Origin of the sequence: Phocaeicola faecalis, assembly GCF_021730445.1 — a bacterium.
In the GTDB taxonomy this organism is placed as follows: domain Bacteria; phylum Bacteroidota; class Bacteroidia; order Bacteroidales; family Bacteroidaceae; genus Phocaeicola; species Phocaeicola faecalis.
On sequence record NZ_JADNRM010000022.1, the window covers coordinates 1 to 57671 of the forward strand.

At 43.6% G+C, this 57671-nt stretch carries 41 protein-coding genes, 1 tRNA gene and 1 pseudogene; 12 read left to right on the forward strand and 31 right to left on the reverse strand.

The annotated features are described in order from the left end of the window. Window positions 1-187: 187 nt before the first annotated feature. From IR173_RS16040 to IR173_RS16115, 16 genes and pseudogenes are all read right to left on the reverse strand, one after another. Window positions 188-706 (reverse strand): annotated as a pseudogene (locus tag IR173_RS16040) (RHS repeat domain-containing protein); the annotation flags it as partial. A gap of 114 nt (window positions 707-820) precedes the next feature. Next, entirely contained in the window at window positions 821-1843 is a 1023-nt protein-coding gene (locus IR173_RS16045) for an LPD29 domain-containing protein (protein ID WP_202576744.1), read from the reverse strand. 11 nt (window positions 1844-1854) lie between these two features. Then, the gene (locus tag IR173_RS16050) at window positions 1855-2064 is read right to left on the reverse strand and encodes a hypothetical protein (protein WP_202578428.1); all 210 of its coding nucleotides are present in this window, start codon (window positions 2062-2064) and stop codon (window positions 1855-1857) included. An 11-nt stretch (window positions 2065-2075) separates the two neighbouring features. Beyond that, window positions 2076-2687 carry a hypothetical protein gene (locus tag IR173_RS16055; RefSeq protein WP_202578429.1) on the reverse strand — a complete coding sequence of 204 codons (612 nt, stop codon included), beginning with the start codon at window positions 2685-2687 and terminating at the stop codon, window positions 2076-2078. A gap of 11 nt (window positions 2688-2698) precedes the next feature. Next, window positions 2699-3280, reverse strand: a complete 582-nt coding sequence (locus IR173_RS16060) for a hypothetical protein (protein WP_202576746.1) — start codon at window positions 3278-3280, stop codon at window positions 2699-2701. A 29-nt stretch (window positions 3281-3309) separates the two neighbouring features. Beyond that, window positions 3310-4254: a hypothetical protein gene (locus IR173_RS16065; protein ID WP_237040529.1), complete on the reverse strand. Its 945-nt coding sequence runs from the start codon at window positions 4252-4254 to the stop codon at window positions 3310-3312. Between the two features lie 84 nt (window positions 4255-4338). Next, on the reverse strand, window positions 4339-4626 hold the full coding sequence (locus IR173_RS16070; RefSeq protein ID WP_237040530.1) for a hypothetical protein: 288 nt from the start codon (window positions 4624-4626) through the stop codon (window positions 4339-4341). A 12-nt stretch (window positions 4627-4638) separates the two neighbouring features. After that, window positions 4639-4953, reverse strand: a complete 315-nt coding sequence (locus IR173_RS16075) for a hypothetical protein (protein ID WP_237040531.1) — start codon at window positions 4951-4953, stop codon at window positions 4639-4641. Between the two features lie 12 nt (window positions 4954-4965). Next, entirely contained in the window at window positions 4966-5469 is a 504-nt protein-coding gene (locus IR173_RS16080; protein ID WP_237040532.1) for a hypothetical protein, read from the reverse strand. Between the two features lie 11 nt (window positions 5470-5480). After that, window positions 5481-8483, reverse strand: a complete 3003-nt coding sequence (locus IR173_RS16085; RefSeq protein WP_237040533.1) for an N-6 DNA methylase — start codon at window positions 8481-8483, stop codon at window positions 5481-5483. Window positions 8484-8564: 81 nt separating this feature from the next. After that, complete coding sequence (locus tag IR173_RS16090; RefSeq protein ID WP_237040534.1) at window positions 8565-9515, reverse strand: hypothetical protein; 951 nt, start codon at window positions 9513-9515, stop codon at window positions 8565-8567. A gap of 29 nt (window positions 9516-9544) precedes the next feature. Beyond that, window positions 9545-10342, reverse strand: coding sequence for a DUF4121 family protein (locus IR173_RS16095; RefSeq protein ID WP_237040535.1), 798 nt, complete (start codon window positions 10340-10342; stop codon window positions 9545-9547). 791 nt (window positions 10343-11133) lie between these two features. Continuing rightward, the gene (locus tag IR173_RS16100) at window positions 11134-12393 is read right to left on the reverse strand and encodes a type II toxin-antitoxin system HipA family toxin (protein ID WP_237040572.1); all 1260 of its coding nucleotides are present in this window, start codon (window positions 12391-12393) and stop codon (window positions 11134-11136) included. A gap of 3 nt (window positions 12394-12396) precedes the next feature. Then, window positions 12397-12717, reverse strand: coding sequence for a helix-turn-helix domain-containing protein (locus IR173_RS16105; protein WP_237040536.1), 321 nt, complete (start codon window positions 12715-12717; stop codon window positions 12397-12399). A gap of 842 nt (window positions 12718-13559) precedes the next feature. Further along, window positions 13560-15026, reverse strand: a complete 1467-nt coding sequence (locus tag IR173_RS16110) for an OmpA family protein (RefSeq protein WP_237040537.1) — start codon at window positions 15024-15026, stop codon at window positions 13560-13562. A gap of 13 nt (window positions 15027-15039) precedes the next feature. After that, complete coding sequence (locus IR173_RS16115) at window positions 15040-15609, reverse strand: DUF3575 domain-containing protein (protein ID WP_237040538.1); 570 nt, start codon at window positions 15607-15609, stop codon at window positions 15040-15042. A 432-nt stretch (window positions 15610-16041) separates the two neighbouring features. On the opposite strand from IR173_RS16115, the gene IR173_RS16120 reads away from it, so the two are divergent. The 3 genes from IR173_RS16120 (at window position 16042) to typA (ending at window position 23086) form a co-directional block, all read left to right on the forward strand. Next, window positions 16042-16647, forward strand: a complete 606-nt coding sequence (locus tag IR173_RS16120; protein ID WP_237040539.1) for a DUF5033 domain-containing protein — start codon at window positions 16042-16044, stop codon at window positions 16645-16647. Window positions 16648-17057: 410 nt separating this feature from the next. Further along, entirely contained in the window at window positions 17058-21218 is a 4161-nt protein-coding gene (locus tag IR173_RS16125; RefSeq protein ID WP_394800682.1) for a hybrid sensor histidine kinase/response regulator transcription factor, read from the forward strand. Between the two features lie 65 nt (window positions 21219-21283). Further along, window positions 21284-23086 (forward strand): translational GTPase TypA, encoded by a 1803-nt coding sequence (gene typA / locus IR173_RS16130; RefSeq protein ID WP_237040540.1) that lies wholly within the window; start codon window positions 21284-21286, stop codon window positions 23084-23086. A 60-nt stretch (window positions 23087-23146) separates the two neighbouring features. Here the strand turns inward: typA and IR173_RS16135 are convergent, their stop codons facing one another. The 7 genes from IR173_RS16135 to pckA all read right to left on the reverse strand — a co-directional run bounded on the left by IR173_RS16135 (window position 23147) and on the right by pckA (window position 34054). Continuing rightward, a complete protein-coding gene (locus tag IR173_RS16135; RefSeq protein WP_237040541.1) occupies window positions 23147-24715 on the reverse strand; it encodes a sulfatase family protein in 1569 nt (522 codons plus the stop codon). Between the two features lie 67 nt (window positions 24716-24782). Further along, complete coding sequence (locus tag IR173_RS16140) at window positions 24783-26423, reverse strand: RagB/SusD family nutrient uptake outer membrane protein (protein ID WP_237040542.1); 1641 nt, start codon at window positions 26421-26423, stop codon at window positions 24783-24785. Window positions 26424-26429: 6 nt separating this feature from the next. Continuing rightward, window positions 26430-29726: a TonB-dependent receptor gene (locus IR173_RS16145; protein ID WP_237040543.1), complete on the reverse strand. Its 3297-nt coding sequence runs from the start codon at window positions 29724-29726 to the stop codon at window positions 26430-26432. Window positions 29727-29827: 101 nt separating this feature from the next. Next, window positions 29828-30862 carry a FecR family protein gene (locus IR173_RS16150; RefSeq protein ID WP_237040544.1) on the reverse strand — a complete coding sequence of 345 codons (1035 nt, stop codon included), beginning with the start codon at window positions 30860-30862 and terminating at the stop codon, window positions 29828-29830. Between the two features lie 44 nt (window positions 30863-30906). Further along, window positions 30907-31467: an RNA polymerase sigma-70 factor gene (locus tag IR173_RS16155; protein ID WP_237040545.1), complete on the reverse strand. Its 561-nt coding sequence runs from the start codon at window positions 31465-31467 to the stop codon at window positions 30907-30909. Window positions 31468-31680: 213 nt separating this feature from the next. Then, window positions 31681-32337: a nitroreductase family protein gene (locus IR173_RS16160; protein ID WP_237040546.1), complete on the reverse strand. Its 657-nt coding sequence runs from the start codon at window positions 32335-32337 to the stop codon at window positions 31681-31683. Window positions 32338-32446: 109 nt separating this feature from the next. Next, entirely contained in the window at window positions 32447-34054 is a 1608-nt protein-coding gene (gene pckA / locus IR173_RS16165; RefSeq protein WP_237040547.1) for a phosphoenolpyruvate carboxykinase (ATP), read from the reverse strand. Window positions 34055-34314: 260 nt separating this feature from the next. On the opposite strand from pckA, the gene upp reads away from it, so the two are divergent. Then, window positions 34315-34974 carry a uracil phosphoribosyltransferase gene (upp, locus tag IR173_RS16170; RefSeq protein ID WP_237040548.1) on the forward strand — a complete coding sequence of 220 codons (660 nt, stop codon included), beginning with the start codon at window positions 34315-34317 and terminating at the stop codon, window positions 34972-34974. 114 nt (window positions 34975-35088) lie between these two features. Here upp and IR173_RS16175 read toward each other — a convergent pair whose 3' ends face one another. Together IR173_RS16175 and IR173_RS16180 are read right to left on the reverse strand one after the other, a co-directional pair. Further along, window positions 35089-36093, reverse strand: a complete 1005-nt coding sequence (locus tag IR173_RS16175) for a 2-oxoacid:ferredoxin oxidoreductase subunit beta (protein ID WP_237040549.1) — start codon at window positions 36091-36093, stop codon at window positions 35089-35091. Window positions 36094-36116: 23 nt separating this feature from the next. Beyond that, entirely contained in the window at window positions 36117-37964 is a 1848-nt protein-coding gene (locus IR173_RS16180) for a 2-oxoacid:acceptor oxidoreductase subunit alpha (RefSeq protein ID WP_237040550.1), read from the reverse strand. A 415-nt stretch (window positions 37965-38379) separates the two neighbouring features. On the opposite strand from IR173_RS16180, the gene IR173_RS16185 reads away from it, so the two are divergent. After that, a tRNA-Arg gene (locus IR173_RS16185) sits at window positions 38380-38454 on the forward strand. A 152-nt stretch (window positions 38455-38606) separates the two neighbouring features. Beyond that, window positions 38607-39995, forward strand: a complete 1389-nt coding sequence (locus tag IR173_RS16190) for an alpha-L-fucosidase (protein WP_237040551.1) — start codon at window positions 38607-38609, stop codon at window positions 39993-39995. A gap of 486 nt (window positions 39996-40481) precedes the next feature. Here IR173_RS16190 and kbl read toward each other — a convergent pair whose 3' ends face one another. Next, window positions 40482-41672, reverse strand: a complete 1191-nt coding sequence (kbl, locus tag IR173_RS16195; protein WP_237040552.1) for a glycine C-acetyltransferase — start codon at window positions 41670-41672, stop codon at window positions 40482-40484. Window positions 41673-41844: 172 nt separating this feature from the next. Between kbl and IR173_RS16200 the strand changes: the two genes are divergently transcribed. Next, complete coding sequence (locus tag IR173_RS16200) at window positions 41845-42798, forward strand: NAD-dependent epimerase/dehydratase family protein (protein ID WP_237040553.1); 954 nt, start codon at window positions 41845-41847, stop codon at window positions 42796-42798. A gap of 84 nt (window positions 42799-42882) precedes the next feature. Continuing rightward, window positions 42883-43947, forward strand: coding sequence for a sugar kinase (locus IR173_RS16205; RefSeq protein ID WP_237040554.1), 1065 nt, complete (start codon window positions 42883-42885; stop codon window positions 43945-43947). 87 nt (window positions 43948-44034) lie between these two features. Here the strand turns inward: IR173_RS16205 and secDF are convergent, their stop codons facing one another. The 5 genes from secDF to IR173_RS16230 form a co-directional block, all read right to left on the reverse strand. Beyond that, window positions 44035-47007 (reverse strand): protein translocase subunit SecDF, encoded by a 2973-nt coding sequence (gene secDF / locus IR173_RS16210; protein ID WP_237040555.1) that lies wholly within the window; start codon window positions 47005-47007, stop codon window positions 44035-44037. A 178-nt stretch (window positions 47008-47185) separates the two neighbouring features. Further along, a complete protein-coding gene (locus IR173_RS16215) occupies window positions 47186-49273 on the reverse strand; it encodes a M3 family metallopeptidase (RefSeq protein ID WP_237040556.1) in 2088 nt (695 codons plus the stop codon). A gap of 27 nt (window positions 49274-49300) precedes the next feature. Continuing rightward, complete coding sequence (locus IR173_RS16220) at window positions 49301-50380, reverse strand: endonuclease/exonuclease/phosphatase family protein (RefSeq protein WP_237040557.1); 1080 nt, start codon at window positions 50378-50380, stop codon at window positions 49301-49303. Window positions 50381-50383: 3 nt separating this feature from the next. Beyond that, window positions 50384-51277, reverse strand: coding sequence for a rhomboid family protein (locus IR173_RS16225; protein ID WP_237040558.1), 894 nt, complete (start codon window positions 51275-51277; stop codon window positions 50384-50386). Further along, window positions 51258-51935, reverse strand: a complete 678-nt coding sequence (locus IR173_RS16230; RefSeq protein ID WP_237040559.1) for a rhomboid family intramembrane serine protease — start codon at window positions 51933-51935, stop codon at window positions 51258-51260. Before IR173_RS16230 ends, IR173_RS16225 begins: the two co-directional genes overlap by 20 nt. A 206-nt stretch (window positions 51936-52141) precedes the next feature. On the opposite strand from IR173_RS16230, the gene IR173_RS16235 reads away from it, so the two are divergent. From IR173_RS16235 to IR173_RS16255, 4 genes are all read left to right on the forward strand, one after another. Beyond that, window positions 52142-52414: an HU family DNA-binding protein gene (locus IR173_RS16235; RefSeq protein ID WP_237040560.1), complete on the forward strand. Its 273-nt coding sequence runs from the start codon at window positions 52142-52144 to the stop codon at window positions 52412-52414. A gap of 79 nt (window positions 52415-52493) precedes the next feature. Then, a complete protein-coding gene (locus IR173_RS16240; protein ID WP_237040561.1) occupies window positions 52494-55733 on the forward strand; it encodes a glycoside hydrolase family 2 TIM barrel-domain containing protein in 3240 nt (1079 codons plus the stop codon). A gap of 578 nt (window positions 55734-56311) precedes the next feature. Beyond that, window positions 56312-56572 carry an NVEALA domain-containing protein gene (locus IR173_RS16250; RefSeq protein WP_237040562.1) on the forward strand — a complete coding sequence of 87 codons (261 nt, stop codon included), beginning with the start codon at window positions 56312-56314 and terminating at the stop codon, window positions 56570-56572. Between the two features lie 32 nt (window positions 56573-56604). Further along, window positions 56605-57606, forward strand: a complete 1002-nt coding sequence (locus tag IR173_RS16255; RefSeq protein ID WP_237040563.1) for a TolB-like 6-bladed beta-propeller domain-containing protein — start codon at window positions 56605-56607, stop codon at window positions 57604-57606. Window positions 57607-57671 lie beyond the last annotated feature (65 nt).

Below are 57671 nucleotides of genomic sequence, written 5' to 3' on the forward strand. Positions count from 1 at the left end.
CAGAATTCGGATAAGAATCCTTTCTTTCCGGTTTGAATCTGCGTATTACCTCAAGTCGCATCGTGGGGTAAGGGGATGGTGGCTACATATTGATGTTGTGCTGTTGCTTTTTACTGAAAGCTGCTACTAACGACTCATAAATCTACCCTTAATCGTGTATTGGATGATAGTTGCGGATTTTAGGAACATAAGTATATCGGTTAAAGTTCTGCGACATATAAGGCATTTGCACATACGGATCCGGAGAAAGGAAACGGCCTAATATCGGATCATACAATCGAGCATTCATATTAACAAGCCCGAATTGTGTAAGGTGTTCATGCCCTGTATAACCTCTTCCTAAGAATAAAGTCGGCTGCTGTTCATGAGTATATACTGCTTGTGTAACCGGATTCCGTAAACGTCCCCAAGCATCATAACTCAACTCTTGAACTAATGCACCATTAGCATCCACAATGTGGGTAATACTACCTAAATAATCACGAAGAATATAATATATACCTTTGGAAGAACCATCTTTTATATATACCGCTCCCGCACCATAAAAATCACTAAACAGATAGAGTTTTTCTTTTGAAGTGGAAGTCTGGTCCAGTTCATAACAATTGCCCAAATAATAACGGGTCAAAATGTTATTTCCATTCTGTGAAAGATTCATTTTTACCCTGTCATACTCACCATTATAGGTAAATGTCGCCACTTGGCCAGAAATATCCCAAACAGAGCCATCTGGAGCCTATAAAAGTGCTTTTGAGGGGATGCAAAAATGGCGACCATTAGATTCAATATGATCGCCATTAAGATTGAGTAATAACATTGTCTATATAATTTCTCTCTGTTTTGTCTGCCACTCTCTATGTGCGATAATAACATCTTGTCGTTCTTTTTCGAGTAGTGCTTCGGTTTCGGGAGTGTAGCCGAGGAACTCAATACAGCCTCCATTATAGCCTGTAAGTTTGCAGCGGATACCTGCTTTCTCCAATTTATCCATTCGTTTCTGTGCGGTCTTGGCACTTGAATAAGATAATGGCCAAAAGTATTTGTCGCCACTATGTCCGTAGGAGTCTTCACCGAGAACCATTTTGCCTTGTAATCGCTGGCTATTGTGGAAACTGAAGTAGGCACCTCCTAATGCTTGGCGTATAGCCTTGTGTGTAGCACCTTCGGGGTGCTTGAATACATCGGGTTTCTTACCCTTGCAATCCAATTTTGGCAGTTCTACCTTGTATGGTTTCTTGTAGGTGCCGACTCCCAATGTAAGGTAGAAGTTTGTGCAGAAGTAATCTGTCATAGGATCGCTGTCATCGAAGTTATACGACATCACAAAGTCGCAGACATTCTTCATTACCTCTTTGGCTCTGTCGGTGAGTGTCTGATCTCCATCAATGTTATAGTGATTTACATCGTGGTGGAACACTACGCCCTTATCCTTCTTGAATGCCTCGAAGTCTGCTTTGATAAGGTAGATATGGATAGAGTTATAGTGATGCCTTGATACAGAGAACTTGTATTTTGGATAGGTCTCCTTTATCCAGTTACGCACTAATTCCACAATCTCAGGAGTGTGCTGTCCTTGGTAGTTGCGACCTTTCCAACGATACTCGTTATATACGAAGTCGGTATACTCTTTTGCCGATGCTCCTGCATAGTCATTCTCATAGCCTGAAGCATTTGCTGATATGGTGGTATCGTTCTTCCATATCTCATGGAGTCGTTCAAACTCCACATTTATCTGCTGCATCACTTCTGTACTACCACCTTTATCGGGGTGGTTCTCCAATGCCAAGCGGCGGTACTCCTTCTTGAGTTCCGCCAATGAATGTATATTCTTAAAGTAAGCCATAGTAGTAGATGTTAGTAGGTTAATACCATTGTGAAATACTCCATACACTCGGCCTCGATGCCGAGACCACTGCAAGAGAGTTCAATGTCACTCTCTTGCAGGTCGTTTACCTCTTGCAGTTCTCTGAGGTGGCGTATCTCGTCATTCAGATACTCCTTTGCAGTTGCTTCATCGCAGTTACACGAGCCACATATTCTTTCAATGATTTCATTCTCAGCCATAGCAGTAAGTATTAAGATTGTGATTTGTAATAGAGTCCTCTTTGGGTGTCATAGTCCTGACCATTCCACCACTCATTACACGCATCTATGAAGGATTGTGAACCATCTTCCGATGAGTAGTCAGCCTCGTGCAAGCCGGTGATGCTCTCCAGTGTAATGAAGTCAAGGTCTTTCCACCAATTCTCCATTCTTTGCTTATACTCGCTCAGTGTGCAGAAGTTTTGGTTTTCTGCACATTGGCAACACCATTTGCAGTCGGTGTCGTCATCATCTACATCACTGAGATATTCTGCATTGTTGGCATCTACCCAGGCTTGAATCTCTATCTGTCTGGAGCCACAGCTATCACATACAAGAATGTCATCATCGTGTGGTTCCTCTCTTGTAGCCTTGCCGTCATAGAGTGCCACAGCACGATTGACAAGCAGTTCGCGGTTGTTGTCCGAGAGTTCGGCATAGAATCGTTCTGCCGCTCCGAGTATTGATTTGCTTGCAAGGGAGTTCCACTTCTCCCAGAAGTGCTTATAAGCACCTCCGAAGGTAATCTTGCACTCTTCCTCGCTCCAAGCATTCCACATATAGTAGTGGAAACTCGATACTGCATTTACAGGGTCTAATCTCATAGTCGTAATCATTAAGCGTTATTATCTCTGTTCTCTTCCAACTGTTGCCATATGGCATCGTATATCTCATATAGCCAGTCGATGTTCTTTGCTCCGAGTTCAAAGGGTGTGGAACAAGTCACCTCATTGTTGCCAATCTTGTCGTGAGCAATTACCGTCATGCTATTGTCCGTTACCTTGACACCCATTACTTTGCACTCGTATGGGTCTCCGTCCCAATTGAACCATATTACCCAAACAGGATCATCCTGTTCTTCGGGAAAGGTTATTTCTGTCAGCCCGTGCGAGTAGAGCAACTGCCTTATGGCATCAATGATGTCCTTACGGAGTGTCTCTATTCTATCGGAGAAATCCATCTTCAGACGCTTCGGCTTTTGCTTCTTCTCCAACTCTGTGTAGGATAGAATCTGCATATCGGGGTGAACATCGAACTCCCAATCCACCTCATCATCATCGAGTGTAGTATGGATATCTCCACCCAGAACCAGCCCGCAATCTCTTGTTACCATTGTGCGTGCTTCATTGCGGTCATCTGCCGCTACGGTGTAAGTCCCCTCGAAGAGGTATCTTACCTTTACTTCAATCTTTTTCATACATTGATGTTTTTATGGTTAATACTGATTTAGCTTGCCGGAACAATGCTTACCTGCTTACCAAAGAAGGAGTCGCATACGCCATAGACATGCTTGATGGAGCAGTCATACTCGGAGCGTTCATTGTCAAGTCGCAGGCGGAAGCCATAGCCATCCTTGCGAGCCTTATCCAATCGGATTCTGACATCGTTTTTGAGTTCCATCTCTATCAGACTGCCACCGCCATACATCGAGCTGAATAGGCCGCAGGTGTTACCTTTTGGGATAATGACCTCTTTTATTTTGAAGTCGGCATCGTAGAGGTCGCGGAGGTTTACAAGACCTATGTAGGTAAGCAGGTTGGCACCACAGCAGGAGTTCTCCAATTCTTGGCAGAAATCCTCGTAGGATACCTGCTCCTTGCCGTCACGATACTTCTTGTTCGGGAACCTACCATATACGGTATAGCCTTTCTCCGTCAATGCCTTCTTCACCTTTGCAGGGTTGAGGCGAAGGGTATCTATCATATCTCCGAAGTAACTCTCCTTGTAGCGGAAGCCACCTTGCGACTCCAACCAGCAGGAGTTGATGCAGTCGTAGTTGGATAGCATCTCCACCCGTATAGGAATATCTCTGGTATTCTTGATAAGGTCGTTTACCGTTGTGGAGTCGTCACGCTCGCGTATCTCGTCCCTTATCTCATCATCGTGTTCCTCAAAGAAGGCTTCTACCTCGTCCTCCTCAAAGTCGTGGAAGTCGATGCAGTGGCTCTTCAGTCCTTTGATAATCTCTAGTGTTGCCTGCTCCTCGGCATCCTCATACCAATCCTCGACCTTTGACCACAGATCTTCGCAACCTTGTTTTTCAAGGCATTTCTGTAATAAGTCTCGGTTCTCATCAAAACTTTCCCGATAGTCCACCCATACGAGGGTATACTTCTCGTCCATTATGCTTTCTACGAACTCCATAGCGAGTGTTTTCTTTGCTTCGTTCATTTGTCGTTACCTGTGTACGGCAGGATTCTGTTTCCCGTACATATGTCTATAAATGCGAAGAGCGACCTTGTGGCCGCCCTTCGGTTACTCTTTACCGTTGAATATCTCTTCGTATCTCTCTTTCTCCATCTCCGTTTCACCCTTGAAACTGAAATGTGCCGAATATCGGTATCCTGTTCGAGGATTGCCTCCGAACTTTTGGATAGCCATATCTATCTCCCAATCCACTTCGCCTATGCCAAGTGATATGCGGTCATAGTGCAGCAGGTGGTGAGCCAGTCGCAGTGCAGAGTCGGTCTTTCTTTCGTGCCTCAGATGGTCGAAGGCTCGTATCGCTATTTCTCTGTTGGGTACCTTGATTGTCGTTTCCATATTCTTTGATGGTTAGTTGAATACTCTCTCATCATTCTCTTTATCCCTTGCTGCAAGCATACAGAACGGCATATCCAGTATGCGGTGTGAGAAGCACATATCGGAGTTATAGTCCGTGCGTTGCCACAGCGTGAACCTCTCATCGGCAAACGACCATCGGAAATATCCCGACAGTGAGCCGAACTGAGGGTTTACATTCCTTGCTATGAGATACCTGTTCACATCCATAATGTGCTTTGCAATGAGTATGATGTTGAGTATCTCCACAAATGCCAACTGCGAGTATGGGTCAATCGGCATTACCGGTCCTTTGAAACTGATTTCCATATATCCTTTATTTTAGTTATAGTTATCATCGAATATCTCATACTGAAGAGGAAGCATATCGCAGAAGTTACCCGATATGCCCGTATATACCAAAGCATCATCGGCGATGTCGGCAAGTTCCTCTTCTGTCTCCTGTATGGAGTTACCGTATATATCCTGATAGTGCGATACCATCATATGCGGATCATCTGAGGTTATGTCATATCCGAAGTGTTCGCTCCAAGTGACGAAATACTCCCTTTCGTTCTCGTCGAGCCTTTCCATGGCATCGCGTATCTCGAAGAAGTTGGGACATATCCACTCTCGGTTTATCAGCCTGTCGGGTATGTTCTCCCACTTGGTATATCGGTACTCGGGTTCCTCTTCTTCGGGAAAGAGGTCGGAGCAGGCACAGAGAAATTCTCCCATATCGCTGTAGTCGGACATCTGCACCCAGTAGTCCTTGTACTCTTTCCCGTCCAAGATGTGCTGTGTGGTTACGGCAACCTCGGCATTGCTTAAATCCATATTTTCCATAGACTTTCTGTTTAACTTGTTACTCGCTGGCTTCCCCAGCTGATATGTATCTTACCCTCGCTGTCGGTTGAGCGTATCAGCAGGCTGTCGATGACCGACATGGTGATGTCGAACTCCTCGAAGATCTCCGATTGTTCCTTCACTTCGCCTGTCTTGATGAACTCGTTGAGACGCTCCTTGGTGAGTACCAATGCCATCAGGTTCTGCTCAACAGAATCTTCGTAGGTGACATAGTGCACATCTTTCATCTCCTTGGAGTCGAGGCGTATGAAACGGAAGTAGAACTGCTCCATCTTGGGTATATTCCATTGCAGCGACTCCAGTATCACATCGTTGCAGGTGGGTATGTTTACCGAGCTGCTCAGGCTCTGCTGCGTGCATATCAGTATGCCGTTGATGGTGGAATCGAACTCCGTCACGATGCTCTGACGCTTCTTGAACGCCACATCTCCCTTCACGACATATATCGGTCTGTCGGGAAAGCGTTCACGGATATAGCTCTCATAGAGGTCAAAGGCGGCAAGTGTGGTACAGCCGATGGCTACCTTGCCAGGTATCTTGCGTATCAATGATTCTATGTATCGTGTCTTGCTCGGATAGTCATCTCCGTAGTATCCCGATATAAGGTGTGGTACCGAGCAAGCCTTGATAAGCAGCTTGATTTGTCGCATAAGTCTCAGTCCTGCATCCTTTTTCGTATCACCCGTGCTGTTGTAGTAGAGTTCGCATATACGGCAGAACTCCTCGATGATGACACGATAAACTTCATGCTCACCCTTTGAGGGGCTTACGGTATGTGTCCGTATCTTGTATTTCTCGCCTGCAAAGTCTCGGAACTTACGGGTGATGATGGTCTTGCCTATGAGGTCGAAGAGTTCATCCTTGTTATAGACATCCTGATTCTGCTTCTCAATGCCGAATACCGTTGCCTTACCCGGACAGTGGCAGGTTCGGAACAGTACATGACCTCTGAACGCTGGGAAAGGCTCACCGCAGTGGAGATTTCGTTCACACTCTATCTCCTTATCTCGATTCTCGTGATAGATGCTACTGCACCAGCAGGTCATATTGACCGAGTTGTTATAGAGCAACTCAAACTGACTGTATAGCTCTGCGATATTGTTACGGGTGGTTGTTCCCGTATCGAGAATCTTGTATTTGAGCCTGCGGAACACTGCCAGGATATGCTTTGTACGTTGTGATGATGGGTTGGTAATCTCATCCGACTCATCAAATACAAGGCATAGTTTCCTTGACGATAGTTTCACAAACCGCATAAGGTCACGTTTGAGCTTGCCGACCATAGAGGTGGATAGCAACAAGAAGATACCTCTCGGCACATCTTCAAGATCCTTGTATGTGCGTATCACTCTGTATCGCTCCTTGTTGATGGCGAGGAACGGAGTCCAGGTCATATTGGTGGCAATGGCAGGGGCAAGTATCACCACATTGCGTACCTTACCATATTTGAGCAGATACTTGGCTCTGTGATATACTGCCGCTGTCTTGCCTGAGCCTTGCTGCCAGTTGAGCAGAGCATATCGCTTCTGAAGCACAAGGTTCAGATCGTGTTTCTGCAACTGCGTGAACTCGCATACCTCACCATCCTTGTTTACGAAGGTGGCATTGTCAAGATACTCGGCAAGGGCATCGTCTGTTTCCATATCTGAGAAGGGTTGATTCTGTATATCATAGAGCCACTGCTTACGGCGGATAAGCCTCTTGGCTATGCGTATCTGTCGCATATTCTCTTCGGTCGCTATTTCGGGCAAAGGGAGAGTGCTGCTATCCAATATGAGGTCATTGATGCTTGTCGCCTTATGTTCCACCTTGTCAAGCAGTCGTGGTGCATACTGCTTGAGTTTGAAACCGTAGGAGGTCTTTACCAATGCCACCTCCTTGCGTGGCACGACATTCTGCGAGGTGATATACTTGCGTATGGTGGCCAGCACTTTGGCGGTGGTCAGCTTCTTGCGTTCCCACTCCTTCATCTGCTCGTTGGTGGCATTCTCAGGTGGCTTCTGGTTACGGAACTTGGTAACAAGTGCCGCAGCCTTGTCGATATGCTTGTTGAGTTTCTCGTGAGCTTTCAACTCATACATATACTTGGCGAGCTTGTACTCGAAGTGTTCCAACTCCTCCTTGTCTATGCGGTTGGTCTCTCGCATAAGGTCAAGACGCAGGCGGTGCTTCATATCGCGGGCGCTCTTCACACGCTCTTTGAGTTCTACCATAGAGACAAACTCCTCGGCATTGTAGGGATTCATCTCGATATGCTGTGAACGACGCAGGAAGACCATTATCTTGGTGTTGAAGTTATCTACACCTACCGATGAGAAGGCATGAGGTGCTAACCTTGTCTGTCCGATGAAGGAGAAGTCCTCGTTTACTCTTCCTACACGGCTCTTCTCCCAGAACTCATTTTGCATAAAGGAGGCTGGAACGATGATCATCAGGAAGCCTGCGGGATTGAGCAGATGATAGGCTTTGTCGATGTAATACTCCTGTGATAGTCGGAAGTCGAACTTCAGATTGAACGGAGGATTACCGATGATGGCATCAAAGCGTTGCTCGGAGTGGTACTGCTGTATGTCGCACTTCTCGATATGTGCATCGGGATAGAGATACCTCGCCACTGCCACAGCCTTGCTGTCTATGTCAAAGCCGTAGGCGTTGTGTTGGTTCGGCAGATGGTTGAAGAAGTTACCCATACCGCAACACATATCGAGAATCATCTCCGATGATGTGGGAGAGAGTACATCTACCATATCCCGACATACCTCGTGCGGTGTGAAGAACTGTCCCATCTCGAACTCCTTCTTTGCCTCGGCATACTCGTAGTAGCTGGCGAAGTCCGACTGCTTGAGGTTGTGCAGTCCTCCGATGCCTGTATAGCAGTTGTATATACTCTCCGCAGGAATCATATCCTTACCGGAGTTGATGGCAAAGAGAATCTTCTCGTTGATCTCTGCACGCTTGTTCTGCGGTATCTGTTGTGGTATGATGGCATACATAGCTGTAGTGATTAGAGTGGGTAATAACGAAAGACACCCCGCAAGCATAGCCTACGGAGTGTCATACATATCGTGTTGTCATCAGTTCTCGTCTCTCAGTTTGATTTCACCTAATCGGAGTCGCTTGAAACAACTCTCTGCCGCTGCACTGTCCTTGAATTTGACATCAATGCGGGTGTTGCCATAAAATTTGAGACTCACGGCATTGGTCGTTGTCAGGTCATACCATCGGGATATATCGACATTACGGGTATCAAGACCGATAATCATCTCGATACTGCCGCAAAGTACATCGTCTGCACCAAAGGCAATACCTTCACAGAAGCGGCTAACCTTACGGTCTGTTTCGTATGAAAACTTATAATCCTTATAACATTCGTAATGGAAAGAGTCCCAAGTGACAATATCGGGGAAGATGATTTTGTCCTTTTTTAGTTCGGGCTTCACCTTGCTCCAGTTAGATGGTCTGACTGTTTCAAAGAATCGTTTGATCAGCTCTTCCTCTGCCGTATCTCGGAAACTCTTGCCTCCGAGATGTTCGATAACCGCATCTACATATGTGTTATATACAGGTCGGAAGTCTATCGGCAGAGTCTTCTCATCAATCTTTGGAGCTTCAACGGAGACGCTGTAGGTGTTGTTGAAATAGCCGATGATGCGGCTGATGAAATTCCTGATAGCATTATGACGGCTATCCACCAACTCATTGATGTTCTTGAAAGGAGTAAACTCGTGATGGGTATAATCCTTCTCGTCATTATTGTACCGATAGTGGAGGTCATAGCTGCTTGTGGTAATCTTACCGTTCGGCTCGTGCTTGAGTTTGATTTTACCCTCATACTTCTCGGCTTCTCTCTTGAAGATGTTGTACCACCAGGCAATCTGGTCGAGCGTCTTGTACAGCTCGTTCTGCTGATTCTGGCAATAGATACGGTCTTGCTCCGTAATCTTCTCCTCGTTTCTCACTTGTACCTTCAAGATACCTGATAGCAGGTCGGTATGACCTGTTGATGTTGCTGATGTTGTCTGCATAATGATTAGTGTTAAAGGTTAGTATTTTCTTATTCCGGTTTAATGCGATAGAATGTAGAGATATGCTTCTCGCTATCCTTAACTATCTTGACCTGTTCAGGTCGGTATGACAACCTACGCTCTACGGCTTCGGCATCTACCTTGTTCCATTCGTCAAGTGTGAGGAACTCGAACTGACGCTTGTAGCACCATAGAACGAACAAGGTAGGGTCGGAACAGGTGAATATCGTTCCGTTGTGGTCCTTCACATACTCCTGCAACTCATCCTCATCACGGAACGCGATCTGCATGGAGTCGTACAGATTGCCTTCTTTACGCTTACGCAAAGTGATTTTCTTCCAATCTTTGGTTGTAAAATCTCCGTACAAGGGATTTGGCTCGGAATAAGCCCATAGAGGAACTTTAGCCTTGAATCTTACTGTTCCATTTGCTGTTGCTCCACAGTGTCCCCATTCCTTGAAGTCAGCTTCAGTCCAGCCTACAAATTTGAACTTGTCGGCATCTGCGTGATAGAACGGGCCACCGCTGACATCCACTTTGATGGCAGTGTCGCTTTCCCATACAAACGGAATAAACGGGTCGAGGCAGACATAGAATTTGTCCTCATGTTTCTTCTCTATCAGACCATGAGGATGATACTCGCCACCTTTCTGCGTATAAACAACTCTATCTCCAATCTTCGGAGTATGCCTTGAACGAGTGCTTTCTATTACCTCTACAAGAGAATTGACCATATCGACATCTTCCTGCGTCAATCCGTGATCACTGTCGTATGAAACATTCAGAGGTAGGAGTGTTTCAAGTGTGTACCTTTTAGCTTTTGACATAACATTATATATTTCTTGTTAGTCCGGCTATTCGGGGCCGGAGTTCCCAAACTACAGGCTCTAAAAGGTCGTGTTCTCGTCAGGCAAGGTTGTGTGGAAAAATACAGAAAGCCCCACGGGGCGAGGATGATTTTTCCACGACACCCGCAGGGCTTGACCTTGCTTGGACGAAAAGAACACGAGTTACCTTTGCCTGTGGTTTGGTGAACTCGGCTACGAAATAATGATATATTTTTTCTTAATAATCTTTACTTTTTGAATTATCGTGATATTTATTAATAAAAAAGATTTTATATGGCAAGATGTCAATGTAAATCACGATTAAAACCTGTAAGTGTTCGAGATTATACTCGTTTTCGCAGAGGCATATGGGAATATGTTAGGACGCATTGCAGGAAACTTCCAAGGAGAAGTTGATTGTGGCATTTGTCAACGAGGTGCTCATAAATCGTTGAATAGAAAAAGGGGCGGTTCTAATTAACCGCCTTCTCTACTATAGATATGATAGTTTTTACTAGTACGCACTAATAATTGGAGAAAAAATCGTATCTTTGCACTTAGAAAAGAGTTATTTGAAAAGCATGAGGAATATAGTGTAATAAAACAAGTTAGCAATTTCTTATCCATTGCCCATTCTCATGCAAGTTCTTCTTAATGGTTTGATACTCAAAGAATCTTAATCAAACTACATCAAATATACAAATTTATATAGAAAAGGAACCCTGAAAAGGCTTGTTTTTTAAGAATAAATACATATTAAGCGAAAAGCTGTACGCATCAGCCTTTCTCGCTCATCTCTTACATCGTTCACCCAACACTCCGGCAAACATATCTATTTCTCTTTTGGAAATATTCAATCGTGTAGCCAACTCTCGCCATCCATTTACGGCTTCAATTACCTCTGAAATAATTTTTTCCGCTGTTTTCCGGTTAAGCATATAATCTTCGCAAGCATGAAGCAATGAACTCAACTCTGCTTTGTTGGAAGTTGATGAGATGAGCAGGCTTTGATACTCATTCAACGTAGGATTCATATCGTATGCAGGAGAAAGCGTCCAACCTTTTGCAGTCAAAAGAAAGCCATGATTACGGAAATGGTCATCGCTATTGCCGATGCAGATATTAAAAGCCACACGATGATAGAGTTCCTGCAGATTATCGTCTACATTCGTACAGTTTTGGATTATGAAATCGACTATATCCAAATAACCATGTCCTGTAGTTGCATTGTCACCATCATTGAGCCCCAATAAAGTCATTGCAGAAGCAAAATGAATCCGTTTTCCTTCCCGGGTTCTGTCGAAGCGTTGCGAAAGCAAGGTGTGATATTTTTCTCCTGTAGCCATCACTTTGGTTTCCGCGGCATTTATACCGGCTTTCACGGCAAGAAGATGACTAAAATGTTCCCAAAGCCCGGCATCATAATCATCTTTACGTGAAGGGAACTTGGCGATATAAAGCGTTTTATCCGTGTCTATCACACTGGCTTTGGGCCTTGCACCACCCAAGGAAGACCCCGGCTGTACAAGTTGAGCAACCCATTTCCTGTCAGGAAGAATATTCTCCTCTTCGCTTTTCTCAATTTCTGCACCGGCTGCAACCAACTCTCTAATATCCGTCAGAGGTGGGATTTTCAACGACTCACTCATATTTATAAATCCTCCGTCTTTTGATTCCTTGAAACGGAAAGCACCCATTCGGGAAAAATCATCGGTGCCGGTCAAAAAGTCGAAAGAAGATAGCCTTCGTACCGGTCGTTTTTCTTCCTTCGCTGCAATCTGCTCTCGCCGCAACAACAATGTACGTCCCCAACGATCCGGCAAAGCATCAGAAAAACATCCGAATATATCTTTCTCCGGTTGCGTATGTTGCTGTCCCGGATAATTATTCAGGTCATCGCACAGAAACAAATCTACGTGTTTTTTCAACCACGCATCGCTAAATGTGAAACAATAGCTGTCCGAACCACGAAGAGATTCATAGCCCAACTCGCCAATGAACTCAACTTCCTTGAGCCAATCAAAATCAGCATATACATATAGCTTCTTCATCATTTACTCCTTTTTTGATGCACGTTCCCTTGTCTTCAAGCTCAAATCTTGTAAAGCTTTTCCCAATTTATCTTCTTTGGCCAACCACAGAATATCATCGTCAAGCTGTAAAGCATATAGCACTCGCAAGTAGATTCCGATTGCTACTGTCGGTACACCTTTCTCTATTCGGGACACGGTTAACGGTGAACAGGTAGCACGTTCTGCCACCTGAGCCACGCTCAGATTCCTGCGTAAACGAGCCAATTTAATCTGCTCTCCTACAACAGACATCTTCTGCTCTAGTTTTCGAGGCAATTTAGTCCCCATTGTATTCTTTGTCATACTCAATATATCATATAATATGCAAATATAATGCTTTTTATTTATTTAATGATATGTTATAGGTAAAATACTGCAACGCCACACAAGTATCATGCACATAACACCTGAAAAGGCTTGTTTTTTAAGAATAAATACATATTAAGCGAAAAGCTGTACGCATCAGCCTTTCTCGCCTGAAAGTTTGAGCCGTTTATCTCTCATACTCTCACCTTACGCGTAACAAGTTAATTATAAACGTGTTATATGGTGATAGTAAAAAACATTTGCTCTCACCTATGCTCTCATACTCTCACCACATTTTGAAATACGCCTCCGCATAACATACTAATTGTCAACTACATACCTTTTATTTTATGAGTTTCCCGGGGTGATGTAAAATAGGACGTTTTAAGCGTTTTTCCTCAAAAAGTGTACATGTGCACCTTCATGGAATGTAACGGTGCACAAAGTCCGGGCAGAGGTAAAAAGACTAAGGTCTTTTTTAAAAAGCTCGTTATCTTTTTTAAAAAGCTCTTGGTCTTTTAAAAAAACGTCCTTGTCTTTTGGGAAGTGCATCATTTCACACGTTAGTACGCGTAAGCCTGTACGTACGTATGCGTAGGTCTGTACGTACGTCCGCATAGCCTCACGCTTACGTATGTATATCCTCATGCAGACGTACGTGTAAAAAGAGGGCTCTGACACGGGGATGAGTCTGCAAGTTTTGTCTTAATATCAGAATAAGCAGGGCTGCTTCTGTTTCTTATAAAATTCAAAATCCGGGTACAGCCTCTGCTGTCCCGGATTTTACCTTGCGCTTTTCACAAAGAGCAAGTTTCTTCTAACATCTTTTATTGTACTGTTTATTTCTTATTTCCAAATATAGCATTGTCTTTTCTTTTTTTAGCGACTTCTTCCAAGTTGGCACCGGCTTCGGAAGAACCTAGGCTCTGTGCCTTCTTGAAATTAGTCTCTGCTTGGTCGAGGTCTCCCTGCAACAGATTCAGCACGCCTCTGTTGTTCAGCGTTGCACTCGCTTGTGCATCAGCCTTGTCCAGATAACGGGCTGCCTGTTGCAAGTCACCTCGTTGGAGTTCGATAGCGGCAGCGTTTATATTCGCTGTTGGGTCATCAGGGAACATGCGCACTGCCACATCGAACACTTCGTTGAATTCCTTACTGCCCTTTGCATAGGTCTGAGCCACCAGGTACATTTCCTGCAAGCTCAACTGCTGGGGACGTGTCTTTATGATTTGTTTCGCTTCTTCTACATTAAATCCGCGCACCACATAGCGCACTGTGTAGTCTGAATGACGCAAGCCCGGATAGCAGTCCTGCAACAGTGAAGCGTATATCTTGCCACCATCCAGAGCTTTGATGCGTCCTTCTTTGAAATCAAAATCATTTTCATCCTTATCTATTATGAACAGTATTTCGTCTTTGCGCGGCAAATTGCTCTTTGCCACATAGTCACGCAGGCCGACCCAGTCTTCGGCTACCGAATTAACCCGGAACAGGTCTGACTTGAAACCGTAGGAGTCCATCACATACTTCTTCAGCGCCTCGGCACGGCCTTGAGCCAGACGAGCATTGGATGCATAACGGCCTTCGGGAGATGCATAGCCGGTGATGTCTATCTCGGTAATCTGTGTATTGGCATCGTTCTTCACCACATCTACCGTTGCCTTAATCTTTTCGAGTTCGGAAGGATTGCGGCGGTAGTCGGGATAAATCTTTGTCTGGTTCACCGGAAAGTCGAGATAAGCCTGACCTTCTTCAGCACGGTTTTTGATGGCTTCGACAGCCGGAGATACAAAAGCTACCATCGGCTGCACGGTGTAACGTTCCAAGTTGGCACGAGCGATGAGGGCATTGCTCTCTTCCTTCTGGCAGTTGGCACAACCACGTACATCGGCCAACAGCTCAAGCTCTGCACCGTTCATCCACTTTTCGTAAGGGATGCGTGCCGAGTAATTCACCGTTTGTGATGTTCCGTTCTTGCGGCGCAACACCGAGAAGGCATCCGCAGGAATTTCATGATTGCGCTGCTGCACGATATTGCGTGTGCGGCCATACACCCAAATGGCAGGCAACACCTTATTATAACTGTTATCTTGAGTCTTCAGCACCGGAGTGAGTGTAGCCACACGGTTGGAAGATAGCTGCATATCGGCCGGAAGGGTAACATCCATTCCTATCATCACCTGGCCGTTGTCACCTATCAGGATAGAAGGGTTAGCAACCTGAACCCGGCTGCCGCACAGATTCTGTGCACCTGCCGGAAGCACCGGCAGCAACAATGTTAAAAGGATATAGCGTATCAGTTTCATAATTCATCTGTTTTTAGAATATATAAATAAGGTTGAGGGCAGCCTTGGTAGGACCGAAATAGTTCTTATGAGATTTCTCTACCATGTCTCCACATTCTTCACACTCATATTTCTTATAGCTCACGTATGCATAGCCGACACCTATGGTTGCACCCAGGTTCCAATGACGCCCCAATACAAACTGGTAACCGTAACTGATGCCACCGCCATAGAACCGACCTTTATAACGATAGTCTTTCAAATCATCAAAAGGCGAGAAAGGTAAATCGATGCCGGTGGTGTGATAAGCACCTCCCATCAGATGGGCACCAAAGAAGTGGCCGTTGAATTTATCACAAAGCCAATAGCGGAGTTCAGGTTGAACCATTGCCAGTTTCAGCATTTTATTGTCGCTGTACTTCCATGGATTGTAATACACCGGTATATCCAAGGTCAGTTTCTTGCTCAAACCCACTTCTACTCCCAAATTCGGTATGGCAACTGCATCCATCGCCACATTGGTCTTAACAGCTACCTGTCCATACATATATAAGGAAGAAGCCAGCAGACACATCAATACAAATAAAGTTCTTCTTATTACCATATTCATTTCACCTAAAGTTGTTTTCTACTGCTGCAAAGATAGGCTCTATATTTTTAACAGGAAGTTGGCGAATTAGTCTTTGTTAAGAGGTAGTTTCGGCAAAATGCAAAGTAGCCCCGAAATTAATTCACCCCTCATCGGGATAAAGTGTCGGGAAATTATTCACGGAGAATTATTCATTGGGATGAAAGAAACACCGATGGCGTTTCTTTCATTCGGCACCTGTATTTCATTCATAGTGAATAATACGCCGCCTTATGCCTAAAACACCCCTGTTTTGTTCAACAAGGGGCGTTTAATTCATAAAAAGAGGGTGTTTTCTTCAAAAAATCTCTGAAATAATTTGTTTATTTGAAAATAATACCTACTTTTGAAGCGAATGATAATGGGTCAATCATTCAAACGTATAAGAAATAATAAAAAAATAGTTCTATGAAGGCAATTTATTTATTAATTGTCACACTCATCATGATGAGTTTGGCATCCTGCACTGCAGAAAGTAGTGACCCCGTTGACAACTCAAGTTCAACGTATTTTTTGGAAAAAACGTATGGCGCCAGAAGCGTTACATACGAGGAAAACAATTCTGACAATTTGAATCTAAACGATTTACCTGCTATCAGTTTAAAGGAAGCAGATGAAATCTTGTCGAATCTTCGCAAACATACCAATGCGAAAGAAGAGCATAATGTATTGGCTGCCGATAAGGGCAATCAAACTTTGCTGAAAGTGATTACCAGCCAGACAATCAATGGCAAGTACACCTTCACAATTCAGCTTAACCTTACCAGCTATGCCGACGGTGACTTATATTACAACGGATATAATGCCGAATGCAGTTCCTCACTCATGAAATGGTATGTGAAAGGATTCAGCTTGGCCAGCGACAACAGTGAAGGCAATTTTATTTTCCAATCAGAAAGCTATATTTATATGAAGGTGGCAGACAATGGAATCAAATATATGCAGGTTCCTGTCAGCATCCGGGGTACTTATAACCCGAAGAACCATGACGCTTCATTCACTTATAAACTATAGGTATCAGATTCTATAAATCAGTTAGGGCTGAAAAGATTGTGAGGTGATATTAAGCTCTATGAAGGGAAGGAAGAATCTGTATGCGTGATAGGTGCACATGGGTTCTTCACTTCCTTTCTTTTGAATTATTATTTAACGTATGACACTTCAATGGTATATCATTCAATCATAACACACTGATTTACAATACAGAAAAGAAAACTATGATTGATATACCGCTCATCATGGCAGCAGTATGCGGCCTGACTAATCCGACTTTTTAAAAAGTTTCTAAGCTAAAATATTGATTATAACATATTAAAAGTCTATTTTTGCAGATATCCTTAAAATAGTCTAAGAAAGATATATGACATAAGCATATAGAACCGTAACCGTAAGTGTACTATAGATTAAAATGAAATGAAGGGAATATGAAAAGAAGCGGAACATTAACGACACCGATTGCAGGGCTACTTGTAGCTGTCCTGTTAGTAGGTATGGGAGTAACCAAAGCTAAAGCACAAAGCTTTTTCCGACAGACGGGAATCCAGTTACTTACCAAACAAGAGGGATTAAGCAACAATACACTAACCGAAATCTATCAGGATAAAGATGGATTTCTATGGTTGGGCACGGATGTCGGTCTAAGCCGCTACGATGGAATACACTTTCACAACTATAATTCGGCAAGCAAAGAGCCTCATTCCATTACCGGTATTTACGAGACTTCCGACAAGATGATTTGGTCACGAATAACCAATCTGAACACATTGTCGTGTTTCGACAAAATGAGGGGATGTTATATGCCTCTCACCTCGTCTACCCCGGAGGTGCTGGAAGATATTCATGACTTATGTGTAGTAAAAGACAGGATATATGCCATCACCTCACAAGGAACGGTAGAGCTGAAAGCCGAATATGAAATTGACAAGATGAACATTACACCCGCTCCCCTGCCAAATATAAAAGGTACACCCTCCAAATTTTACGGCTACAATAACAGCCTCTATATACTTACCCGCGAAAACAAACTCATATTCTATAACCTGACAGAAAAGAAAGGTGAATCACTGGACTGCACCGAACTGGGAATAACCAATGCAGAAGATATTGACAATATACATATATATAATGAATACTTGTGGATTTGCAGCCACAACAACGGAGTGCTCTGCTATGACACAAACACAAAGGCTACGCGCAAACTGGACAAAGGAGACCATACGCACAGTGTGCAAGACGCATGCGTCCGTGATATCATACAGGCAGACGACACTACTTTCGTCATGGCATCGGGCACTTCATTGGCGTTAGTCAAATTTGAGAATAAAGAGTATCTGAAAGCTCCCATTAAAATAATCAACTTGATTGAAAATGATATTTATTACGAACCTATCATCAAAAACAGAATCACGCGCATTTATCTCGACAAGCAGAGCCAGGTGTTATGGGTTGGCACTTTCGGAAGAGGGTTGCTGAAATTAAATTTGTTGGGAGATAATGTAAACCGCATCCAACTGGACAATGAAATAAGGTCACTTAATGGAATAGCAGAAGACAGCAACGGATGTATATGGCTGGCTACCGACAACAAGGGTATATATAAAAGCCAAACAAAGAGTCTCTCGCCGAATATACAGTTCCTGCCATGGGAGAAAGCCGACAAAAATGGAGATTACTGTTTGTTTAAAGACAAAAACGGACACTTGTGGTTCGGAGACGAGAAAGGAGATATTCTCTTGATGAAACCTACCACCAACGAAATTGTTTCTTTTCACCCCCAGCCGGAAGAAACGGATAATCAGGTCTCTGCTATCAAAATACTTTTCCTCAACTCGCGCAACGATTTATGGATTGCAACAGAAAATGCCTTGATGGTATACGACCACCAAGGTAAAAACTGTTTGGCATATATGCCTTATACGAAAGAAATAGAAAAAATAACCGCCATCTGCGAGGATGGTGACGGTACCATGTGGCTGGGAACAGCTAAAGGATTGTTCCAGGCTGTGCGCGAAGGTAAGAAAGTAACACTGAATGGAGGATACGAACAGAAAAACAATCTGGTTCCGGGCAAGGTTATGGCTATCTATATGAATAACTATAATCAATTATTCGTATCATACGCTAACAAGATTATCCAAATCGACGGAAAAGAAAAGAATGTGGTGTCGACCATGCTTCTTGACAGAGATTTACCCAACGGACACATCGACTGCATGGTAGACGACCGAAACGGAAATACCTGGCTGGGCACCAATTCGGGCATTATAACCGTCAACAATAAGAACAATTCTTTCTATCTGTATGCCTTCCCCGAGAACTATTATCAGGTTTGCCGGCTGAACAACGGAAAATTACTGTGGGTAAACTCTACGGGCTTACTTTACTTTGACCCCCGACAGCTGAAAGAGACTTCCAGCAACCGAAAATATTATATCGCCGACATTGATGTGAATTATAACAAAGTGGAAATAGGCGAAAAAGTAAACGGACAAGTCATTCTGGATAAACCGGCGCATTTAATAGACCGGCTTACCCTAAACTACAACAATAACAACCTCGTGCTTTACCTGAGTGACTTGCGTTACGGCACTTCTCCCAATAGGGTGGAATACCGCCTGCTGCCCAATGACAAAAAATGGCGGTTCGGTGATTATGACCAGGTGAGGCTGAGTAACATCAAGCCGGGAGACTATGTACTCGAAATAAAGCCTTCCTATCCGATAGAAGGGAATGAGCAAATCACCCGCATCGCCATCACTGTCGGCAAGTATTGGGCCACTACCGGATGGGCGGTTGCAGGTTACATACTTATCATCATAATATCCATATTCCTGACTTGGCTCTACCTCAATAGGAAAGCACTGAAGCGGCAGCTGTATAAAGAAAAGGAAGTGCAAATGAAAGAGCGTCTGGAAGAGGCTACGGAGATAAGGGCGGAAGAAAAGAAGAATCAGCAAATGCGTGACCAAATCAGGTATATGCTGGCACGTGAACTGAGAACGCCCCTGTCACTGGTCACCGCACCTCTGAAAGAAATGATAGACAACTCGGCATTGCCGGAGTCGTTCCTGCAAAAAGTAAAAGTGGCCTATCGAAACTCAATCTGCATGCAGGACATTTGTAACCAATTGCTTAATATTCATCAGGAAGAAAACTATGGCCCTACGCTGAATGTAGCTCCATACGCGGCAAGCCGTATAGCCGACGAAGTGGTACGCTCTTCGTATGAGCTGCTGAATGTCAGCCCCATCAACTTGTATTACGACAAGGACAACAAGATAAACGCGGAAATATGGATTGACTGGCAAAAAATCATGTTTGTCCTCAAAAATATAATGTCGAACGCATACCGGCATATCTCTTATGCCGGTGCCGTCCGCTTTATTGTCAGCACCACAAACCTGAAAGGAAAAGAATACTGCCTTTTCACTATCGAAGATGATGGAAAAGAAGTGATTGAGGAATCATCTGTCACCTATCTGGGAGAAGATACTTATATCTCGCCGAGCAATTATCTGCATCCTGAACTGGGTATCGAGATTATGAGAAGAACGGCACTCGACCATCACGGAGATATTCAAATCAAGCAAGACAAAGAAACTGGTACTTCCGTCACCTTGTATATTCCGCTGGGCAAAGAGCATTTTGAAGGAGAAGAATATGTGGTATTCGTCAAACCGGGACACATGCAGGTAGACGACAGCCAGGCAAAGATTATCACTGTGGAGGACAAGAAGAAACAGGAACTGCAGGACAGCATCATCCCCCGACCGATTGAAAGTCCTGAAACGAAATATAAAATACTCGTTATCGAAGACCATGCGGATATCCGGCTTTATCTGAAAGTGTTATTCGGCGGAACCTATAATATCATTATGGCAGAAAACGGTGAAGAAGGAGTGAAAATAGCACGTAAAGAGATACCCGACCTGATTATTACCGATGTAATGATGCCTGTGATGGACGGATTCGAATGTTGCCGCATACTGAAAGAGGATTTAAAGACTTGCCATATTCCTATCATCCTGCTGACAGCATTAGTAGGCGATGAGGATGTGGTGAAAGGTATCGAACTGGGTGCCGACGATTATATCCTGAAACCGTTCAACCCGGAAATTCTGCGCACAAAAGTAAAACGACTCATCAAGAGCAGAGTGGAATTGAAACAAATCTATACCAAACTGCTGATGCCGTCTATCAGCACTATCGGAGATACGCAAGAAGAAAACGAAATTGCCATAGAAATTGAAGATCCGTTTGTCACACAAATCCTGAAAATTGTAAATGACAATCTGCAAAATCAGGACTTCAATGTGAAGAAACTTGCCGAAATGCTGAACATGAGCCAGCCCACCCTCTACCGAAGAGTGAAGCAGCTCACCAACTTTACTATTATAGAGCTGGTAAGAGGCGTGCGCCTGAAACGCTCGGCAGAGCTGTTGCGGACTAAAAAATATAGCGTGCAGGAGGTAGCCGAAATGGTGGGCTATAACGACATTCCAACCTTCAGAAAGCACTTTGTCGATTTCTACGGAACAACTCCGTCTACATTTAACAGCAAAGAAGAGACCGAAGATAAAAAATAAACGTTAACAGCCAAATATTTTTTCAACTAAAAATCGTACCTTTGCAGCCAAATATTAGGTATAGTATGCAAGACATTAGAAACATTGCCATCATCGCCCACGTAGACCACGGAAAAACAACGCTCGTGGACAAGATGATGTTGGCGGGACATTTGTTCCGCAACGACCAGACCAATGGGGAACTGGTATTGGATAACAATGACTTGGAACGTGAGAGAGGTATAACAATCCTTTCGAAGAACGTTTCAATTAACTACAATGGAACAAAAATCAATATTATTGATACTCCGGGACACGCCGACTTCGGTGGTGAAGTGGAACGTGTGCTCAATATGGCCGATGGATGTATCCTGCTGGTAGATGCGTTTGAAGGCCCGATGCCTCAAACTCGGTTTGTACTCCAAAAGGCATTACAACTCGGTTTGAAGCCGCTAGTGGTAGTCAATAAGGTGGATAAACCCAACTGCCGCCCGGAAGAAGTATACGAAATGGTGTTCGACTTGATGTTCAGCCTCAACGCCACAGAAGATCAGTTGGACTTCCCGGTTATCTATGGTTCCGCCAAAAATAACTGGATGGGCACTGACTGGAAAACTCCGACCGACAACCTGACAGCACTGCTGGATGCTATCATCGAACATATTCCCGCTCCAAAACAACTGGAAGGTACTCCACAAATGTTGATTACCTCTTTGGACTATTCATCATATACCGGACGTATCGCTGTGGGCCGCGTTCATCGCGGAACATTGAAAGAAGGCATGAACATTACTCTGGCAAAGCGTGACGGCTCGATGGTGAAGTCTAAAATCAAAGAAGTACATACATTCGAAGGTTTGGGACGCAAAAAAACCGATGCGGTATCATCGGGTGATATCTGTGCCATTATCGGTGTAGACGGCTTTGAAATCGGAGATACAATCTGCGATTACGAAAATCCGGAACCATTGCCACCTATCGCCATCGACGAACCTACCATGAGTATGTTGTTCACTATCAACGACTCTCCTTTCTTCGGTAAAGAAGGTAAGTTTGTGACGTCACGCCACATTCACGACCGTCTGATGAAGGAATTGGATAAGAACTTGGCGTTGCGCGTTCGCAAAAGTGAATTGGAAGACGGCAAATGGGTAGTGTCCGGACGTGGTGTATTGCACCTCTCTGTCTTGATTGAAACAATGCGCCGTGAAGGTTACGAACTTCAGGTGGGACAGCCGCAAGTTATTTTCAAAGAAATAGACGGAGTGAAATGTGAGCCGGTAGAAGAACTCACAATCAGTGTTCCCGAAGAATTTGCCAGCAAGATGATTGACATGGTAACTCGCCGTAAAGGTGAAATGACCTCTATGGAGTCTCAAGGAGACCGTGTCAATATTGAATTTGATATGCCTTCACGCGGCATCATCGGCTTGCGTACCAATGTATTGACTGCTTCTCAGGGAGAAGCTATCATGGCACACCGCTTTAAGGAATATCAACCCTACAAGGGCGATATCGAACGCCGCAGCAACGGTTCTATGATTGCAATGGAAAGTGGTACGGCTTTTGCTTACGCGATTGACAAATTGCAAGACCGCGGTAAGTTCTTTATCTATCCGCAAGATGAAGTATATGCAGGTCAGGTAGTGGGCGAACATGTTCACGATAATGACTTGGTTATCAATGTAACTAAATCAAAGAAACTGACCAATATGCGTGCGTCGGGTTCGGACGATAAGGCGCGTATCATTCCGCCGGTAATCTTCTCATTGGAAGAAGCATTGGAATATATCAAGGAAGACGAGTATGTGGAAGTTACTCCAAAGAGTATGCGTATGCGTAAAGTAATTTTGGATGAACTGGAACGTAAAAGAGCGAACAGAGGATAAGAGAAAACTGCTATATATCAAAGAGAGACGGCTCACTGTTGAACCGTCTCTCTTTTTTTATTATTCCATCTTAATGGTTTTATTACGTACTCTGCGAAGTATATTCTGCATATCATATACCACCTCAGGGTGCTGTAATGCCAGATTAGCACGTTCATTAATGTCTTTCCTCATATCATAAAGCTGAGGGGTACTTGAGTTACCGGTCTCAATTTTAGGTCCCCACTGTATCATTGCAGGACCATCATTCGGCTCAATGTATTTCCAGTCTTTGGTACGCACGGACAAAACATGATTAGCTGCCTGTTCAATTACCCAAGGACGGTCGGCATTGTCTGTTCCCAGCAAATTGCCGATGCGGTTATGGCTGTCCGAGGCACTGCCTTTGGGGAACTTGGCATTTACCAACGAGCCCAAAGAAGCCATCCAGTCAATCTGCGACATCAAAACATCCGACTCACGGCTTTCCTTAATCTTCTTAGGCCAACGCACGATGGCAGGAACGGCTGTACCTCCTTCGAATGCACTGTATTTATTTCCTCTCCACGGACCGGCAGGACTATGTCCGTTCAACAATTCTTCTGCTTTATCGTCATAACCGTCATCCACCACAGGACCATTATCGCTGGACAGGATAATCAGTGTATTTTCCGCCAAGCCCAGTTTGTCGAGTGTCTCCATAATCTGACCTACCGACCAGTCAAACTGCACAATAGCATCTCCGCGTACGCCCATCGGGTTCTTTCCACGGAAACGGTCGTGCGGGAAACGGGGAACATGAACGTCATTGGTTGCAAAATACATAAAGAAAGGTTCATCTTTATGCTGTTTGATGAAATCAATGGCATGAGTGGTAATGGAGTCTGCAATATTCTCATCTTTCCAAAGAGCTTTACCACCGCCTTTCATGAAACCGATGCGGCCAATGCCGTTTACAATAGCCATATCATGTCCGTGACTGGACTTCTGGTTATAAAGCAACTCAGGATTGTCTTTTCCGGTAGGTTCACCGGGGAAATTACCTTTATAACTCACCTCAATAGGTGCGGAAGGATCATAATTGGCCACCTTTCCATTCTCTATAAACACACAGGGAACACGATCGGCCGTAGCTGCCATAATGTAATGATAGTCAAAGCCCAAATCACCTAATGATGAAGGAAGAGGAGCATTCCAATCCTGCTCTGCAGTCTTGTCTCCCAACCCTAAATGCCATTTTCCGATGGCACAAGTGGCATATCCGGCGTTCTTAAACATATCTGCCATAGTATACTGCCCCGGTCGGATAATCATTCCCGCATTTCCAGCCGCAATATCTGTGTCGGGACGCCGCCACGCATATTCACCAGTCAGCAACGAGTAGCGGGAAGGGGTACTGGTAGCAGCTATAGTATGGGTATTGGTAAAACGAATACCTTCACTCGCCAAACGGTTGACATTGGGAGTCTGTACATTCTTTGCACCGTAACATTCCAAATCGCCATAGCCCAAATCATCCGCAAAGATAATAATCACATTAGGTTGTTCACGATTGGTCACCTTATTGTCTTTAGGAGTCTTGGCCTCCGCTGTCAGAGCAGAGCACAACACCGGTGTCAAAAGAGATAAAGCCAAATACTGTTTTTTCATAATACTTTAATATTTTAGTCAGAGACTAACCGCTTTACCAAAAGCAGTTAGCCTCATATTGTTAGAATTACTCACGCAAGTTAGGATTAATATTTTGTTCTGACAAAGGAATCGGCCATTTATAATCCTGAGGATTACGGAAATCTCTTCTTCCCACATACCAACGGCAATGTCCTGTCGGGTCTACAAACTTGGTAGAACCTGCATATTTTTCAGATTTGGGATAAGGAGCACCCCATACCTCACCGACAAGCACTGTTTCGGCAAGTTTCCAGCGCAACAAGTCCCAATATCTGATACCTTCAAAAGCCAATTCAACACGACGCTCGTTACGAAGCAATTCGCGCAATTTATCTGAGTTAGTTTCTGTAACAGGCGGCATTTTAACATCGGCACGTTCACGCACCTGATTAATGGTCTGGTTCAAAACGGTCTGATCAATGGTTTGTCCGCTTTCAATCAAACATTCCAAATAACTCAGCAAAACTTCTGCATATCTGATGACCGGAGTCACAGCACTATAGCTGTTCAAGTCATTGATTGGATTCTCATCAAAATATTTACGCCACATAAAACCGGTCTTAGATACTTCTGAAGAATAGTCCAAACGTTCTTTCTTTGACGCTTCGTAATCCGGGCTCATACGATATTCACTGCCCATGAAAGTCGCTCCATTATAATAAATGGTATAATCAAGACGCGGGTCACGGTTCTCACCTAAATTATCAGGGTTATAACGTGAATCGGCATAGCTGAACGGAGTTCCATCCTTAAACTCATAAGATTCAAATAATCCGGCCGAAGGATTGGACAGACTCCATCCACCGTCTTTTGCAGACAAGATATGCTGAGGAAGACCGCAACCGAAGTAGTTTTCAAGATAGGATATATAATAAATATTCTCTTTATTACCTACACCGGTCGAAGGATGGAAAAGTTCCCGATATACAGGATGAATTGAGTTATCACCATAGTCGATAATTTCCTTATAAGCGGCAACTCCGCCTGCCCAGTCCTGCATCAACATGCAAGTTCTGCCTAGAAATGCTAAGGCAGCCTGTTTGCAAGCACGTCCCGTCTCACTGTTTGATATGTCTTTAAAACGAGGCAGATCGGCTGCCGATTCTTTGAACTCTGTCACACACCACGACAGAATATTGGCTTGAGTCTCCTTTTCAACCGTATTCGCCTCTTCACCTGTCAGGGTTCTGGTCACTAAAGGTACATCCTTAAAATAGCTGGCCAGATAATGATACTGAGTGGCACGCAAGAAACGAGCCTCGGCAACCATTCGGGTTTTCTGTCCTGATTCAGGAGCATTGGCAATACCCTCCAAGAAACGATTACACAAACCGATACGCTTATAAGCCGACGACCAATAGTTCTTTACGAATCCATTGTTGTTCAGTAACTTTCCACTGGATATATTAAAGAATGGATTATTTTCTCCGCGACGGTCATAAGCATTGTCTGTCAGATGCTCCATAAACAACATACCATGATAAGACCAAAAGTCCGAAACATTATATTCCAAACCATTCGTGATACTACCTCTATATAAAGAAGTCAATGCCAATTCAGCATTCTTATCATCATTCCAAAAATTATCTTCCGACAAATCTGTCAAAGGATAACGCTCCAAATCACATGATTGAAATGAAAATGAAGCTAATAAAACAGCAAAAGCTATATATTTTAATCTTTTCATAAGTCATTAGAATTTTAAAGTTAAGCCCAAAGTATAAGTTGACATAGTCGGATAATATTGTCCATTGTTGTTCGTGTTTTCAGGATCCCACCCTTTACGATAACTTTTGAAAGTCAAAGGGTTATCCAAAGATACATAAAAACGTAAACCGCTTGAACCAAACTTCTTAGCTATATGATCGGGCAATGTATAACCTAACTGAACATTACGCACTTTCAAATAAGAAGCATCCAATACCCAGAAATCAGAAGCTAACGTATTATTACTGCCTGCATTAGACATAACCTCCAGACGAGGATATTCCGGATAACGGTTGTCTTGCTGCACATTCCAGCAATTCTCCATTTGCCATTTCTGGATATTACCTTCCTGATAGAATGCATGACCTGCATAAACAGACAGCATACCTTTCACTTTGGCAACTCCCTGAAGCAATACGCTGAAGTCAAAACCTTTGTATTCTCCGCCAAAATTCAAACCGAAAGTGTATTTAGGTATACGGGAACCCAAGAACACCTTGTCATCCGGTGTCACCTTGCCATCACCGGTGGTATCGATATAACGAATATCTCCGGCTTTAGAACCTTTGGCTATCGCAGTCTGATCATACCAATCACCTACTTCATCGTCGGTCAGGAATACTCCGTCCGTCTTATAACCATAGAACATCTGCATCGGATAACCGATAAACAAATCACTACCATTACCTACCATACCATTATTCTGGGTCACATTTCCCATACCCAATGTCAATACCTTATTGTCGATGATAGAGAAATTACCATTAATATGGTAATGGAACTTACCAATTGTATTTTGATGACCTATTTCAAACTCCCAACCTTTATTTTCCAACTCACCGGTATTTACCTGCGATACGCTTAATCCGAAGATAGAAGAGTAACTTGCAGCCGGCTTATACAATACATCCGTAGTCTTACGATAGAAATAAGAAGCATTAAATGTCAACTTATTATTGAAGAATGCTGTTTCGATACCGACATCGGTCGTACGAGTACGCTCCCACTTCAAAGCCGGATCTACATAGGTAGTAACAGCTGCTCCCTGTGTATATACTCCACCAAATACGTAGTTCTGTGCCTGGCCCAAAGAGTATACTGACTGATAAGGATAGTTACCGATATTATTGTTACCCAATACACCATAAGAAGCTTTCAGCTTCAAATTATTGATGAAAGACAGGTTTTCATTCTCTTTCCAGAACTTTTCTTCAGAGATACGCCATCCGGCAGCCACTGAAGGAAAGAAACCATATTTGCTGTCTGTCGGGAAACGAGAAGAACCATCATAACGCATCGTGGCTTCGAATAAATAACGCTGGTCATAATTATAAGTCAAACGACCGAATACAGACTGTATAGCCCAGTCGTAACCGCCACCGCCATTTGTCTGTCCGTCTGCACCACCGGCATTCAGGAAAGGCACGTCATCAGAGGGGAAGTTATTACGGTTGCCCGATAAAGTACGCTGACCTTCGTCTTCCCAAGTATATCCTACCAATGCAGCAAGATTATGTTTACCAAAGGACTTATTATAATCAGCTACAGCCTGGAAAGTCTTATAGACTGTTCGCTTCATTTCATCCGACAAAGTAGAAGGACCTGTGCTCTTACCACCGGTGAGAATCAAATCGCAGCGGTAATTACGAACATGGCTCAATGTATAATTATAGCCTCCTATTACCTTCAGAGTCAAACCATCGATTGGCTGATAAGACAATTCTATATTATTCTTAAACTTATCAAAGTCTTCACGATAGGAAGAAGCACAGTCTACCCATGCCACCGGAGTTCCTTGCAACTTAGGTCCTAGACCGACTTCGCCATTCTGTAGATAGCTGGGAGTCATACCCGGGAAACGAACTGCATTGGCAATGATACCCTTGAAACCACCAGTATCCAAGATACCCGGTGTAGAAGGTTCGTGGCGGTCAGAAGTCACACCGCTCAGACGAACTTGCAACTTCAAGTTCTTAGCTAGCTCTGCACTGAGGTTTACACGGCCATTGTAACGGTTATAATAGTTGTTATCCAACAAACCATTTTGGCGCAAATAGCCCAGCGATACCATATATTGTACCTTTTCCGTACCACCGCTTACACTTAACTCGTGCTTGGTTTGCAGTGCATGACCACCCAAAAGGTCATCAAGATACATTTCATCAGCATAATTATCAGGATCAGAGCCATCACGATACTTCTGAATCATTTCAGGTGTATACGTTTCTGTACCAATCGCTTTATTATAGAATTCTGCATATTCATAAGAATGAGCCACTTCCGGCAATTCAGTAGCTTGACTCATACCCACCGAACCATTATAAATAATACGAGCCTTACCTTCTTTTCCTTTCTTGGTCGTTACCAAAATAACACCATTGGCTGCACGAGAACCATAAATAGCGGCGGAAGAGGCATCCTTCAGAACTGAAATATTATCAATATCAGCCGGAGTCAAATCACTCAAAGAACCGGGAAGTCCATCCACCAAGACCAAAGGATTGGGAGTCGCTCCAAATGAACCGACACCGCGGATACGAATGGTACCGGCATCCTGGCCCGGATTACCGCTTTCCTGTGTAATGGTAACACCCGACATCTGACCGGTCAACATATTAGAAACGTCAGGCACTGCACGAGATTCCAGTGCTTTGCTGTCCACTGATGCAATAGAGCCAATCACATTAACTTTCTTTTGTGAGCCGTAACCTACAACCACTACTTCGTCTAATGTTTCTGTATCTTCTTTCAGAGTAATATTAAGGAAAGATTTATTTCCTACCGGAACATCCTGAGTATTATAACCAATATAAGAAACTTGCAAAGTAGCATTGCCCGGAACGGACAAATCAAAATTACCTTCCACATCTGTAATACTTCCTACAGTGGCATCTCCTTTCAAGATTACATTGGCGCCAATAATCGGTTCTCCGGCAGAGTCTTTAATGGTACCCTTGATTTTCTTAACCTTCTTATCATCTTTCAAAGTGATGACAATATAGTTGTCATTCACTTGATAGACACAATTTGTTCCTTTTAGCAAATCTGACAGGATTTGCAATACATCCTGATTCTTTTGATTCAGAACAACTTGTTTATTGACATCCAGTTGCGAAGTGTTATAAGCAATCTTATACTTCGAAACCGATTCAATTTTCTCAAACGCTTGCTTTAAAGAAAGGTGTTCCCCATTGAAGGAAACTTTCTGTGCATTGACAGAGAGGCTACCGGCCAGAAATAAGCCTACGCCAAGCCCCAACACTCGAATAAATTTCTTGTTCATTTCATATTAGATTTATTAACAACATAAGGTGTACGTACATAAGGAAGACAGCTTAAATAAATACTACACCCAAAGCCACGATGTTAATAAACACTAATATGCTATCTTAAGTAGATGTTCTTGCCAACAATTTCATATTCTATGCCGGGAACCAATATCTTAATAATTTGAAGTACTTGTTCCAACGACTCATTCCTATTAAAATGAACTCTCAGACTTTGATTCTGGTAAATGGAGGTATGCACATGGAATTTCACGCCATACACACGCTCCAAGGTATGAAGAACATCATTAAACGGTACATTACCAAAGAATAACCCTCCCATACGCCAGTCGGAATGGGAAACTGCATTCACTTTATGTTGCTGTACTACCCCTGTGGAGGGAGTATATATCAGTTGGTCATTGGGCTCCAGGAAATACTCTCCCGACTGCTTATTCACCTTCACCTGTAGCCTGCCGGTCTCCAACGTAGCCATTATCTGATTGTTGTCCGGATAAGCCGAAATATTGAATGTAGTGCCAAGCACTTTCAATTCCAAATGATTGGTAGTAACGATGAAAGGGTGTTCTTTGTCTTTTGAGACTTCAAAGAAACCTTCTCCCGCAATATAAACATTACGAGACTCGGATATGAAACTAGAAGGATATACCAACAAAGTACCAGCATTGAGCCAAACCCTACTTCCATCGGGAAGAACCACTTCTTCGCGCGTTCCCATAGCTGCATAACGCTGCATATAAGTCACTTCCGACAAAGTCTCCTTCACATGCTCCTTTGCAGAATAATAATAATATGCGGAAAGACACATCATAATAAAAGGAATAGTCCAAATGGCAGCTATCCTCCCCCAATTTATTCTTTTCTCAATTCTTACATGTTTCTGTTCTGCTAATCCGACAGTCTCCCGTTCTTTTTTAAATCCTAAAGACGTCTCCAAATTATAAAAAACCTTCTCTATTTTTTCATCAGAGCAAGAAGCGCCGTCCAGTTCATCCCAGATTCGTGACACAGCTTCTTCCCTCGCTTTATCTTCCACAGGAAAAACCATACGATTATAAACACGTTCTGTTATCTCATCAGAAACTTCATGATGAAAGAAAAAGTCTATTATCTTATGTATATAGTTATTCATTTTCACATTTTATATAAAAAAGACAGTTCGATTTCATGTTACACCTAAACAGGTAGTATTAAATAAACTAAAATAGAAAGAGCTAAGGCGTCTCTAAGTTCATTTAAAGCAATATTCAAATGGTTTTCCACTGTTTTTTTCTGTATTCCCAGTTTTTCTGCTATTTGTTCGTTAGAAAGTCCCTCTATTCGACTTAATTGATATATCATTTTCCTTTTAGGGGGCATCTCACTCACTACCATATCAATTAATAATTGCAGGTCTTTCGCTATCAATTCATCATGGGGAGTACATCCGTCAGAAATCTCGGGAATATTATCTTCACTCGTAAACCGGGATATGTTTTTAGTTGTGATATAATTGAAGACAGTATATTTGGTAAGCATGAACAAATAAGAATCAAAATGATGTACCTTGTGAAAAATCGCTCTTTTATTCCATAGTTTTATAAAGACAATCTGAGCCAAATCCTCAGAATCATCCAAGTCTTTTATAAATCCTCGTATAAAAGCATATACCTTAGGATAAAACAGCTTGAATATCTTATGAAAGGCTTCATGGCTGCCAGAGGCAAATTCTCCTACAACTTCCGGTCCTACAATCATTTATTGAGATTAATTCAAATGAAACGGTGTAAATGTAGGCAATTTATTAGAGAATACCAAAAATAGATTCTAAAAGTGCAATTTTAGTTTATAGAAATAAAGAAGTACAAAACAGACTTTGTTATATCAAAACTACAATGCAACTGTCACATCACCTTCTATATTCGGACGGAAACATACCGCCCGAATACAGACAATAATCGGAAAGGAGAATCAGTCAATAAATCTCACCTTTGAAGCATCGCGGGGCTTAGCAGCCGGAGCCTCATCGGGATAGCCGAAAGCAATGGCATACAATAGCTCATATCCGTCCGGAAAATCCAGTTTCTTTAGATAATCGGCAGCCGCAGGAGACTTCATAAAACGGACAGGACCACCTAAACAGCAACTTCCTATGCCCATAGATTGAGCTGTAAGAATCATATTGGCCCCTAGAAGTCCACAGTCCACTTGAGACATATCATACTGAGGATTATAAGCAATAAAAGCAACGGTAGGGGCATTATTGAACATATTCCTAAATCCGACGCGTTCGGCAGCCTTGGGATTTTCTTTCTTGAAGATTTCGGTCAACTCATTAATAAAATCCTGATTATCTACCACACGCACTTCCCATGATTGTTTATTCATTCCATTGGGAGCATGAATGCCACAGTCCAAAATGGTTTGCATTTTATCCCGCTCCACAGCTTCCGGTTTATACTTCCGAATACTACGGCGCGCCATAATCGTTTCAATAACAGGATTACCTTGATCTTTAACAATGCTATCGGACACTCCGACCTCTTTTTGTGAAGACTGCGATGTACAGCCACACAATGCCAGAGTAAACAATCCGGCACCTAATAAAAGAACACTTAATGATTTCATTTACTTTCATATTTTTGATTCGCAACAAATCTAGTTATTTTCAAGCATAAAAAAAAGTGGTTCCTTATTCAGGAGCCACTTTTTATATGTTAAATCTGTAAAATTCAGATTACAATTTCGGACCGGCAGCAACCAACTTCTTACCAGCTTCGTTACCAGTGAACTTAGCGAAGTTCTTGATGAAACGACCAGCCAAGTCTTTTGCTTTTTCGTCCCACTGAGCAGCGTCAGCGTATGTGTCGCGAGGATCAAGAATCTTTGAATCAACACCCGGCAATTCTGTAGGAACAACAAAGTCGAAGAAAGGAATAACCTTAGTAGGAGCCTTGTCGATAGAACCATCCAAGATAGCGTCGATGATACCACGAGTATCGCGGATAGAGATACGCTTGCCAGTACCGTTCCAACCAGTGTTAACCAAGTATGCCTTAGCACCAACCTTTTCCATCTTCTTAACCAATTCTTCAGCATATTTAGTAGGATGCAAGCTCAAGAAAGCAGCACCGAAGCAAGCTGAGAATGTAGGAGTCGGTTCAGTGATACCACGTTCTGTACCAGCCAATTTAGCTGTAAATCCAGACAAGAAGTAGTACTGAGCTTGTTCAGGGTTCAAGATAGATACCGGAGGCAATACGCCGAATGCGTCAGCCGACAAGAAAATCACCTGATGAGCGTGAGGACCTTTAGAAATCGGCTTAACGATGTTTTCAATGTGATAGATAGGATAAGATACACGAGTGTTTTCTGTAGTACTCTTATCTGTGAAGTCAATCTTACCGTCAGCAGCTACAGTTACGTTTTCCAGCAAAGCGTCACGTTTGATAGCAGCGTAGATATCGGGTTCGCTTTCTTTATCCAGGTTGATAACCTTAGCGTAGCAACCACCTTCGTAGTTGAATACACCTTCGTCGTCCCATCCGTGTTCGTCATCACCGATCAACTTACGTTTCGGGTCAGTAGACAAAGTAGTCTTACCTGTACCAGACAAACCGAAGAAGATAGCAGAGTCAGTGCCTTCCATGTTAGTGTTGGCAGAACAGTGCATAGAAGCGATACCACGAAGCGGGTTCAGGTAGTTCATGATAGAGAAGATACCTTTCTTCATTTCACCACCGTACCAAGTATTCAGGATAACTTGTTCTTTAGTCTTCAAGTTGAAAACTGTAGCTGTTTCAGAGTTCAAGCCCAGTTCCTTGAAGTTTTCAACTTTTGCCTTGGCAGCGTTGAATGATACGAAATCAGGTTCTCCGTAAGCTTCCAGTTCTTCAGCAGTCGGGCGGATGAACATGTTAGTTACGAAGTGAGCCTGCCAAGCTACTTCCATGATGAAACGTACTTTCAAGCGAGTTGCAGCATTAGCGCCACAGAAAGTATCAACAACGAACAAACGTTTGCCGCTCAATTCTTTAACTGCTTTAGCTTTCAGGTCAGCCCAAGCTTCTTCAGAGCAAGGTTTGTTATCGTTTTTGTATTCGTCAGAAGTCCACCATACTGAATCTTCAGAAGCTTCATTCTTAACGAAGAATTTATCTTTAGGAGAACGACCTGTATAGATACCGGTCATTACGTTTACAGCACCCAGTTCAGTTACCTGTCCTTTTTCGAAACCTTCCAACTCAGGTTTAGTTTCTTCAGCGAAAAGTACATCATAAGAAGGATTGTGGAGAATTTCCTTCACGTCGGTAATACCGTACTTGCTTAAATCTAAATTTGCCATTTTTAAATGATTTAAATTGGTTAATTGTATAATGTTATTTTTACTCTCTATTTTGGGAGAAGATGTTTTTCAACATCCCCTTGTCTAAGGCGCTACAAAATTAGTGCTTTATTTTAAAAAAAAGAAGTTATTAGAGAAAAATTTCCGTAATAGTGAAAGATTTATATTTGTGTAACAAAAATGCAATTTACACTTTACAAATATGGAATTTATTTTGTTTCTTTGCAGGTCAGAGTCAATAATATAACAATAGTATAGATATGAAAATCATCAATCTCAGTGAAGGCAATTCTCTCCTGAACCAATACGTGGCAGAATTGCGTGATGTACAGGTTCAGAACGACCGTATGCGCTTCCGCAGAAATATCGAAAGAATAGGGGAAATCATGGCATACGAAATGAGTAAAGCACTAACCTATTCCGTAAAGCAAGTACAGACACCACTGGGAACTGCCACGGCCAGTACGCATGATGACAAAATAGTGATTGCCACCGTATTCCGTGCCGGACTGCCACTGCACACCGGTTTCTTGAATATGTTCGATCATGCCGACAATGCTTTCGTTTCCGCGTTCCGTTTCTACAAGGATGACGAACACCGCATCGTAGATGTACATATCGAATACATCGCCGCCCCCTCTCTGAATGACAAGACTTTGCTTTTAGTCGACCCAATGCTTGCCACCGGCGAAAGCATGGAGCTTGCCTGGAAAGCTTTACTGACGAAAGGCAAACCCGCCAAATTACAGATGGCCTGTGTCATTGCCAGCCAACAGGGAGTGGAGCACATGGCGGAACTCTTTCCAAGTGACGATATCACGCTATGGTGCGCCGCTATCGATCCGGTTTTGGACGAACACAAATACATCGTTCCGGGACTGGGAGATGCAGGCGACTTGTCTTTTGGCGAGAAGCTTTAGCATCCAACGGTCATAAATAACAAGTGGTTAGTAACCGGCAGTCTATTCGCTGCTTATTACTAACCATTTATCTTTTCCGACGATATGTCAAAAGTAATTTCCGTTATCGGAAATTTACTTCACTTCCCAAATATCATTGGTCATCAGTAGTTCCTGGAAATTATGATATTTCTTTTTAGCTGAAACTTCCTCTATCTGTTCGTGAACCGCATCATCATAAGTAGGAGCTTCTACATCACGGATGACACCTAATGCAATCGGGAAATCAGGGCCTTCCATCAAAGCCAATTTCAACTGCAACGTGTTGTCCATGCAATGGGCATCGTGAATCAGAATATCTTTTTCAGTGATACCATTCTCACCCAACTTCACCACTTTCAGCCCGAAACCTTCCTGCATCAATCCGAACTCCTTGTTCTCGCCAAACAACATCGGTTTGCCATGTTCCAGATAAATCGCATTCTTGGCACGACCTTCCTTATTGTACACAGATTCGTGTGTACCGTCATTGAATATCACACAGTTTTGAAGAATTTCGCAAACCGAAGCACCTTTATGGTTGGCAGCTGCCTTCAACACTTCCACTGTGCCGGGACCATCCGTTGCTACAGCACGGGCAAAGAAACGTCCGCGTGCGCCAAAGCATAATTCGGCAGGATGGAACGGGTCTTCCACTGTTCCGTAAGGAGAGGACTTGCTGACAAACCCACGGGGAGAAGTAGGAGAATACTGTCCTTTCGTCAAACCATAAATACGATTGTTCAGCAGAATCATATTCAAGTCGATATTACGGCGCACAGCGTGAATAAAATGATTACCGCCGATAGCCAGACCGTCACCGTCACCTGAAATCTGCCATACCGTAAGTTTCGGATTAACTACCTTGCAACCGGTAGAAATGGCCGCCGCACGACCATGAATCGTCTGCATGGCATACGTATTCATATAATAAGGCAAACGGCTGGAACAACCGATACCCGAGATAACTGCTGTATCATGAGGAGCAATTCCCAATTCAGCCATAGCTTTGTGCAATGATGCCAAGAAGAAATGGTCACCGCAGCCCGGACACCAACGAGGCTGTCCTTTTTTAAAATCTTTTGCTGTATATTCGCTCATAGTTCTTACTTTCTTTACGGTTATTATTTATTTAAAATCTCTGTGAAAGCATCAACTAATTCGCTGACAACAAACGGTTGACCTTTTACTTCATTAAATTGATAAGGAACGAATCCGTCTACTTTCATACGGAGATATCCGGCAAACTGGCCCAGGCTCTGTTCGGCCACTACTACCTTCTTATATTTCTTCAGCACTTCCGCCGTATTCTTTGGCAGCGGATTCAAATGTACGAAATGAGCCAAAGCGACTTTCTTTCCCGCCTTATTCATTTCTTCCATGGCCGAATATAAATGACCGTAAGTTCCGCCAAAGCCCACAATCAGAAGGTCGGCGTCGTCCACACAGCCTTGCACCTTCACATCGGGTACAGGGATTTTTGCCACCTTTTCGGCACGCAAGCGGCACATCAGGTCATGATTTTCGGGGTCGGTAGAGATAGCCCCCGTATCACTGTCTTTTTCCAGACCGCCCAAGATGTGCATATAACCCTCCTGTCCGGGACGAGCCCAATAACGCACTCCGGTCTCCGGATTACGTTTATAAGGAGTATAGCTATCTTTCATTTCGGGAGTCACATACGGCGGATTGATGGCCGGATAGCTCGCCAAGTCAGGCAACCTCCATGCACCCGAACCATTGGCAACAAACCCGTCCGTCAGCAGAACAACCGGAGTCATGTGCTCCAGCGCCATCTTACAAGCATCATAGGCAGCATCAAAACAATGAGTGGGAGAAGCTGCAGCAACCACCGGCATGGGAGATTCACCGTTACGTCCGAACAATGCCTGCAACAAGTCTGTCTGCTCCGATTTGGTGGGCAAACCGGTAGAAGGGCCGCCACGCTGAACATTAACCACCACCAAAGGCAATTCGGTGATTACAGCCAGGTTCATCGCTTCAGATTTCAGACAGACACCGGGGCCTGAAGTAGAAGTCGCTGCCAACGCACCGGCAAATGAAGCACCGATAGCAGTGGCACAACCCGAAATTTCATCTTCACACTGAACGGTGGTCACACCCAACGACTTGTGCTTAGACAACTCATGAAGAATATCCGTTGCCGGAGTGATGGGATAAGAACCGAGGAACAACGGAAGCCCCGCCTTTTCAGCAGCAGCAATCAAGCCGTATGCTGTTGCCTTGTTTCCACTGATATCCATATATTTTCCGGGAACCTTTGTCTTTGATTCCACTTTATAGGTGTGGTCTACAGAAGCATGCGTATTATGTCCGTAGTCATAACCGGCATGAATCACTTTAATATTCGCTTCGGCAATAGCCGGCTTCTTTGCGAATTTCTCGCGCAGGAAATTCTCTGCGATTGTCAAATCGCGGTTGAACAACCAGCAAACCAATCCCAACGCAAACATATTGCGGCACTTCAGCATTGATTTGTTATCCATTCCGCTATCTGCCAGACAATCCTTGACCATCTGCGAGATAGGAGCGGCAATCACATCCTGCTTGATACCCATTTCCTCAATGGGATTGTCTGTCTTGAAAGCCGCTTTGTCCAAATCCGATTTTTGGAAACAATCCGTATCAATGATGATACAGGCTGTCGGCTTAGCAAACTTATATTGTGTTTTCAACGCAGCGGCATTCATAGCAACCAACACATCACATTTATCACCGGGAGTAAATACCTTACCGGCACCAATATGCACTTGGAAACCTGATACACCTGTCAATGAGCCTTGCGGGGCACGGATATCCGCCGGATAATCGGGGAAAGTACTGATATCATTTCCCACTGTAGCCGAAATATTAGAAAATATATTTCCGGCTAGCTGCATACCATCGCCTGAGTCGCCTGAGAAACGGACCACAACCTGATCCAACTCCTTGACTATCATTTCATCTGCCATAACTTATAATTTAGGGTTACATTAAATTCATTGCACGCAAAGTTCGGAAAGTCCTGCCAAAAAACAAAATATTCCGTCATTTATCTCTGCGCGATTATCAAAGTGCACAAAATTACAGCAATATTTAATTCCAAACGAAGAAAACAAGCAGATAATTAACTGTTTAATAGCATATAATGCTATCAATATGACATCGGCACGGCATCCCCAAAGTTGACAGTTTATTATTCCTACCCACATTATACAAACAACATGAAACCTCTTCCGGCAAATCAGTAAACCAATACAGGGTTTGAAGACCTCAAAATGACAAAACAATCACCCATCTTGTTATCCATACCTTTTTCTCATATTTTTCATTCTTTCATATTGCCGTTTTAACAAAAAAGGACTACCTTTGCAGGCAAGTTAAGTTGCCCTGGTAGTTCAACGGATAGAATAGATGTTTCCTAAACATTAGATAGGGGTTCGATTCCCCTCTGGGGTACCACACAGGTCAAAACACACTTCACTCTCCCTTTTTATCCCCCTTTATGGACAATTACTATCCCATTATCGGAAAATATATACCCCTATTTTCGGAACATGTCCTGTATCTTTGACCTCGAAATAAAACTCATTCTAATCTTAAATTACATTTATATGAATACACGCTTATTATTTATACTCTGCTGCTGCCTGTTGCCCTTTACCCTTAAAGGAGCGGGCAAAGAAGACATGAAATGGTTTACCGATGCCAAATTCGGGATGTTTATCCACTGGGGGCTTTATTCACAAACGGCCGGCGAATGGAAGGGACACCCCACACAGGGCGGCGAACATTTTATGCTTTATGAACGGATACCGGTAAAAGAATACGCTTTAATCGCCAATGACTTCAACCCGACCGAGTTCAACGCCCGGAAATGGGTAAAGACCGCCAAAGAAGCCGGCATGAAATATATCGTCATCACCTCCAAACACCATGACGGGTTTGCCATGTATCACTCGGCATGCAGCGATTACAACATCGTTACCCGCACACCGTTTGCACGCGACCCGATGAAAGAACTGGCCGATGAATGTCGTAAGCAAGGGCTGAAATTCGGCTTCTATTATTCATTGGGAAGAGACTGGGAAGACCCCGATGTCCCCACCAACTGGCCGACCAAAGCCGGCCGAAGCAACACTTGGGACTTTCCCGATGAGGACAATAAAAACCTTCAGGCATATATTGACCGCAAGGTGCTGCCGCAATTAACCGAACTGCTGACCAATTACGGAGAAATAGCCATGATGTGGTTTGACACTCCCGAAATGGTGACCAAGGAACAAAGCCGTTCCATCCGCCAGCTCATTGAACGCCTGCAACCGCATTGCCTCATCAACAGCCGCATCGGAAACGGTCTGGGCGACTATCGCATCATAGAACAGAAATTGATGAATGAGATAGACCCGAAACCTTGGGAAGCATGCCTCACTATGGGCGCCAACTGGGGTTACAATAAATATGATACTGTCTACAAGAAGCCCGACATGATGATTCGCAATCTGGTAGACGTGGTCAGCAAAGGAGGCAATCTGTTGCTGAACATCGGCCCCAACCCCAAAGGCAGTTTCCCGGTACAGACCGAGCCCGGACTCAAAGCTTTCCGCCAATGGATGAAAACAAACCGGGAAGCCATCTACGGCACCTCTCCCTGGCATACTTACGGCGAGACTTCTCCCCTGGCCAATGGAAAAAGCGAAGAGGTAAAAGAAGGGTTCCACGATGCCGTATTCGACGGTACACCCGGCAATGCCATTCCCGATTTCAGATATACTGCCAAAGGCAACCATATCTACATTATTGTACGCCACGTGCCTGCCGGCGAGTTTACGCTCCGTGCCTTCAAGGGATACACCGACCGTATCAAGCGCATCACGTTGCTCGACAACAAGAAAGCCGTCGAATGGAAACAGGCCGAAGAAGGACTACGAATCAGCCATATCCAACGCCCTTCCGACGCTTTTCCTGTCTATGTGCTGCAGGTAGAAATGCAAGCAGAATAAATACTCTCTCTTACATAAAGTTTCTTTTGCCGGTTCTTACTGCTTATCCTACGCGTCTAGTGATAAAAAGCAAGAACCGGCTTTAAGCATTCCCCGCCCTATGAATAAGCCTTTCACTCCCCAAGCATAAGCCTTTTCTTCCTTACATATACTACAGTCCATTACTGTAGACTATACAGTCCGCTGCTGTAGACTGTACAGTCCATTGCCGTAGACTGTACGGTCCACTGTGGAAGTCTGTAATAACCGACAGGAAGAAAAGACGTAGCTGACAGCAAGAAAAGGCTTAACACATAGGAAGAAAGGACATAAGGGGAGGGAGAAAGAAGACTGCCCCCGTAAGCGGCAGAAACAGGCGGAAAACACAAAAAAAGAAGGGAGAATGCCAAAACGCTGAGACACCGCCCTGTTATGGAACGACAGTAGTCAGAGGTTTGGCACACTCCCTTATCAATCATCCTTTCGGATGAAAGGCGGAACGGATGATTATTTAATCACGCCCAATTCTTTACCCACCTTGATAAATGCGGCAATCGCCTTATCCAGATGTTCGCGTTCGTGACCGGCAGACAACTGAACACGGATACGAGCCTGTCCTTTCGGCACAACCGGATAATAGAAACCTGTTACATAAATACCTTCTTCCTGCATCTTGGCAGCAAAGTCCTGAGACAGTTTTGCATCATACAGCATCACTGCACAGATAGCACTCTGAGTCGGTTTGATATCGAAACCGGCAGCCAGCATCTTATCGCGGAAATAAGTTACATTGTCCATCAACTTCGTGTGCAGCGCATCGCTTTCTTTCAACATCTTGAACATTTCAAGGCTGGCGCCCACAATGGCAGGAGCAACAGAGTTAGAGAACAAATAAGGACGAGAACGCTGACGCAGCATGTCGATGATTTCTTTCTTACCTGTAGTGAAACCACCCATAGCACCGCCGAATGCCTTACCCAATGTACCGGTGAAGATATCCACACGTCCATACACATCGTATTGTTCGGCTACACCGTGACCGGTCGGACCTACCACGCCTGCCGAGTGTGATTCGTCCACCATTACCAGTGCATCGTACTTCTCTGCCAATTCGCAAATCTTATCCATCGGAGCCACGTTGCCGTCCATAGAGAACACACCGTCAGTAGCAATGATGCGGTGGCGCTGAGCCTGAGCTTCCTGCAAGCAGCGTTCCAAATCAGCCATATCTGCATTGGCATAACGATAACGTTTTGCCTTGCACAGACGTACACCGTCAATAATGGAAGCATGATTCAATGCGTCAGAAATGATTGCATCTTCGTCGGTCAGCAGCGGTTCGAACAAACCACCGTTTGCATCAAAGCAGGCAGCATATAATATTGTATCTTCGGTTTTGAAATAATCAGAGATAGCAGCTTCCAGTTGTTTGTGCAAGTCCTGAGTTCCACAGATGAAACGTACAGATGACATACCAAAGCCATGAGAGTCCATTGCGTCTTTCGCTGCTTGGATCAAACGCTGGTTGTTTGACAATCCTAAGTAGTTGTTCGCACAGAAGTTCAATACTTCTTCTCCTGCATTTACTTTGATATCAGCCTTTTGGGGAGTTGTAATGATACGTTCGTTTTTATACAATCCGGCTTCTTTGATGCCAGCCAATTCCTTCGTGAGGAACTCTTTCATTTTACCATACATAGCTTTGATTTTATTAAGTATTAAAGATTAAGTTCAGATATTTCTCTTCGACGGACAAAGTTCTTATTTTTTTTTGAATTTCTGCAAAAATATAAAGAAAACTTTGATAAAATCTGAATGCTTCTGCCTATCTTTGCTCGCAAATAGCAAACTAACGTATTATTATTACACTATGAAAAATGTATTAATTATCGGCTCTACCGGTCAGATTGGCTCAGAGCTAACAATGAAATTAAGAAGTATTTATAATGGTAACATCGTAGCGGGATACATCCCCGGTGCAGAGCCCAAGGGCGAACTGGCAGAATCAGGTCCGTCGGCTATCGTTGATATCACTAACGAGCAGCAGATTGCCGAAACTGTATCAAAGTATCAGATTGACACTATCTACAACTTGGCAGCTTTGCTGTCGGCCGTAGCGGAAGCCAAACCGCAGCTTGCATGGAAAATCGGTATGGGCGGTTTGTTCAACGTGCTTGAAGTAGCCCGCACTATGAATTGTGCCGTATTTACTCCGAGTTCTATCGGTGTGTTCGGCAACAACACCCCGAAGGACAAGACTCCGCAGGACACTATCCGCAATCCGCGCACTATGTATGGTGTAACCAAAGTTTCCGGAGAGTTGCTGAGTGACTACTACAACATCCGCTTCGGTGTCGACACTCGTTCGGTACGTTTCCCGGGCTTGATTTCTTACGTGACTCCTCCGGGCGGCGGTACAACCGACTATGCTGTAGACATCTATTATTCAGCAGCCAAAGGCGAGAAATTCGTTTGTCCTATCGGTAAAGGTACTTACATGGATATGATGTATATGCCGGATGCCTTGCGTGCCGCTATCGAAATCATGGAAGCCGACCCGAGCAAGTTCGTTCACCGCAACTCATTCAACATCGCTTCAATGAGCTTCGATCCTGAAATCATCTTCAACAAGATTAAGGAATACGAACCTAATTTTGAAATGGAATACAATGTAGACCCATTGCGTCAGGCTATCGCCGAATCATGGCCTAACTCACTGGACGACACTTGTGCCCGCGAAGAATGGGGCTGGAAACCTGAATACGACTTGGATACCATGACTAAGGACATGCTTGCCAAGCTGAAAGAACGTTTCAAGAAATAAATACTGTCTTAGGAAACCCTACAGCCTTCATAAATCGGTCTTGCCACCGGCTTGTGAAGGCTGTTTTCATAAGTAAAACAAGCTATGAACAAGAAACCGATTGCAACAAACCGGAAGGTCGTTACATTTGGAGAAGTGATGCTCCGTCTCACTGCTCCCGACTTCCGCCGTTTCTCCCAAACCAACGAATTCATTGCCACGTATGGCGGCAGTGAAGCTAATGTGGCTGTATCGCTCGCCAACTTCGGAATTCCCACAGAGTTTGTCACCCGACTGCCCGACAATGCAATGGCTCAGGCATGTATCGCATCGCTCCGTGCCAACGGACTGGGCACGGAAGGAATCGTACTCGGAGGAAAACGTATGGGGCTGTATTTTCTTGAGAGTGGCGCTTCATTTCGCAACTCCAATGTGGTGTACGACCGTGAAGGGTCTTCTTTTGCCACCCTGCGCCCCGGCATGATAGACTGGGAAAAGATATTCGCCGATGCCGGTTGGTTTCATTGGTCGGGCATAGCCGCTTCACTGTCGCAAGAGGGTGCCGACGCCTGTCTGGAAGCCTTACAAACGGCCGACCGTATGGGCTTAACTATCTCCTGTGACCTGAATGTGCGCAAGAAATTGTGGAATTACGGACGTTCGGTTGCCGATGTCATGTTGCCCTTGGTGCAATATAGTGATGTAATCTTCGGTGCAGAGCCCGAATACCAAGAAGTTTTCGGCATCACTCCGGTAGGATTTCAAGCAGTGGACACTGCTTATCCGTTGGAGTTGGAAGGGTTCGAGGCATTCGGACAAAAGATATCGGATATAGTGCCGCGCTGCCGGAAAGTATTTTTGGAATTGCGCAACACCGTTACTTCCAACCATAATCTGCTTGCAGCCATACTTTATTCCGACCAAACATTAAAATATACGGGTATTTACGATATTACTCACGAAGTCGACCGTGTAGGTACCGGAGATGCCTTTGTAGGAGGAATGATATACGGTTTACTTACATATCCCGACAATGACCAAAAAGCATTGGAGTTTGCTCTTGCCGCATCTGCACTGAAAAATACCGTATACGGTGACTTCAATCAGGTGACTGTGGAAGAGGTGGAAAGTCTGATGAAAGAAAATACATCGGGAAGGGTAGCCCGATAGAGAAGAGAAGAAGAAATAGATAAAAAAGAAAGGAGATTCCCATGGCGGAATCTCCTTTCTTTTTATCTATTGACAATTTAATTCTTATTATGCCTTCTTTTCTTCTTCGGGCATCTTGTGACCCAAGGTCAGGTAAGCTACCGGAGCGGCAATGAACAATGAAGTCAAAGTACCGATAACGACACCCAGAATCATTGCAAATGCGAAACTACGGATACTGTCTCCACCCAATACGAAGATACACAACAATACAATCAATGTACTCAGTGAAGTATTGATAGTACGGGCCAAAGTAGTATTCAGTGAATCATTGAACAACTGCATACGGTTACGTTTCGGATACAAGCCGAAGAACTCACGGATACGGTCGAAGATAACCACCTTGTCATTGATAGAATAACCGATAGCAGTCAGGATAGCACCAATGAATGTCTGGTCGATTTCCAATGAGAAAGGAACCCAGCCATAGCACAATGAGTAAGCACCGATAATCAAAGTGGTATCCACAGCCAATGCAACCGTTGCACCGACACTATATGCCACATTGCGGAAACGCAACAGGATATACAAACCGATAGCAACCAACGCAAGCAATACAGACCAGATAGCGGAAGTCTTGATATCGTCAGCGATACTGGGACCCACCTTCTGAGAGCTGATGATTGAACCGCCTGCACGGTTATCACGGTCGATAAATATTTCCAGTGTAGTGCCTTCGCCTAGCAAGTTACCGTCTTTCAAAGACTGATACAGGAACTCTTCAATTTCAGAGTCGATTGTAGGAGAGTCTTCAGTGATACGGTAGTTGGTAGTGATACGGATGGTTTTCTTGTCTGTACCCAAAGCGATAGCCTGTACGTTATCTTCGGTAATCTTCTGTTTCAGCAGGTCGCGAACAGTTTCCGGTTCTACTTGCTGTTCAAACTGAACCACAAAGTTACGTCCGCCGGTGAAGTCGATACTCTGAGCCAAACCGCGGAGAACGAATGAAACCACACACGCTACAATAATGATACCGAATACAGTGAACGAACGTTTCATCATACCCATAAAGTTATAATGAACATTCTGCATCAGATTCTTAGAAATGCCTGTCGTAAATGTCAATCCCAACCATTTGTCTTTGTTCATGAAGTGTTCGTAAACCACGCGTGTCAAGAACACGGCAGTAAAGAATGAACAGAGGATACCGATAATCAGTGTGGTAGCAAAACCGCGGATAGGACCTGTACCGAAATAGAACAGGATGATACCGGTAATGATTGAAGTCAAGTTAGAGTCAAAGATAGCTGAGAATGCATTCGAGTAACCGTCAGCCAAAGCAGCCTTGACACCCTTTCCTGCTCTCAATTCTTCTTTTGTACGTTCGTAAATCAATACGTTGGCATCCACTGCCATACCCAGTGAAAGCACCATACCGGCAATACCCGACATTGTCAATGCAGCCTGGAATGAAGTAAGGATACCCAGCGTAAAGAAGAAGTTCACAACCAAGGCACAGTTGGCAACCATACCCGGAATCAGTCCGTACATAGCACACATGTAAATCATCAACAGAATCAATGCCACTACGAATGAAATGATACCCTGATTGATAGATTCCTGACCCAATGACGGACCAACGATATCTTCCTGAACGATACGTGCGGGAGCCGGCATCTTACCAGACTTCAATACGTTAGCCAAGTCCTTTGTTACTTCGGGAGTAAAGTGACCGGTAATCTGAGAATGTCCGCCGGTGATTTCACCGTTTACGTTAGGAGCACTATATACATAGCCGTCCAATACGATAGCGATAGCCTTATTTACATTATTCTTAGTCAAGACAGCCCAGCGACGAGAACCGTCAGTGTTCATAGACATACTTACGCAAGGTTTGCCGAAGCTGTCGAACTCATCCTTGGCATCAGTAATCACGTCACCTTCCAACGGAGCGCGTCCGTTACGTTCGCTTGACTTGATGGCATATAATTCGAAGATACGTCCGGTCTTGTCGAAATCAGCACCTTTCACGCCCCATTTCAGGCGAAGGTCTTTCGGCAACATTTCTTTTACCTCTTTCATGGCAAGGTAAGTATTTACCTGGGCAGTATCTTTATAATCAGCATAACCTACCACACAGCTACCATTCGGGTTCAACTGAAGAATAGAAGCCAACGGGTGTTCTTTCTTCATTTGTTCCATAGCAACAGTGTTGTTTGCAGCTTCACCCTTCAATGCAGCAGCCAGACTGTCGGCAGCAGATACCGTCTTTGTATCGGCAGTCTCAACGGCAGTAGAGTCAGTAGCAGCATCATCAGTAGCAAGGATAGCACGCAATCTGTTATCAGCAGCAGTCAGATAAGGATAGATTTCTTTAGCATCGAAAGTTTCCCAGAACTCAAGGTTAGCAGAACCCTGCAAGAGTTTTCTCACACGTTCCGGTTCTTTGATACCCGGAAGTTCCACCATGATACGTCCCATCTTGCCTTCCAAAGCCTGGATATTAGGCTGAACCACACCGAAGCGGTCGATACGGGTACGCAATACATTATAAGAGTTATCAATGGCAGCTTTGACTTCTTCGCGCAATACCTTTTCTACGTCAGCGTCAGAGCTGCGGGTATTTACTTTGTCTTTCAACTGCTGAGTAGCGAACAGTTCAGCCAACTTTCCTTGTGGAGCTTCTTTCTTGTATTCTCTGACAAACAGAGTAATAAAGTCGTCCTGACTGGTAATAGACTGTTTGGCAGCTTCTGATATAGCCTTGTTGAAAGCTTCATCGGTTTTGTTGTCGGCCAATGCCTTCACCACATCCGGTACAGAAACTTCAAGGATAACGTTCATACCACCTTTAAGGTCCAGACCCAGACCAATCTCCATCTCACGACACTGTTTCAGCGTATAACTACCCAGATAAACTTTTTCATTCTGCATAGAATCAAGGTAGTGTGCTTCACCCTTCGGATCTTGTGCCGCTTTGTTCATGTGATAGCGGGTCACAAAAGAGAAAGAAAGATAAAACACACATACAAGGGTAAGTAATACCGCAAAAACCTTTACAAATCCTTTGTTTTGCATGTTACTTTGAAATTTATTATTTTTACTTTTTGATTAATTCTTAGTTTATACAAGGTTGCAAATATAGTTTTTTTTTCACATTCGCACGGCATGAAACACAAATATTTGAATTTCAAACAAGAAAAAAGGCTGCAAAAGTATATTTCGCAGCCTAATTTATTCTATTTCATGGGGTATTTTATTTCAGTCCTCTGTTTTTAAGCAATGGTTCCAAGCTCGGTTCGGCACCGCGGAACGTTCTGTAAAGCACCATAGGATCTTCTGTTCCACCCTTTTCCAGAACATTCCGGCGGAAAGAGTCTGCGGTATTTTTATCGAACAATCCATGTTCCTTGAAAGCTTCAAAGGCATCTGCGTCCAATACTTCCGCCCACAGATAACTGTAATATCCGGCAGCATAACCGCTAAGAATATGGTTGAAGTAGGTGGCACGATAACGGGGTGCGATTTCAGGAATCAAGCCCAGCTTGTCCATCACCGTCTTTTCAAAGGCCACTACATCCAGATTTTCGGTGTCGGTCAGATTATGCAATTCCATATCGAGCAAGGCGGCTGCCAATAGTTCGGTTGTCATAAATCCCTGATTGAAGGTATCTTGGTCCTGTATCTTCCGAATCAATTCATCGGGAATCACCTCACCGGTCTTATAGTGCTTGGCATATACCTTCAGTACTTCCGGCTCCATAGCCCAGTGTTCCATTATCTGCGAAGGCAGCTCCACAAAGTCCTGAGCTACATTCGTACCCGATACGCCCAAATAGTTACATTTGGTCAGCATTCCGTGAAGAGCATGTCCGAATTCGTGGAACATTGTCTCCACTTCGTCCAGTGTCAGCAACGAAGGCATATCGCCTGCGGGCTTTGTAAAGCTGGCCACATTATAAATCAATGGCCGCACATCGCCTGCCTGCTGGCGGAAGTTATCCATCCAGGCTCCCCCACGCTTGCCTGCACGAGGGAAATAATCGGCATAGAACAACCCCAAATAAGAGCCGTCGGCATCTTTCACCTCATAAACCTTCACATCCGGTTCGTAAACAGGAATATTATTCAGTTCTGTCAAAGTAATGCCATACAGTTGATTGGCAACATAATACAAACCGTTGCGCACATCATCCAAACTGAAATAAGGCTTGATTTCATCCTCATTCAGATTATATTTCTGTTGACGAAGTTTTTCGGCATAATACCACCAGTCCCATGCGGCAAGCTTCTCTCCTTTTCCTTCTTTATCCATGATTTTCTGCAATTCGGCAGCTTCCGCCTTTGCATTTTTCAAGGAATATCCCCACAAATTATTCAAGAAATCCATCACTGCCTTAGCGTTCTTTGCCATATTCTCATCCAACACGAAATTGGCATAGCAATCAAAGCCTAACAAATTGGCTTTCTCTAAGCGTAAAGAAATAATTCTCTTCAGAATCTCTTTATTATCGTTAGCATCCCCATTATTGCCGCGATTGACATAGGCCTCATAAATATTCTTTCTCAGCCCGCGGTTGTCGGCATACTGCAATAGCGGCAAACGGCTTGAGTTCTGCAAGGTAAACAGCCACTTACCTTCTTTTCCGGCAGCCTTGGCCTCTTCCGCCGCACCTGCTTTTACCCATTCCGGCAATCCTGCCAGTTCTGCTTCGTCCTCTATAACCAGCTGGTAAGCATTATTTTCATTCAAGACATGATTGCTGAACGTAATAGCCAGTGTAGACAGTTCTTTATTTATCTCCCTAAGACGGTCTTGCTTCCCGGCATCCAATCCTGCGCCCGCACGCACAAACGCTTTATAATATTTATCCAAAAGGCGATGTTGCTCTGTGGTCAGCGTTATTTTGCCTTCTTGCTCCTGTTGCTGCACAGCAGCCACACGCTTATATAAATCCTGATTCAGATAAATATTATCATTATGTCCGGAAAGCACGGGAGCAATCTTTTCGCTCAATGCACTCATCGCATCATTCGTGTCGGCCTCCGTCAATGCAAAGAAGACCCCCCTGACACGTGCCAGTGTCTTTCCGCTATTATCCAACGCTACAATCGTATTCTCGAAGTCGGGAGCTTCCTGATTCTCCACAATTGCTTTTATCTCGGCATTCTGTTCTTCTATGCCTTTTAAGAATGCAGGCTCATAGTGCTCTATCTTGATTTTATCAAAATCGGGAGCGCCATACTCTGTCTGAAACTCCGTAAAGAACGGATTCGTTTCTGTCTTTTGTTCACATGCACACATTATACAACAAGTTGCTAACGTAAATACTAGTTTCTTCATACTCATATTAAATTAAAGGTAAACGAATTATTTCTTTGCCACAAAACACCAGATGGGATAATGATCCGAACTCTTTATTGTCTTGTCTACCGTACATTGATAAGATTCCAAATTCTTACTCAACAGGATATGATCGATACGAAAATAAAAATGGTTCTGATTATAAGATATCCCGAATCCGTTGCCCGACTGTACAAAAGCATCATTCAGCTCCTTCCCGATTACCCGGTGGGCATAAGATAAAGGAGAATCATTAAAATCACCGCAGACAATCACTCCTCCACCTTTAAAACCGGCAACCAATTTTGCTATGGAGTCAGCTTGCGAAGCGCGGATAGCCGAAGCCTCCGCCAGTTTGCCTATCAGCAAGCGAGAACCTTCCGACACTTTGGCCTTATCCGGGTCTTTTATCATCTCCCGATAGACAGCCTTGTCTTTCTCCGTCAACTTATTGGATTCCAGATGATTATTAACCACCAGCAAGGTGTCTCCCTTCACATTTATCGTATAGGCCACAGACCCATTGGTGCGGCTCTCATAGTCGACCGGATGCGCCGACAAGATAGGATAGCGTGAGTAACACCCCACCCCATTGACACCGGTCAGCTTATAGTAATGCTTATACGGATAGTCCCTCAAAGCATAATCCACATCCTTTTTAGTCAACCGATTGCTCAATATATATTCTTGCAGACAAATAATATCCGCATTACTGTTTCGCAGATATTCCAATACCGAATTAGGGTTATCCTTCAAGTTAGGATGTCCCTGTTCAAACGCCATCGTATTGTATGACAATATTTTAATGGCATCCTTAGGAGGTTCTTTTCCGAACAGATTGACAGGCATATAAGTGCGGATAGCGCCAAAGCAACAGAAAAAAGTCAGGAGAGACAGCAAGGCATACCTGCGGTATACCACCAGCCAAAAGAGAAAGAATAAAACATTCGCTATCAGAAAAGCCGGAAACGCAAGGCCGGCACACGACCACACAGGGTGCTCCACCGGATTGGTGTAAGAACTATACGCACAAATCAGCAATAATACCGCCATGCATATATTTATCCCCAATAATATCCAACCTAAAAGCCGACCGATATATTTCATATTCTATTTTTTACTTGCATCAAACAAGCTTTTCTTCTCATCCGACGTAAGACTGTCATAACCAGATTTCCTCAGTTTGTCCAATATGCGGTCTATCTCGTCACTATTCTGCTTCTTACGGGCATTATAGTCATAATCCTTCGCCTTATCGCCATAATGCACTTTCATTTTGGGCTTCTTCGGAGAACGACGTACCGTAAATCCGCCTGCCACCCAATCGATAAAACGGTTAATCCACGCCGTTGCATCATGTCCGCGAGTCAGCCCGGAGGCAAACCACCATCCGGCCAATGCCCCTCCCAAGTGTGCAATATGCCCGCCGGCATTGCCCGAGGTCATAAACAGCAAATCAGTCACCACCATAAACAGGGCCACATATTTCAACCGCACCGTTCCGATAAACATGAAATGTACCGGATAGTCAGGCTCACGGACAGCCGTTGCCACCACAATAGCCAATACAGAAGCCGAGGCCCCCAATAAATAAGAATAATAAAGTGAATCACTGAAATATGGAAAGACATTGTAAGCCAACATATAAAGCAAACCGCCACAAAACCCGCCTAAGATATACAAGCCGCGGAAATGCCTGGCCGAGAAGAAAGAAAGGAACAACTGTCCGAACCAATAGAGCCACAGCATATTAAACAGCAAGTGCAACACTCCGGCATGCATAAACATATAAGTAAACAGAGACCACGGCTGCCTGATAAACTGCACCGTCCATGCAGGCAACTCCAGATATTGCAGAATAAATGCACCGTTACGGTTAAACAGCATCCACAGAATTCCCAAAAGGGATGTCAATACAAACACCCCCACATTAATATATATAAACTGGATATATATATTACCCCGATTGAAACTGTTCTTTAAATCAGTAATAAAACTGCCCATTATTATTCTTTTTTCTCCAATACATTATTAATATAAAGCCAAATATCATTCCTCCCAAATGAGCGAAATGAGCAATGCCGTCAGCCGAGCTTCCGAAACCCAAGTAAATCTCCAACGCTGCATATCCCATCACAAAGTACTTCGCCTTGATAGGAAACGGAATGGGAAATACAAACATCTGACTATTGGGAAACAACATACCGAAAGCCAGCAAAATAGCATATACGGCTCCCGATGCCCCCACAGTAGTCATCAAATTGAGATATTCCGCCATCGGAATCACAGTAATTCCCGTATTGACCCCCTCATAATTGACCAATTCAGTGGCATACTGGATATATTGCACCCCCTCCTGCACCAGACCGGCACCGATACCGCACAATATATAATAGAACAGAAAACGTTTCGGCCCCCAAACCAGTTCAAGCGTACGCCCAAACATCCACACAGCAAACATGTTAAAAAATATGTGTTGAAAATTGGCATGCATAAACATATATGTAATCAACTGTGCAGGGTTAAAATCAGAAGCCAAAAAGAAATGCAGTCCCAGCAAGTCATTTAAGTTAATCCCATATTTTGTGGCCACCACACTTCCGAAAAAGCATAGCACGTTTATTATCAATATATTCTTTGTTACAACAGGTATACTATTCATATTCTTTTCTTCTATAATTCATTGATTGCTTGCAAATTTACAATTTTATTCTGTTATTCAGCAGAAAAACCCCATTCTCTTACGTTTTTTTGATTTTTGGCTTATCTTTTTTAGGCTATCTGTTTGATTTCTAATTTTGAAACTTTATATTTGTCCTTGATTTTGAAAATTCTTTTGTGTTACATTAATAATTAATCATTTTCATTATGAATAAGGCAGATCTTATCAGCGCAGTAGCCGCTGAATCAGGCTTGAGCAAAGCCGATGCAAAGAAAGCTGTTGAAGGAGTGGTTTCAGCAGTTTCAAACGCTCTGAAGAGTGGTGACAAAGTATCTTTAGTTGGTTTCGGTACTTTCTCTGTTGTAGAAAAAGCAGAAAGAATGGGTATCAACCCGGCGACCAAAGAGTCTATCACCATTAAAGCAAGAAAAGCAATCAAATTCAAGGCTGGTGCTGAATTATCGGAAGAAATCCAATAAATTGCTTATTTTAAACGTAAAGGACTTAAGAGAGGGGCGCCAGCAATAGCGCCCTTTTTCTTTAAACAACTGACAATCTATGAATATTACGAAAACAACCTTATTGAGATACCTCATTGGCACAGCTCTCTGTGCATTCTCAGCACAAACCATCAGTGCAGAAGGGAGTAAACTTCCTTATTGGAAAGATATCCAAACCGTAGCAGTAAACAAAGAAGCCCCCCGCACGGCTTTCATGTCATACGACAATCCGGACCGGGCACTGACCGGCAAATACGAAAATAGCCCTTATTATAAATTGCTAAACGGAAAATGGAACTTCTACTATGTAGATGCTTATAAAGATTTACCTGCCAACATCGAACAGCCCGGTGCCGGCATTGCATGGAAAGAAATCAATGTTCCCGGCAACTGGGAAGTACAAGGATATGGAACAGCCATCTATACCAATCAGCCATACGATTTCCAGCCCAGCAACCCGCAACCGCCGCATTTGCCCGAGGCCAATCCGGTAGGCGTCTATCAGCGCGACATCGAGATTCCCGCCGATTGGGACGGACGCGACATATATCTCCGTCTGGAAGGAGCTAAATCAGGCGTCTATGTATACCTCAACGGGAAAGAAGTCGGATATAGCGAAGACTCTAAGAATCCGGCAGAGTTTCTGATTAACAACTATTTGCAACCGGGCAAGAACTCATTGGTGGTGAAGTGTTTCCGTTACAGCACCGGTTCTTATCTGGAGTGCCAAGACTTTTGGCGTCTGAGCGGAATTGAAAGAGATGTATTCTTATTCTCACAGCCGAAGACTGCCGTTCAGGATTTCGAAGTAATCTCTACCCTTGACGATACTTACAAGAACGGTATCTTCAAACTGGACGTAAATGTGACTAACCATACCGCCGCCAACAAGAACGTAACCGTAGCTTACGAGTTGCTGGATGCCAATAAGAAAGTTGTCACCTCTGCCGAGACACCTTGCAGTGTCAGCGCAGACGGAAAAAACACCGTTACCTTCAATGCTGCATTAAATAATGTAAAGACTTGGACTTCCGAACAACCCAACCTTTATAAATTATTGATTTCTTTAAAAGAAGGCGGAAAAACAACAGAAGTTATTCCCTTCAATGTCGGCTTCCGTCGCTTTGAAATCAAACCGATTGACCAAATTGCAGGAAACGGCAAACCTTATATCTGCTTCTTTGTCAACGGTCAACCGTTAAAGATGAAGGGCGTGAACATTCACGAGCACAACGAAGCAACCGGCCACTATGTTCCCGAAGAACTGATGCGCAAAGACTTTGAGCTGATGAAGCAGAACAATATCAACACCGTCCGTCTGTGTCACTATCCGCAAGACCGCAAGTTCTATGAGCTCTGCGATGAATATGGCCTTTATGTATACGATGAAGCCAATATCGAAAGCCACGGCATGAAATACGACCTCCGCAAAGGCGGCACATTAGGCAACAACCCCGAATGGTTGAAACCCCACATGGACCGCACCATCAATATGTATGAACGCAATAAGAACTACCCATCTTTAACCTTCTGGTCATTGGGTAATGAAGCCGGAAACGGATATAATTTCTATCAGACTTACCTTTGGGTGAAAAACCGTGAAACCAAAGGCATGAACCGCCCTGTGAACTACGAACGCGCACAATGGGAGTGGAATACCGATATGTTCGTTCCTCAGTACCCCGGTGCAAGCTGGTTTGAATCGATAGGCAAAGAAGGCAGTGACCGTCCTATCATGCCATCCGAGTATGCACACGCCATGGGTAACTCCACCGGTGGCCTGTGGGCACAGTGGCAAGCCATCTATAAATATCCCAACCTGCAAGGCGGATATATTTGGGACTGGGTAGATCAGGGTATTTTGCAGAAAGATGAAAACGGACGTCCGTTCTGGGCATACGGCGGCGATTTCGGAAAAGACGCACCTAGCGACGGCAACTTCCTTTGCAACGGTATTGTCAACCCCGACCGTAATCCACACCCTGCCATGGCAGAAGTGAAATACGCTTATCAGAATGTAGGTTTCGAAATGACCGATGCGGCACAAGGCAAGTTCCTTATCACCAACCGTTTCTACTTCACCAACCTGAAGAAGTATATGATTGTATATGAGCTGAAAGCCAACAATAAGATTATAAGAAGCGGAAAAGTCTCGTTAGACATTGCTCCGCAGGCCTCCAAAGAATTCACGGTAAATGTAAACGGTTTGAAAGCCAAGAAAGATACCGAATATTTCGTCAATTTCCATGTCATTGCCGTCGAACCTGAAATCCTGATTCCGGCAGGTCACGAAATTGCACGTGACCAATTCCAATTGCCTATCGAGCCTTTGAAAGACGAGTTCATGGCAGGCAAGGGAATGAAAGCAGTGAAAAACGGAGACGAAATGGTAGTTTCGGGCAACGGAATGCAATTTGTCCTGAACGAAAAGAGTGGCATCGTTACCTCTTATAAAGTAAACGGCACCGAATATTTCAAAGACGGCTTTGGCATTCAGCCCAACTTCTGGCGTGCACCGAATGACAATGATTACGGTAACGGCGAGCCCAAGCGCACCCATGTGTGGAAACAGTCAAGCAAGGACTTCAAGGTGGCCCATACTTCATTTGCCGACAACACTCTGAGTGTCACTTACGCATTGCCTGCCGGCAACCAATACATTGTAAATTACACCTTTGGCAAGAACGGCAGCCTACATGTAGGTTGTGACTTCAAGGCAGCAGACATCAAAGCAGAAGTACCTCGTATCGGTGTACGTTTCCGTCTGCCGGCAGAAATGAACCAAGTTACCTACTTCGGTCGTGGCCCTGAAGAAAACTACATCGACCGCAAGGCAGGAACCATCGTCGACCTCTATAAGACAACAGCCGATGCTATGTATTACCCTTACGTCCGTCCGCAAGAAAACGGTCACCACCTCGATACCCGTTGGGTGTCATTGAGCAAAAAGAACGGTAAAGGATTACGCATCACATCCGACAAGACATTCGGTTTCAATGCATTGCGCAACTCAGTAGAAGATTTTGACTCGGAAGAAACCACTAATTGTCCGCGCCAATGGAACAATTTCTCAGCCGAAGAAATAGCCAATCGCAGCGAAGCTAAAGCAAAAGATGTTCTCCGCCGCCAAACTCATATCAATGACATTACTCCGCGTGATTTCGTAGAAGTATGCGTAGACATGCAGCAACAAGGCGTAGGCGGTTATGACAGCTGGGGAGCATGGCCCGAAAAATGGGCTTTGATTAACCCGAACCAGGCTTACAGCTGGGGCTTCACTATCACCCCGATGAAATAATCTTTTAAACTCTGCCATGGGATATTGGAAAGAACCCCATGGCAGGGTTTTAGATATTCCCCTTTCATTAAAGTTCCCATATCAGCCGGATTATTTCTTCACACGTATATACGCATCGGGCTACACGTACGTACGCATAAGCCTATGCATATATGTCATTTGATTAACGCAACCTTCAGCTAATAACAATCTGCCGGTCATTCAGGATGTCACTACATCTTGCGGTTGCACCAAGGGGAGTTACAACAAGGAACCATTTTAATAAGATGATAACCGTGTATTGAAATACAAAGGCATCCCCGCTTCGGTTAATGATAGCAGGGAATGCCAAATAAATAAAGTTTAATTTAGAGAAACCCTTCCTTCCCTTGGGTTTCTCCTTAAAGAAAGGAGGATTAGTCCGATGCAAAGTTAATGGAAATAATCAGAATCTGCAAGTAATGTATTTGCTTTTTCTGCGGTGGAGTTCTTTCCGACAAAAGATGAAAACAAAATTAATAAATCATCGAAAAATAGAAAAGAGATGAAAAAGAATATTTTGAANCAAAATTAATAAATCATCGAAAAATAGAAAAGAGATGAAAAAGAATATTTTGAAAACAACACTGGTTGCTGCATTTGCTTTGCTGGCAGGATATAATGTGTATAACTCTCAGAAGGCTGAGGGAATGTCGGAATTGGCTTTGGCTAATGTGGAAGCATTAGCTGATGGAAAAGATGAGGGATGCCATGATACAAATGGCTATACTGCATTTATGGGAAAATCAGGTGGAGCATATGATTGTTGCTCTGTTTGGGTTGCTAAAGCACCTAACACCAGCGAAGGGAATTGCCACTAATTGATAAGACATTAATGGGAAAATAAAACAGAATGAGAAAATATACTATTTGGCTATTATTTTCAGTAATTGTTTTGGGATGCACAAAACAAAAGCAGCATGAAGATTTTTTCAACAAAGAAAGAACCTTCACAGAATTTCAAGAAATGGAGATATCCGATTCAATAGAAATAGCAGAAACATTTGATATACTATCTTGGAAAATTAATGCAAACAACCTATGTTTTGTGACCTATGGCGTGACAAATAATTTCCTATCAGTTTACTCTTACCCCTCTTGTAGAAAGCTATATGGTTATGGAAAAATAGGTCAAGGTCCCAATGAATTTATAACTTTAAATTGTGGGGATGCTATAGCAAAAGATATACTATTATATGATATTATGGGGCATAAGTTGGTACAAGTTACACCTGAACATGATTCTATACGTGTAGTCAAAACACTGCCATTATATAATGATGGAAAAGGGCTATGTAAACCTTTTACCTTCATCAGTCAGATTGCGGATGACAAATATTTGATGAAAGTGGATGAAAGTAATTTTTCCTACTGGGATATTGTTGATTTGGCACAAGGTGAAATTTTAGATTCATATAAAAATCTTATTCGAAAAGAAAAATCATCATATACCCCTTTTGATTTTATACAAAACATATCAGACTCTACTTTAATAATAGCTTATAAGTATATAGACAGAATAGAAATATATTCAATTACAGATAACAAAATAAAGCCCCGGTTTGCTTTAGGAAATAAAAATAATCAGTCTGATATAAAAGACTATAATAATCTGATGCAATATTACCTTTCTGTCGCTACCTACTCAGGGTTAATTTTATGTTTGAAATCCAGTGATGGAACTGAAACAGGTGATATCATTGAAACTTATGATTTCAACGGTTCCCCGAAAGAGACATATTTTTTAAAGAAAAAGGTCAGTTCCATAAATGTAGATGCAGACGGACATATTGTTGGTTATGTCTCTGCAATAGACAAGACTATCTTATATAGATTCATAAAAAAAGACAAATAGAATAAGATTAGTCCGATGCAAACCTAATGGAAACAATCAAAATCTGCAAGTCATGTATTTGCTTT

Coding starts and splice junctions, on each gene's coding strand:
- kbl (WP_237040552.1), bottom strand. CDS start 41,672: ATGTATGGTAAAATGAAAGAGTTCCTCACGAAGGAATTGGCTGGCATC.
- IR173_RS16145 (WP_237040543.1), bottom strand. CDS start 29,726: ATGAACAAGAAATTTATTCGAGTGTTGGGGCTTGGCGTAGGCTTATTT.
- IR173_RS16110 (WP_237040537.1), bottom strand. CDS start 15,026: ATGAAACTGATACGCTATATCCTTTTAACATTGTTGCTGCCGGTGCTT.
- IR173_RS16190 (WP_237040551.1), top strand. CDS start 38,607: ATGAATACACGCTTATTATTTATACTCTGCTGCTGCCTGTTGCCCTTT.
- IR173_RS16055 (WP_202578429.1), bottom strand. CDS start 2,687: ATGAGATTAGACCCTGTAAATGCAGTATCGAGTTTCCACTACTATATG.
- IR173_RS16075 (WP_237040531.1), bottom strand. CDS start 4,953: ATGGAAATCAGTTTCAAAGGACCGGTAATGCCGATTGACCCATACTCG.
- IR173_RS16225 (WP_237040558.1), bottom strand. CDS start 51,277: ATGGGCAGTTTTATTACTGATTTAAAGAACAGTTTCAATCGGGGTAAT.
- pckA (WP_237040547.1), bottom strand. CDS start 34,054: ATGGCAAATTTAGATTTAAGCAAGTACGGTATTACCGACGTGAAGGAA.
- IR173_RS16150 (WP_237040544.1), bottom strand. CDS start 30,862: ATGAATAACTATATACATAAGATAATAGACTTTTTCTTTCATCATGAA.
- IR173_RS16120 (WP_237040539.1), top strand. CDS start 16,042: ATGAAGGCAATTTATTTATTAATTGTCACACTCATCATGATGAGTTTG.
- upp (WP_237040548.1), top strand. CDS start 34,315: ATGAAAATCATCAATCTCAGTGAAGGCAATTCTCTCCTGAACCAATAC.
- IR173_RS16065 (WP_237040529.1), bottom strand. CDS start 4,254: ATGAACGAAGCAAAGAAAACACTCGCTATGGAGTTCGTAGAAAGCATA.
- IR173_RS16050 (WP_202578428.1), bottom strand. CDS start 2,064: ATGGCTGAGAATGAAATCATTGAAAGAATATGTGGCTCGTGTAACTGC.
- typA (WP_237040540.1), top strand. CDS start 21,284: ATGCAAGACATTAGAAACATTGCCATCATCGCCCACGTAGACCACGGA.
- IR173_RS16100 (WP_237040572.1), bottom strand. CDS start 12,393: ATGAAGAAGCTATATGTATATGCTGATTTTGATTGGCTCAAGGAAGTT.
- IR173_RS16240 (WP_237040561.1), top strand. CDS start 52,494: ATGAATATTACGAAAACAACCTTATTGAGATACCTCATTGGCACAGCT.
- IR173_RS16160 (WP_237040546.1), bottom strand. CDS start 32,337: ATGAAATCATTAAGTGTTCTTTTATTAGGTGCCGGATTGTTTACTCTG.
- IR173_RS16105 (WP_237040536.1), bottom strand. CDS start 12,717: ATGACAAAGAATACAATGGGGACTAAATTGCCTCGAAAACTAGAGCAG.
- IR173_RS16200 (WP_237040553.1), top strand. CDS start 41,845: ATGAAAAATGTATTAATTATCGGCTCTACCGGTCAGATTGGCTCAGAG.
- IR173_RS16250 (WP_237040562.1), top strand. CDS start 56,312: ATGAAAAAGAATATTTTGAAAACAACACTGGTTGCTGCATTTGCTTTG.
- IR173_RS16095 (WP_237040535.1), bottom strand. CDS start 10,342: ATGTCAAAAGCTAAAAGGTACACACTTGAAACACTCCTACCTCTGAAT.
- IR173_RS16255 (WP_237040563.1), top strand. CDS start 56,605: ATGAGAAAATATACTATTTGGCTATTATTTTCAGTAATTGTTTTGGGA.
- IR173_RS16175 (WP_237040549.1), bottom strand. CDS start 36,093: ATGAGCGAATATACAGCAAAAGATTTTAAAAAAGGACAGCCTCGTTGG.
- IR173_RS16090 (WP_237040534.1), bottom strand. CDS start 9,515: ATGCAGACAACATCAGCAACATCAACAGGTCATACCGACCTGCTATCA.
- IR173_RS16205 (WP_237040554.1), top strand. CDS start 42,883: ATGAACAAGAAACCGATTGCAACAAACCGGAAGGTCGTTACATTTGGA.
- IR173_RS16235 (WP_237040560.1), top strand. CDS start 52,142: ATGAATAAGGCAGATCTTATCAGCGCAGTAGCCGCTGAATCAGGCTTG.
- IR173_RS16060 (WP_202576746.1), bottom strand. CDS start 3,280: ATGAAAAAGATTGAAGTAAAGGTAAGATACCTCTTCGAGGGGACTTAC.
- IR173_RS16115 (WP_237040538.1), bottom strand. CDS start 15,609: ATGGTAATAAGAAGAACTTTATTTGTATTGATGTGTCTGCTGGCTTCT.
- IR173_RS16215 (WP_237040556.1), bottom strand. CDS start 49,273: ATGAAGAAACTAGTATTTACGTTAGCAACTTGTTGTATAATGTGTGCA.
- IR173_RS16220 (WP_237040557.1), bottom strand. CDS start 50,380: ATGAAATATATCGGTCGGCTTTTAGGTTGGATATTATTGGGGATAAAT.
- IR173_RS16125 (WP_394800682.1), top strand. CDS start 17,058: ATGAAAAGAAGCGGAACATTAACGACACCGATTGCAGGGCTACTTGTA.
- IR173_RS16070 (WP_237040530.1), bottom strand. CDS start 4,626: ATGGAAACGACAATCAAGGTACCCAACAGAGAAATAGCGATACGAGCC.
- IR173_RS16080 (WP_237040532.1), bottom strand. CDS start 5,469: ATGGAAAATATGGATTTAAGCAATGCCGAGGTTGCCGTAACCACACAG.
- IR173_RS16135 (WP_237040541.1), bottom strand. CDS start 24,715: ATGAAAAAACAGTATTTGGCTTTATCTCTTTTGACACCGGTGTTGTGC.
- IR173_RS16045 (WP_202576744.1), bottom strand. CDS start 1,843: ATGGCTTACTTTAAGAATATACATTCATTGGCGGAACTCAAGAAGGAG.
- IR173_RS16180 (WP_237040550.1), bottom strand. CDS start 37,964: ATGGCAGATGAAATGATAGTCAAGGAGTTGGATCAGGTTGTGGTCCGT.
- IR173_RS16230 (WP_237040559.1), bottom strand. CDS start 51,935: ATGAATAGTATACCTGTTGTAACAAAGAATATATTGATAATAAACGTG.
- IR173_RS16085 (WP_237040533.1), bottom strand. CDS start 8,483: ATGTATGCCATCATACCACAACAGATACCGCAGAACAAGCGTGCAGAG.
- IR173_RS16140 (WP_237040542.1), bottom strand. CDS start 26,423: ATGAAAAGATTAAAATATATAGCTTTTGCTGTTTTATTAGCTTCATTT.
- IR173_RS16155 (WP_237040545.1), bottom strand. CDS start 31,467: ATGATTGTAGGACCGGAAGTTGTAGGAGAATTTGCCTCTGGCAGCCAT.
- secDF (WP_237040555.1), bottom strand. CDS start 47,007: ATGCAAAACAAAGGATTTGTAAAGGTTTTTGCGGTATTACTTACCCTT.